We start from the raw sequence: 57,671 nt of genomic DNA, 5'->3' as shown, positions 1-57,671 counted from the left end.
TTTCCCGACCGACCGCGGCTGGGACGCACTGCGGCGCCTGCACCGGGACAGCGCGAGCGAGTTCGCCTTTCAAGGCGGTTTTGTGCACGATGCCGCACGGTTCGACGCCGGGTTCTTCGGGATCAGCCCCCGCGAGGCGCTGGCGATGGACCCCCAGCAACGGATGGTGCTGGAAGTCGCATGGGAGTCGATCGAGCGGGCGCGGATCGACCCGCGGACCCTGCGCGGTTCCTCCACCGGGGTGTTCGTCGGCGCCAGCTCCGACGGGTACGGCGAGGGCCTGGCCCAGGTGGAGAGCGGTTCGGAGGGCTACCTGCTGACCGGGACGCAGACCGCGATGATCTCGGGTCGGCTGGCCTACACCCTCGGGCTCGAGGGCCCGGCGCTGACCATCGACACGGCGTGCTCGTCCGCGCTCGTCGCCCTGCACCTGGCCGCGCAGGCCCTGCGCTCCGGCGACTGCGCGCTCGCGCTGGCCGGCGGCGTCGCCGTCATGATCACCCCCGGGGTGTTCGCGGAGTTCGCCAAGCAGCAGAGCGTGGCGGGGGACGGCCGCAGCAAGCCCTTCGCCGGCGCCGCGGACGGTATGGGGTGGGGCGAAGGCGCCGGGCTGCTCGTCCTGGAACGGGCCTCGGACGCGCGCCGCAACGGCCACCCGGTGCTGGCGTTGATCGCCGGCACCTCGGTGAACCAGGACGGCGCCAGCAACGGTCTGACCGCGCCGAACGGGCCCTCACAACAGCGTCTGATCCACGCCGCGCTGACCGACGCGCGGGTCAGGGCCGACCAGGTGGACGTGGTGGAGGCGCACGGCACCGGCACCCGCCTCGGTGACCCGATCGAGGCACAGGCGCTGCTGGCCACCTACGGTCAGCACCGGCCGGAGGGTCGCCCGCTGTGGCTGGGCTCGGTCAAGTCGAACCTCGGGCACACCCAGGCGGCGGCCGGGGCGGCCGGGATCATCAAGATGGTGCTGGCACTGCGGCACGATCTGCTGCCGCCCACCCTGCACGTCGACGTACCCACACCTGAGGTCGACTGGTCGGCGGGCGACGTCCGCCTGCTGACCGAGGCGGTGTCGTGGCCGAGGTCCGAGGCACCCCGGAGGGCGGGCGTCTCGGCGTTCGGGGTCAGCGGCACGAACGTCCATGTCATCGTCCAGGAGGCACCCTCGGACGGCGCCGCGGACAGTGAGTCGGCCGAGAGCCCCCGGTCGCCCGAGGACAGCGGCGGGCGGGCACTACCGGTGCTGTCCGAAGGCACGGCGTGGTTGGTGTCGGCGCGGACCGCGCCCGGCCTGCGGGAGCAGGCAGACCGGTTGGCCGGGTTCGTCCGGAGCCGCGGGAACGGGGCCGGCCCGGAGCTCACGGACATCGGGTGGTCGTTGGCGACGACACGGTCGACGTTCGAACACCGGGCCGTGGTGCTGGGCGCCCACCGCGACGACTTCCTGTCGGGGCTGACCGCGTTGGCGGCGGACCTGCCCGCCGGTGGCGTCGTCAGCGGGACGATGCGGGCGAGCCGGGGCCGGGTGGTGTTCGTGTTCCCGGGCCAAGGTTCGCAGTGGGTCGGGATGGGCTGGGAGCTGGCGGCGTCCAGCCCGGTGTTCGCGGCTCGGTTGGCGGAGTGCGGGCAGGCCCTGGACCCGTTCGTGGACTGGTCGTTGGACGATGTGCTGGCTGGTGGGGACGACGCGCCCGGGTTCGAGCGCGTGGATGTGGTGCAGCCGGTGTTGTGGGCGGTGATGGTGTCGCTTGCGGCGGTGTGGCAGGCGGCCGGGGTGCGTCCGGATGCGGTGGTGGGGCATTCGCAGGGTGAGATCGCCGCGGCGGTGGTGGCGGGGATCCTGTCGCTGGAGGATGCGGCGAAGGTGGTGGCGCTGCGCAGCCGGGCGCTGCTCGCGCTGTCCGGCCGGGGCGGCATGTTGTCGATCGCGGAGCCGGAGGCGACGGTAGCCACCCGGGTGCGGCCGTGGGCCGAGTCGGTGTCGGTGGCGGCGGTGAACGGCCCGGAAGCGACCGTCGTGTCGGGCACCGGGGAAGCCCTGCGGGAGATCCAGGCCGGGTGTGAGCGCGACGGAGTGCGGACGCGGTTACTGCCGGTCGACTACGCCTCGCACGGCCCGCAGGTCGACCAGCTGCGGGAGGAGATCCTCGACCGGCTGGCCGGGATCGACGCGCGCCCGGCCCGGGTGCCGATGGTGTCGGCGATGACCGGCGAGATGCTGGCCGGCCCCGAGCTCGGCCCCGAGTACTGGTACGCGAGCCTCCGGGCGCCCGTGCGGTTCTCCCGCGCCGTCGAGGCACTCCGCCGGGCGCGGCACAGTGTGTTCGTCGAGGCCTCCGGCCACCCGGTGCTGACCACAGCGATCGCCGGCACCCTCGAAGCTCTCGACGGCGACGAGCACGCAGACGGCTCGGCGCCGGTGGTGTGCGGGACGCTGCGCCGGGACGACGGCGGTCCGGCGCGGCTACTGGCCGCGCTGGCCGAGGCTCACGTCCACGGTGTGACCGTCGACTGGTCGACGGTGCTGCCGGCCGGTCAGCGAGTCGACCTGCCGACCTACGCATTCCAGCGTGAGCACTTCTGGGCGTCCCCGGCGCCGGTGCTCGACGGTGCGGGTGAGGACGACCCTGAGCGGGGCTGGCGCTACCGGGTCTCCTGGGCGGCGGTGCCCGACCCGGCCCCGGCCGTTCTGCGCGGGACGTGGCTCCTGGTGGCTCCGGCCGGTGGGCAGGGGGCGGAGCTGCTCGCCGCGTGCGTGGCGAGTCTGACCGAGTGCGGCGCGGAGGTGCTTCTCGCCGAGGTACCACCCGGCTCGGTCGACCGGATGACGCTCGCCGCCGTGATCACCGACGTCCTGGAGCGGTCGGGGCAGGCTCCGGCCGTCGCCGGCGTCGTGTCGCTGCTGGCGCTCAACGAGACCCCGCTGTCCGACCGGCCGATGGTGACCAGTGGGCTGGCCGGCACGTTGGGCCTGGTCCAGGCGCTCGGCCAGACCGGCATCGAGGCGCCGCTGTGGGTACTGACCTCCGGTGCGGTCGCCACGACACCCGGCGAGCTGCCGATCAGCCCGGCCCAGGCGCAGGTCTGGGGACTGGGCCGCGTCGCCGGCCTCGAACACCCGGACCGGTGGGGTGGCCTGCTCGATCTGCCGCCCTCGCTCGACGCCGTGGCCGCGAGCCGGCTCGGTGCGGTACTGGCCGGCTGTGGTGAGGACCAGGTGGCCCTCCGCCCGGCCGGGATCGTCGGCCGGCGCCTGGTGCACACCGAGCCACCGCGCGCGACCGGCACCTGGCGTCCCCGGGGCACCGTGTTGGTGACCGGCGCGAGTGGCGCGGTCGGCCCGCACCTGGCCGGCTGGCTCGCCGACGTCGGCGCCCCGCACGTGACACTGGTCAGCCGGCGGGGACCGATGATCCCTCAGGCGCCCGCCGCGGTCGCGGCGATGGCCGCCGCCGGAACCTCGGTCAGCCTGGTGGCCTGTGACGTGACCGAGCGTGACGCGGTCGCCGGCCTGCTGGCCTGGATCGATCGGCGTGGACCGGCACTGTCGACCGTGATCCATGGGGCGACCGCGGTCGAGCTGCTGCCCCTCTCGGACACCGGCGTAGCCGGCCTGGCCATGACCCTGGACGCGAAGGTCACCGGAGCCACACACCTGGACGAGCTGACAGCCGGTCTGGACCTGGACGCCTTCGTGCTGTTCTCGTCGATCGCGGCGATCTGGGGTGTCGGCGAGCACGGCGCGTACGCGGCGGCCAACGCCCATCTGGACGCACTGGCCGAGAACCGGCGCGCCCGTGGCCTGCCCGCGACGTCGGTGGCCTGGGGGGTGTGGAACACCGGGCAGGACTCCGACGGGCTCGACCGCGCACTGAGCGTCATCCCGGAGCGGTTGCGGCGTCAGGGGCTGCGGCTGCTCGAGCCGGCCAGGGCGCTCGCGGCACTGGGCCAGGCGCTCGCCGACGACGAGACCGTGCTGTCCGTGGCGGACGTGGACTGGCCCCGGTTCGCGGCGGTGTTCAACGCCAAGCGCTCGTGGCCGCTGCTGGCGGACATCCCCGAAGCCCAGGACGCAGGGGCCGGCCCGACCGGCCCGGCCACGGTCACCTCGGGTGCGGCGGTCGAGCTGGTGGGCCGGCTGGTGGGGGCGACGCCCGGGCAGCGGGAGCGCATCGTGGCGGACCTGGTCCGCGCCCACGCCGCCGCCGTCCTCGGCCACACCTCCTCGGCGGCCGTCGAGCCGGGGCGGGCGTTCCGGGACATGGGGTTCGACTCGCTGACGGCGGTGGAGCTGCGGGGCCGGCTGAACGAGGCGACAGGTCTGCGGCTGCCCTCGACCGTGGTGTTCGACTACCCGTCCCCGGTGATGCTGGCCCGTCAGATCATCGGCCAGCTGCTGGGTACCCAGACGGTGGCGTCGGCGGCCTCGCGCGCGGTCCCGGTCTCGGGCACCGATCCGGTGGTGATCGTCGGGATGGGCTGCCGGTTCCCCGGCGGGGTGGACGGCCCCGAGGCGTTGTGGGAGCTGCTGGCCGAGGGCGGGGACGCGATCGGGGGGTTCCCGGCCGACCGGGGTTGGGACATTGCCGGGCTCCCGGGCGGCGACTCCGCCTCGGCAGCCGACCTGGCCACAGGTGCGGGCGGGTTCGTCGGCGGGGCCGCGGACTTCGACCCGGCGTTCTTCCGGATCAGTCCGCGTGAGGCGTTGGCGATGGACCCGCAGCAGCGGCTGCTGCTGGAGACGTCCTGGGAGGCGCTGGAGCATGCCGGGCTGGACCCTGAGTCCCTGCGCGGCTCGCTGACCGGCGTGTTCGTCGGCGGGGCTTCGTCGGGCTACTCGGGACAGGCCGGGTTCGACAACGACTCGGCCGGCCACCTGATCACCGGGAACGTGACGAGTGTGATCTCGGGGCGGGTGTCCTACACCCTCGGTCTGGAGGGCCCGGCCGTCACCGTGGACACGGCGTGTTCCTCGGCGCTGGTCTCGACCCACCTGGCGGCGCAGGCGTTGCGGGCAGGCGAGTGTGATCTCGCGTTGGCCGGTGGCGTGATGGTGATCGCCGACCCTGCCGAGTTCGTCGGGTTCTCCCAGCAGGGTGCCCTGGCCGCGGACGGTCGGTGCAAGGCGTTCTCGGCCGATGCGGACGGCATGGGTCTGTCCGAGGGTGCCGGCATGGTGGTGTTGGAGCGGCTGTCGGACGCCCGACGCAACGGACACCCCGTACTGGCCGTGGTCGCGGGCAGCGCGGTGAACCAGGACGGTGCGTCCAACGGGTTGTCGGCGCCGAACGGTCCGTCGCAGCAGCGGGTGATCCGGGCCGCCCTGGCCAACGCCGGGCTGGAGCCCGCTGACGTGGACGCCGTCGAGGCCCACGGCACCGGGACGCGGCTCGGGGACCCCATCGAGGCGCAGGCGTTGCTGGCCACCTACGGACAGGGGCGCCCGGAGAACCGGCCGCTGTGGCTCGGTTCGGTGAAGTCGAACATCGGCCACGCGCAGCACGCGGCCGGAGCGGCAGGGATCCTCAAGATGGTCCTGGCGCTGCGCCACGGTCGGCTGCCGGCCACCCTGCACGCCGATGTCGCGTCGCCGAGCGTGGACTGGAGCGTCGGCGACGTTCAACTGCTGACCGAGCCGAGGGACTGGTCGGCCAACGGCAGGCCGCGTCGGGCCGGTGTGTCGTCGTTCGGGATCAGCGGCACCAACGCCCACCTCATCCTGGAAGAGCCCCCGGCCGACCCGCCAACCGAGGACCCGGCCGCCCGGGTGCCGGTGCTGCCGGACATCACGGCGTGGCTCGTATCTGGGCAGACCGCGTCCGGCCTCGTGACGCAGGTGCGGCGGCTCACCGACCACCTCGCGGCTCGTCCGGAGCTGGACCGGGTCGACGTGGGCTGGTCGTTGGCGACCACCCGGTCGATGTTCGAGCACCGTGCGGTCGTCACCGGTGCCACCGCTGAGGAGCTGCTCGACGGGTTGCGGGCGCTGGCGGCCGACGACCCGGCTCCGGGTGTGGTGACGGGTACGGCCGGCGGCTCCGGTCCGGTGGTGTTCGTGTTCCCGGGTCAGGGTTCGCAGTGGGTCGGGATGGGCCGGGAGCTGGCCGAGACCAGCCCGGTGTTCGCGGCCCGTCTGTCCGAGTGTGGGACGGCGTTGGCACCGTTTGTCGACTGGTCGTTGGACGAGGTACTGGCCGGGGCTGACGGTGCGCCGGGGTTCGACCGGGTGGATGTGGTGCAGCCGGTGTTGTGGGCGGTGATGGTGTCGCTGGCCGCGGTGTGGCGGGCGGCCGGGGTGCGTCCGGATGCGGTGGTGGGGCATTCGCAGGGTGAGATCGCGGCCGCGGTGGTGGCGGGGATCCTGTCGCTGGAGGACGCGGCGAAGGTGGTGGCGCTGCGCAGCCGGGCGCTGCTCGCGCTGTCCGGCCGGGGCGGGATGCTGTCGATCGCCGAGCCCGTCGGGGCGGTGCGCGATCGGATCACCGCCTTGCCGGGGCAGGTATCGATGGCCGCGGTGAACGGCCCGGCGGCGACGGTGGTGTCCGGTGACCTGGACGCGCTGGCCGAGGTGCTCGCCGGGTGTGAGCGCGACGGTGTCCGGGCCCGGCTGCTGCCGGTGGACTACGCCTCGCACGGCCCGCAGGTCGACCAGCTGCGGGAGGAGATCCTGCGCCTGCTGGCCGGGATCGAGCCCCGACCGGGCCGGCTCCCGATGGTCTCGGCCATGACCGGTGAGTACCTGACCGGTCCCGAGCTGGGCGCCGAGTACTGGTACGGCAGCCTGCGGGCGACCGTGGAGTTCAGCCGGGCGGTCGAGGTGCTGGGCAGCGACGGCTACGGGGTGTTCGTCGAGACCTCCGCCCACCCGGTGCTGACCGCCGCGATCACCGACACCCTCGAGGCCCTGCCGTCGGAGGACGGGTCCGAGGTATCGCGCCGGACGCCGGTGGTGACCGGGACACTGCGGCGCGACGACGGTGGCCCGGCACGGCTGATGACCTCGCTGGCCGAGGCGCACGTGCGCGGGGTGGCGGTGGACTGGGCGGCGGTGTTGCCGGTCGGCCGGCGGGTCGAGCTGCCGACCTACGCGTTCCAGCGCCAGCGGTACTGGCCCGAGCCGACTTCTGCCGCCCGCCGCGACGCGGATGCGAGGGCCACCCAGGGTGAGAACGCATTCTGGTCGGCGGTGACCGAGGGCGATGTGGACAGCGCCGCCGAGACGCTGGCTGTGGACGGTGACCGCCTGCGGGAGCTGCTGCCCGCGTTGGCGGCGTGGCGGCGCCGGGACCAGGGCGAGTCCGCTGTCGCCGACTGGCGCTACCGCATCACGTGGCGCTCGCTGCCCCCACTCGGCTCGGCGACACTCTCGGGTACCTGGCTGGTCGTGACACCCACCGGAGCCCCGTACGAGACCGTGACCGCCGAATGCCACCGGGCCCTGACCGGCCGGGGTGCGTGCGTGCAGGTCGTCGTGATCGCCGCCGACGAGCTGAGCCGGCTGGCACTGCGCGACCGCATCGCCCGGTCTCTCGACATGCTCGGGGACGGACCGGCGGTGTCCGGGATCGTGTCGTTGCTGGCCCTCGACGTGTCGCCGCTGGACGACGCATCGATAGTCGCCCGTGGGCTCGCCGGGACGATGGGTCTCGTCCAGGCACTGGGCGACGTCGAGGTGGACGTGCCGCTGTGGGTGCTCACGGTCGGCGCGGTCGCCGCCGTTGCGGGCGAGGTACCCGTCGGCCCGGTGCCGGCACAGTCCTGGGCGCTGGGACGCGTGGCCGCCCTGGAGCACCCGGACCGGTGGGGCGGGCTGGTCGACCTGCCTCCGACGTGGGACGCCAGGACAGCCGACCGGCTCGCCTCGGTACTGGCCGGCTGCGGCGAGGACCAGGTGGCGATCCGTGCCGGGGGAGTCCTCGCCCGACGGCTGGTCCGCGCACCTCGTTCGAAGCGGACGGCGCTGACCTGGTCGCCCGGTGGGAGCGTTCTGGTCACCGGCGGTACCGGCGGCGTTGGCGGGCACCTGGCGCGCTGGTTGGCCGACCGGGGCACTCGTCGGATCGTGCTGGTCAGCCGCTCCGGCCCGGGCGCGCGGGGTGCGGCGGCGCTGGCCGCCGAGGTGGCCGGAGCGGGCACCGCCGTCGCCGTGCTGGCCGGCGACGTCGGTGACCGGGCCCAGACGGCCGGTCTGTTGACCTGGATCGATGAAAACGGCCCGGCGCTGAGCTCGGTCATGCACGCGGCCGGCGCGGGTATCGGCGGCCCGCTCGACACCACGGTGCCGGCCGACCTGGCCGAGGTACTGCGGGCCAAGGCCGGCGGCGCCGGCCACCTTGACGAGCTGACGTCGGACCGCGCGCTGGACGCGTTCGTGGTGTTCTCCTCCGGGGCCTCGGCCTGGGGCAGCGCCCGGCTGTCCGGTTACGCGGCGGCCAACGCGGCGCTGGATGCCCTGGTGGAGGACCGCCGCGGTCGGGGCCTGGCCGGGACGTCGGTCGCCTGGGGACTGTGGGGCGGTGGCGGCATGGTCGGCGGCATGGCGGCGGAGGTGCTGCGGCGACTCGGCCTGCGGGAGATGGACCCCGGCCTGGCGATCGGCGCTCTGGCCGCGGTCCTGGACGCCGGGGAGGACCTGGTCACGGTCGCGGACGTCGACTGGGACCGGTTCGCCGCCATCTTCACCGTCCACCGCCCCAGCCCGCTGCTGGCCGAACTGCCTGAAGCCCGCCGGGCCCTGGCCGTGCCACCGCCGGCCGGCGAGGGCACACCGGGCGAGGCCCGGACCGAGCTGGGCCGCAGGCTGAGCGGCCTGGCCCCGGTCGAGCAGGAACGGCTTCTCACCGATCTCGTGCGGGCTCAGGTCGCCGCCGTGCTCGGACACACGTCGCCCGACGCGGTATCGGCGGACCGGCCGTTCAAGGACCTCGGCTTCGACTCGATCACCGCCGTCGATCTGCGCGGCCGGCTGAACACGGCAACCGGCCTGACCCTGCCGGCAACCCTCGTCTTCGACTACCCCACCCCCGCCGATGCCGTGCGGTTCCTGCGGGCCGAACTGCTCGGCATCCTGGCCACACCCTCGGTGCCGGTCACCGTCCGAACTTTCGCCGACGACCCGATTGCGATCGTCGGGATGGGGTGTCGGTTCCCGGGTGGTGTGCGGGAGCCGGAGGAGTTGTGGGATCTGTTGGTGGCGGGGACCGATGCCATTTCGGGGTTTCCTACGGATCGGGGTTGGGATTCGGACGGTCTGTATGCGGGTGTGGATGCTGAGGCGTCGACGACTCGGGTGGGTGGGTTCATCTATGACGCGGCGGAGTTCGATCCGGGGTTTTTCGGGATTAGTCCGCGAGAGGCGTTGACGATGGATCCGCAGCAGCGGTTGTTGTTGGAGACGGCGTGGGAGGCGGTGGAGCGGGCTGGTATCAGTCCGGCTTCGTTGAAGGGATCCGCAACCGGGGTGTTCGCCGGCGCCGGTTTCGGCGGCTACGGGCTCGGGCTGTCGGAGGAAGCCGGCACGGAGGGCTACCAGCTGATCGGCAGCCTGACGTCGGTCATCTCGGGCCGCGTGTCCTACACGTTGGGGCTGGAGGGCCCCGCGGTGACGGTGGACACCGCGTGCTCGTCGTCGCTGGTGGCGATCCATCTGGCATGCCAGGCGCTGCGGGCGGGTGAGTGCTCGATGGCACTGGCAGGCGGCGTGGCGGTCATGGCCTCACCGGGTGCGTTCGCGGAGTTCTCCCATCAGCAGGGCATGGCGTTCGACGGGCGGTGCAAGGCGTTCGCGGCCGACGCCGATGGCATCGGATGGGGCGAGGGCGCCGGGATGCTGGTGCTGGAGCGGCTGTCCGACGCCCGCCGCAACGGCCACCGGGTGTTGGCGGTCATCGCGGGTAGTGCGATGAACCAGGACGGTGCGTCGAACGGGTTGACCGCGCCGAACGGGCCGTCGCAGCAGCGGGTGATCCGGAACGCTCTCGCGAGCGCCGGGTTGCGCACGGACGAGGTCGACGTGGTGGAGGCGCACGGTACGGGGACGGTGCTGGGTGACCCGATCGAGGCGCAGGCGCTGCTGGCGACCTACGGACAGGACCGGCCGGAGAACCAGCCGCTGTGGTTGGGGTCGGTGAAGTCGAACATCGGACATACCCAGACCGCGGCCGGGGTGGCCGGGATCATCAAGATGGTGCTCGCGCTCGGTCATGAGCAGCTGCCCCGCACCCTGCACGCCCAGCAGCCCAGCCCGCACGTGGACTGGTCGGCCGGCGACGTGCAGCTGCTGACCGAGCCGGTCGACTGGCCGGCCAACGGCCGTCCCCGCCGCGCCGGGGTGTCGGCGTTCGGGGTCAGCGGCACCAACGTGCACACCATTCTCGAAGAAGCACCGCCGGTGCCGTCCGAGGGAATCGAACCCTCGGCCGAGGATCCGGCCGACCGGGACGGGACGGGTGCCGGTCTGCCGGTGTTGACCGGGACGACAACGGCGTGGCTGGTGTCCGCTCGCGGTGGCGCGGCGTTGGCGGCGCAGGCAGGCCGACTGACCGAGTTCGTCGGTGCGCGCGCGGACCTCGACGTGGCGCGGGTGGCGTGGTCACTGGTGAGCACGCGGTCGGTGTTCGAGCACCGCGCGGTCGTGACCGGCGCCGGTCGGGCGGAGCTGTTGTCCGGCATGGCGTCCGTGGCCGCTGGCGAGCCTTCGGCCGGGGCGGTCACCGGTGCGGTCCGACCCGGGGGCGGCCCGGACCGGGTGGTGTTCGTTTTCCCCGGTCAGGGTTCGCAATGGGTCGGCATGGGACGGGAGCTGGCGGCGTCCAGCCCGGTGTTCGCTGCTCGGTTGGCCGAGTGCGAGCAGGCGCTGGCGCCGTTCGTGGACTGGTCGCTGGACGACGTGTTGGCCGGTCGGGAAGGCGCGCCCGGGTTCGACCGGGTGGATGTGGTGCAGCCGGCGCTGTGGGCGGTGATGGTGTCGCTCGCGGCCGTGTGGCAGGCGGCCGGCGTGCGGCCCGACGCCGTGTTGGGGCATTCGCAGGGTGAGATCGCGGCCGCGGTGGTGGCGGGGATCCTGTCGCTGGAGGACGCGGCGAAGGTGGTGGCGCTGCGCAGCCGGGCGCTGCTCGCGCTGTCCGGGCGGGGCGGCATGCTGTCGGTCGCCGAGCCCGTCGGGGCGGTGCGCGATCGGATCACCGCCTTGCCGGGGCAGGTATCGATGGCCGCGGTGAACGGCCCGGCGGCGACGGTGGTGTCCGGTGACCTGGACGCGCTGGCCGAGGTGCTCGCCGGGTGTGAGCGCGATGGTGTCCGGGCGCGGCTGTTGCCGGTGGACTACGCCTCGCACGGCCCGCAGGTCGACCGGCTGCGGGAGGAGATCCTGGGCCTGCTTGCCGGGATCGAGCCCCGCGCGGGTCGGCTCCCGATGGTCTCGGCGATGACCGGTGAGTACCTGGCCGGTCCCGAGCTGGGCGCCGAGTACTGGTACGCCAGCCTTCGGGCCACCGTGGAGTTCAGTCGGGCGGTCGAGGTGCTGGGCAGGTCCGGGTACGGGGTGTTCGTCGAGACTTCGCCGCATCCGGTGCTGACCACCCCCGTCACAGCGACGCTGGAGGACCTCGCCGACTCCGAGGCGACCGACGGTCCGTCGCCGATCGTGGCCGGGACGCTGCGGCGCGACGACGGCGGCCCGGCGCGGCTGCTGGCCTCACTGGCCGAGGTGCACGTACGTGGTGTCCAGGTGGACTGGCCGGCAGTGGTCCCGGCCGAGCCCTGGGTGGAACTGCCCACGTACGTGTTCCAGCGGCAGCGGTACTGGCCCAAGCCGACCCCGGCAGCGGTCGACGGCGGAGGTGCTTCACCGGGCGAGGACCGGTTCTGGTCCGCGGTCGAAGCCGGTGATCTCGACGGGCTCTCGCGGACCCTGTCGGTGGACGGTACGACGCTGCGCGACGTGATGCCGGCGCTGGCGTCGTGGCGACAGCGGGAACAGCACGACTCGCTGACCGCCGACTGGCGCTACCGGATCGCGTGGACACCCCTGCGTGAGCCCGGCCCGGCCGTGCTGTCCGGCCGCTGGCTGGTCGTCGTGCCGGCCACCCTGGCCGACGATGACCTGGCCGCTGCCGTCGAGCGGACGCTGACGGGCCGAGGTGCCGACGTCGTGCGCGTCGAGCTGCCCGCGACCGATCCGGACCGGCTCTCGCTGGCCGCCCGGCTCGACGACGCGCTCGGCTCGACACCGCCGGCCGGGGTCCTGTCCCTGCTCGGACTGGATGAGACCGCGCTGGCATCTCGACCATTGGTCCCGACCGGAGTCGCCGGCACCCTGGCGCTGCTGCAGGCGCTGGGTGATGCCGGGATGAACGCGCCGCTCTGGGCCGTCACCCGGGGTGCGGTCAGCACCGGCGACGGTGACGTGCTGGCCAGCCCGGTGCAGGCCCAGGTGTGGGGCCTCGGCCGAACAGCCGGAGTGGAGCACCCGGACCGGTGGGGAGGCCTGGTCGACCTGCCGCCGGTGCCGGACGAGCGGGCGATGACCCGGCTGGTCGGGGTGCTGGCCGACGGCGGCGAGGACCAGGTCGCGATCCGGCCAGGGGGCCTGCTGGCCCGGCGGCTCGCCAGGGCGGCCCGACGTCGTCACGACCGCGGCACATGGGTGCCGCGCGGCACGGTGTTGCTCACCGGCGCCAGCGGCGCGATCGGACCCGACCTGGCCGCATGGCTGGCCGGGTGCGGCGTGCCGCACGCGGTGCTGTCGAGTCGCGGAGGACCGGGGACCCGGGGCGCGGCCGCACTGGCCGCCCGGCTGGCCGAGGCCGGTTCGGCGGTCACGATGGTCGCCTGCGACGTCACCGAGCGGGCCTCGGTCGCCGGACTGCTGGCCTGGATCGACCGGCACGGACCAGCCCTGTGCGCGGTGATCCACGGGGCGGTCGCGGTCGAGCTGACCACCCTCGACCGGACCGAGGTCGACCACCTCGCCCTCACCCTGGGCGCCAAGGTCGACGGCGCGCGGCACCTGGACGAGCTGACCGCCGACCGGGAGCTGGACGCGTTCGTGCTGTTCTCCTCGATCGCGGCCACCTGGGGTGTCGGTGAGCACGGCGCGTACGCCGCCGCGAACGCGCACCTGGACGCGTTGGCGGAGAACCGGCGGGCTCGTGGTCTGCCGGCGACGTCGGTGGCGTGGGGGGTGTGGAGCTCGGGTGGTCGGTTCGAGGAGTCGAACACCGAGGCGGACCGGGCACTGAGCTTGATCCCGGAGCGGTTGCGGCGTCAGGGGCTGCGGTTGCTGGACCCGGTGCGGGCGCTGGATGTGCTCGGTCAGGTTCTTGCCGACGACGAGACCGTGCTGTCGGTTGCGGACGTGGACTGGCCGAGGTTCTCGGCGGTGTTCAACGCGGCCCGGTCATGGCCGCTGCTGGCGGAGATCCCCGAAGCTCGTCAGGTGGCCACCGACGCGATGGTGCCGGTGGTGGCCTCGGGGGACGGTGCGGCACTGTTGGAGCGGCTGGTCGGCGTACCACCGGCGCAGCGCGAGCGGATCGTCACCGAGCTCGTCAGCGGCCACGCGGCGGCGGTACTCGGTCACGGTTCGGCCGAGGACGTCGAGGCCGCCAGGGCGTTCCGGGACATGGGATTCGACTCGCTCACCGCGGTCGACCTGCGGGGCAGGTTGAACCAGGCGACTGGCCTGCAGCTGGCATCGACGGTGGTGTTCGACTACCCGTCCCCGGTCATGCTCGCCCGCCGGATCGTGGCCCAGCTGATGGGCGGCCAACCATCGGAGACGGCGGCGTCGCGGGTGACTCCGGTGTCGGCGACCGATCCGGTGGTGGTCGTCGGGATGGGGTGCCGCTTCCCGGGTGAGGTGGACAGCCCCGAGGCGTTCTGGCGGCTGCTGTCCACCGGTGGGGACGCCATCGGCGGGTTCCCGACCGATCGGGGCTGGGACGTCGCCGCGCTGCTCGACGGTGCCCCCGGCACCGCGGGCGCCTCGGCCACCGGAGAAGGCGGGTTCGTCAGCGGCGCGGCGGACTTCGACCCGGCGTTCTTCCGGATCAGCCCGCGTGAGGCGTTGGCGATGGACCCGCAGCAGCGGCTGCTGCTGGAGACCTCGTGGGAGGCGCTGGAGCACGCCGGGCTGGACCCTGAGTCCCTGCGCGGCTCGCTGACCGGGGTGTTCGCCGGCGCGGCCGGCTCGGGGTACGCGGGGCAGTCCGGGTTCGACGACGACTCGGCCGGCCACCTGGTGACCGGGAACGTGACGAGTGTGATCTCGGGGCGGGTGTCGTACACGCTCGGGCTGGAGGGTCCGGCCGTCACCGTGGACACGGCGTGTTCGTCGGCGTTGGTGTCACTGCATCTGGCGGCGCAGGCGTTGCGCGCTGGTGAGTGTGACCTGGCGTTGGCCGGTGGGGTGATGGTGATCGCGGACCCCGCCGAGTTCGTCGGGTTCTCCCGGCAGGGTGCCCTGGCCGCGGACGGTCGGTGTAGGGCGTTCTCAGCCGAAGCGGACGGCATGGGCCTGGCCGAGGGCGCGGGGATGGTCGTGCTGGAGCGGCTGTCCGACGCGCGCCGCAACGGGCACTCGGTGCTGGCTGTGGTGGCCGGTAGTGCGGTGAACCAGGACGGGGCGTCGAACGGGTTGTCGGCGCCGAACGGCCCGTCGCAGCAGCGGGTGATCCGGGCGGCGTTGGCGAGTGCGGGGTTGGAGCCCGCCGATGTGGACGCGGTGGAGGCCCATGGCACCGGGACGCGGCTCGGGGATCCGATCGAGGCGCAGGCGTTGCTGGCCACCTACGGGCAGGGGCGCCCGGAGGGCCGGCCGTTGTGGCTGGGTTCGGTCAAGTCGAACATCGGTCACGCGCAGCAGGCCGCCGGGGCGGCGGGTGTGATCAAGATGGTGCTGGCGTTGCGGCACGGGTTGTTGCCGGCGACGTTGCACGCGGGGACCGCATCGCCGCGGGTGGACTGGTCGGCCGGGGATGTCGAGCTGTTGGCCGAGCCCATCGAGTGGACGGCGAATGGCAGGCCGCGGCGGGCCGGGGTGTCGGCGTTCGGGATCAGCGGCACCAACGCCCACCTCATCCTCGAAGAACCCCCGGCCGACGACGAGCAACCGGCCGACAGCGCCTCGACGGAGCCGGCCCCGGTGCTGTCGAACGCCTCGGCGTGGTTGGTATCGAGCCAGAGCAGGACCGGGCTCCTCGAGCAGACCCGACGACTGACCGACCACCTCACGAGCCACCCGGAGCTCGAGCCCACGGACGTGGCCTGGTCACTGGCCACCACCCGGTCGACGTTCGAGCACCGCGCGGTGGTCACCGGCACCACCGGTGACGACCTACTGGCCGGGCTGCGGGCGCTGGCGGCGAGCCGTGCCGCGCCTTCGGTGGTCACCGGTGTGGCCGGCGGCGCCGCCCCACTGGTGTTCGTGTTCCCGGGTCAGGGCTCACAGTGGCCGGGCATGGGGCGGGAGCTGGCCGAGAGCAGCCCCTTCTTCGCGGCCCGCCTGGCCGAGTGCGGACGGGCGCTGGCGCCGTACGTCGACTGGTCGCTCGTCGATGTACTGGCTGGTCGGGAGGGTGCGCCCGAATTCGACCGGGTCGATGTGGTGCAGCCGGCGTTGTGGGCGGTGATGGTGTCGCTGGCCGCGGTGTGGCAGGCGGCCGGTGTGGTGCCGGATGCGGTGGTGGGGCATTCGCAGGGTGAGATCGCGGCGGCCGTGGTGGCCGGGATCCTGTCGCTGGAGGACGCGGCGAAGGTGGTGGCGCTGCGCAGCCAGGCACTGACCGCGCTGTCCGGGCGGGGCGGCATGCTCTCCGTCGCGGAGTCCGTCGACGCCGTATCCGACCGGATCGCCCCCTGGGCCGACCAGGTCGCGGTCGCCGCGGTCAACGGCCCCGCCGCCACCGTCGTCTCGGGCGACCCGGGTGCACTGGCGGAGGTACTGGCCGGCTGCGAGCACGACGGAGTCCGCGCCCGGATGCTGCCGGTGGACTACGCCTCGCACGGCCCGCAGGTCGACGACATCCGCGATGACGTACTGCGTCTGCTGGGCGCCGTCACGCCGCGTCCCGCCCTGATCCCCATGGTCTCCGCGATGACCGGCGAGTACCTGAGCGGCCCGGAACTGGACGCCGAGTACTGGTACGCCAGCCTGCGGGCGACCGTCCAGTTCTCCCGAGCGACCGAGGTACTGGGCCGGGATGGCTACGGCGTGTACATCGAGACCTCCGCGCACCCCGTGCTGACCGGCGCGATCACCGACACCCTGGAACGCCGGCGGCAGGAGTCCGGGGGAGCGGCGCGGGAACCCGTCGTCACCGGAACTCTGCGCCGCGACGACGGCGGGCCCGCGCGGGTGCTCGCCTCACTGGCCGAGGCACACGCCCACGGTGTCGCCGTTGACTGGTCCTCGGTCCTACCGGCCGGCCGGCGGATCGAGCTGCCGACCTACGCCTTCCAACGTGAGCGGTACTGGCCCCAACCGACCGGCGCAGCGGCCACCACCGTGCCGGCCGCCGAGCGCGGATTCTGGGCCGCGGTGCAGGACGGCGACCTGGCCGGCCTGTCCCATACCCTCGACGTCGACGAGCGGCACCTGCACGAGGTGCTCCCTGCGCTCGCGGCATGGCGGCGGCGGGAGAGCGGCGCGTCCACCGTGGATGATTGGCGCTACCGCATCACCTGGCGGTCGCTCCCTCCGCTCGCCGCGGCCGCACTGTCGGGTGGCTGGCTGGTGGTGGTGCCGGCGGGAGCGGCGGACCACTCGCCGGTCGACGACTGCGTCGAGGCACTGACCGACCGGGGCGCGCGGGTGTGGCTCGTCGAGATCGGGCCGGGAGAGTACGACAGGCAGTCGCTGCGCCGTCGCCTCACGGCAGCGGCCGGTGAGTGCGGTGACAGACCCTCGGGCATCGTGTCGCTGCTGGCACTCGACGAGTCGCTCGCCGAAGGGTCGCCGGTGCTGGCGACGGGGCTGGTCGCCACCATGGGACTGGTTCAGGCGCTGGGCGACGCGGAGATCTCCGCGCCGTTGTGGGTGCTGACCTCGGGAGCGGTCGCGGCCGTCGCCGGTGAGGTGCCGGTCAGCCCGCTGCCCGCGCAGACCTGGGCGTTCGGCCGGGTCGCCGCTCTGGAACACCCGGACCGATGGGGTGGCCTGATCGACCTGCCCCCGGTGTGGGACGCGCGCACAGCTGATCGGTTGACCTCGGTACTGGCCGGCCGGGGTGAGGACCAGGTGGCCGTGCGTTCCGGTGGAGCACTGGGACGGCGGCTGGTGCGGGCCCCGAGAGTGGCAGGCAAGGGCTGGAAACCCGGCGGCAGTGTGCTGGTCACCGGCGGAACGGGCGGAGTGGGTGGGCATGTGGCCCGCTGGTTGACCCGGCGGGAGGTGTCCCGGCTGGTGCTGTCGAGTCGCTCCGGTCCGGCCGCGCCCGGGGTCGCCACCCTGGCGGCCGAACTGGCCGGGGCAGGGACGACGGTGGCTGTGCTCGCCGGCGACATCGGGCGCCGGGAGGAGGTCGCCGCTCTGGTGCGCTGGATCGGCACCACCGGCCCCGGACTGAGTTCGGTGATGCACGCCGCTGGCGCCGGGCTGGGCGGAGCGATCGACGGGATGAGTCCGGCCGACCTCGTCGAGGTGATGCAGGCCAAGGTCGGCGGTGCCCATTACCTGGACGAGGTCACCGCAGACCTGGCGCTCGACGCCTTCGTGGCGTTCTCCTCCGGCGCGGCCGCCTGGGGCAGCACCCAGCTGTCCGGCTACGCGGCCGCCAACGCGGCACTGGACGCCCTCGTCGAGGATCGCCGGGCGCGGGGCCTGGCCGGCACCTCGGTGGCCTGGGGTCTGTGGGGCGGCGGCGGCATGGGCGAGGGCCTGGCCGGCGAGACGTTGCAGCGTCTCGGCCTACGGGAGATGGACCCGGAGCCGGCGGTCGCGGCGCTCGCCGGCGTGTTGGACGCCGGCGAGGACCTGGTCGCGGTGTCGGACATCGACTGGGCCCGGTTCGCGCCGATCTTCACCGTCCAGCGACCCAGCCCGCTGCTGGCCGACCTCGACGAAGCCCAACGAGCCCTCGGCGAGATCGACACCCCCGACGCCGACAACGCCGAGCCGGACGGAGCGGTCCTGACCCAACGGCTGGCGGGACTCGGCCGCGCAGAGCAGGACCGGGTCCTCACCGACCTCGTCCGGACCGAGGCAGGCGCCGTGCTCGGCTACGGATCAGCCGACGCGGTACCGGCGGACCGGCCGTTCAAGGACCTCGGATTCGACTCGATCACCGCCGTCGACCTGCGCAGCCGGCTGAACGCCGCAACCGGGCTCAGGCTGCCGGCCACGCTCGTCTTCGACTACCCGACACCCGCCGCACTGGCCGACCACATCCGGGCGACGGCCGGCAACGAACAGACCGACTACGCCATCGCCGTGGCGGAGCTCAAGAAACTGCAAGCCGTCCTCTCCAGGAGCACCTGGAACAGCGAAGAACGGTTCGACATCACGTCCCGGCTCGAATCGATCGGCCAGGAACTGCGTGCGCACCTGAACGGCGACGACCCGGAAACAGATCACGAGCTCGAGTCGGCAACCGACGACGAGATGTTCGACTTCGTCGAAAAAGAACTTCGCGCCGCCGATTTCGATTAGTCACAAGACCTCTTAGGGGTAGTTGAACATGGCTGCGGTTGACAACGAGGACAAGGTTCGTGAGTACCTCAAGCAGGTAACCACCACACTGCGTCGTACCCGCAAGAGGCTCCGCGACCGCGACCGTGAACCGATCGCGATCGTCGGGATGGGTTGTCGGTTCCCGGGTGGTGTGCGGGAGCCGGAGGAGTTGTGGGATCTGTTGGTGGCGGGGACCGATGCCATTTCAGCTTTTCCTACGGACCGCGGCTGGGATTCGGACGGTCTGTACGCCGGCGTGGATGCCGAGGCGTCGACGACTCGGGTGGGTGGGTTCATCTACGAGGCGGCGGAGTTCGATCCGGCGTTTTTCGGGATCAGTCCGCGTGAGGCGTTGACGATGGATCCGCAGCAGCGGTTGTTGTTGGAGACGGCGTGGGAGGCGGTGGAGCGGGCTGGTATCAGTCCGGCTTCGTTGAAGGGGTCCGCGACCGGTGTGTTCGCCGGCGCCGGCTTCGGCGGCTACGGGTTCGGCCTGTCGGACGAGGCCGGTACCGAGGGCTATCTGATGATCGGCAGCCTGACGTCGGTGATCTCCGGTCGGGTGTCGTACACCTTGGGGCTGGAGGGCCCGGCGGTCACCGTCGACACGGCGTGCTCGTCGGCGCTCGTCGCGCTCCATCTGGCGTGCCAGGCGCTGCGGGCACGGGAATGCTCGATGGCGCTGGCCGGTGGCGTGGCGGTGATGTCGACGCCGGGTGCGTTCGCGGAGTTCTCCCGCCAGCAGGGATTGGCGTTCGACGGGCGGTGCAAGGCGTTCGCGGCCGACGCGGATGGCATCGGGTGGGGTGAGGGCGCCGGGATGCTGGTGCTGGAGCGGCTGTCCGATGCGCGCCGCAACGGCCACCGGGTACTGGCGGTGGTGGCGGGCAGTGCGATGAACCAGGACGGCGCCAGCAACGGGTTGACCGCGCCGAACGGGCCGTCGCAGCAACGGGTGATCCGGTCCGCGTTGGCGAATGCCGGGTTGCGCGCGGAGCAGGTCGATGTGGTGGAGGCGCACGGTACGGGGACGGTGTTGGGTGACCCGATCGAGGCGCAGGCGTTGTTGGCGACCTATGGGCAGGACCGCGCTGAGGGTCAGCCGCTGTGGTTGGGGTCGGTGAAGTCGAACATCGGGCACACCCAGACCGCGGCCGGGGTGGCCGGGATCATCAAGATGGTGCTCGCGCTCGGTCATGAGCAGCTGCCGCGCACCCTGCACGCCGAGGAGCCCAGCCCGCACGTGGACTGGTCCGCCGGCGACGTCCGGTTGCTGACCGAGCCCACGCCGTGGCCGGCCAACGGCCGTCCCCGCCGCGCCGGGGTGTCGGCGTTCGGGGTCAGCGGCACCAACGTGCACGCCATTCTCGAGGAGGCCCCGCCGGCGTCCGACGCAGCCGATGCGGACTCCGACCCCGACGATGCGGCGGCGGAAGGCACCGACCGGGACGAGCAGGCTGCCTGTCTGCCGGTGCTGACCGGAACGGTACCGGCGTGGCTGGTGTCGGCCCGGAGCGCGGCCGGGCTGGCCGCGCAGGCCGGTCGGCTGGGCGAGTTCGTGGGCACCCGCCCCGAGCTGGACGTCGCCGAGCTCGCCTGGTCGCTGATCAGCACCCGCTCGATGTTCGAACACCGTGCCGTGGTGCTGGGCGCGGACCGGGGTGAGCTCGTGTCCGGGCTGGCTGCGCTCGCCAGTGGCCAGCCGGCGCCGGGGACGGTCACCGGGGTGGTACCGGCCGGTGGTGGGCCGGCCCGGGTGGTGTTTGTCTTCCCCGGGCAGGGTTCGCAGTGGGTCGGCATGGGGCGAGAACTGGCTGAAGCCAGCCCGGTGTTCGCGGCCCGCTTGGCCGAGTGCGGGCAGGCGTTGGCGCCGTTCGTGGACTGGTCGTTGGCGGAGGTGCTGGCCGGGACCGAGGGTGCACCGGGGTTCGACCGGGTCGACGTGGTGCAGCCGGCGCTGTGGGCGGTGATGGTGTCGCTGGCCGAGGTGTGGCGGGCGGCCGGTGTGGCGCCCGATGCCGTGCTGGGCCATTCGCAGGGTGAGATCGCGGCGGCGGTGGTGGCCGGGATCCTGTCGCTGGAGGACGCCGCGAAGGTGGTGGCGCTGCGCAGCCAGGCCCTGACCGCGCTGTCCGGGCAGGGAGGGATGCTCTCGGTCGCCGAGCCCGTTGCCGAGGTGCGTGACCGGCTCACCCGCGTCGGCTCCGACGCCGGTCAGATCTCGGTGGCTGCCGTCAACGGCCCGGCGGCAACCGTGCTGTCCGGTGACCCGGCCGCGCTCGCGGCGGTGCTCGCCGACTGTGAGCGGGACGGCGTGCGAGCCCGGTTGCTGCCGGTGGACTACGCCTCGCACGGCCCGCAGGTCGACCAGCTGCGCGGGGAGCTCCTGGGACTGCTCGACGGGATCACACCCGGCAACGGCCGGTTGCCGATGGTCTCGGCGATGACCGGCGAGATGCTCATCGGTCCCGAGCTCGACGCCGAGTACTGGTACGACAGCCTGCGCGCCACCGTCCAGTTCTCCCGTGCGGTCGAGGTTCTCGGCCGCGGCGGCCACCGGGTGTTCGTCGAGACATCCGCCCACCCGGTACTCACCGCGTCGATCGCCGACACCTTCGAACACGCCGACGAGGCCGAGGCGCCGTCCCGAACGGCGCCGATCGTCACCGGGTCCCTCCGCAGGGACGATGGTGGCCCGGCCCGGCTGCTGGCCTCGTTCGCCGAAGCGCACGTGCGCGGGGTGGCAGTGGACTGGAGGGCGGTGGTGCCGGCCGCGCCCTGGGTGGAGCTGCCCACGTACGCATTCCAGCGGCAACGCTTCTGGCCCAAACCGGTGCCGGCCCCCGCGCCGGTCGGTGCCGGCCCCGAGACGGCGGCGGAGTCCCGGTTCTGGACCGCGGTCGAGGCCGGCGACCTGGACGGCCTGTCCCGGACGCTCTCGGTGGACGGTCCCACCCTGGGACAGCTGATGCCGGCTCTGGCGTCCTGGCGGCAGCGCGAACGGGACGAGTCACTCACCGCCGACTGGCGCTACCGGGTGTCCTGGGTGCCGGTCGGCGACTCGGCCTCGGCGACCCTCTCCGGCACCTGGCTGGTCGTGGTCCCCGCCGCGTTGAGCGGCGGCGAGCTGGTCTCGGCCTGCGCACAGGCGTTGCGGGCGCGGGGTGCCAGGGTGGTCCTCGCCGAGGTCCCGGTCGGGGCCGGGCGGCTCGACATGGCCCGGACCATCGGCGGGCTCCTCGACCAGACGGCGGACGACGGGTCGCCGGACCAGCCCCGGGTGACGGGGGTGCTGTCCCTGCTCGGACTGGACGAGACGCCGCTGACCGACCTGCCGGTCGTGCCGGCCGGTGTGGCCGCCACCGTGGCGTTGCTGCAGGCACTCGGCGAGGTCGGGACGACAGCACCGCTGTGGTCGCTGACCCGGGGCGCGGTGGCGACCGGCAACGGCGACGTGCTGACCAGCCCGGTCCAGGCCCAGGTATGGGGGCTGGGGCGCACCGCGGGGGTGGAGCACCCGGAGCGCTGGGGTGGCCTGGTCGACCTGCCCGAGGTGCTGGACGAGCGAGCGACCGCCCGGCTGGCCGGTGTGCTGGCCGACGGTGGCGAGGACCAGGTCGCGATCCGGACTGGCGGGGTGCTGGTCCGCCGTCTGGTGCGGGCCGTCCCACGCCGCACCGGTGATGGCCGGTGGACCCCGCGCGGCACGGTGTTGCTGACCGGGGCCAGCGGCGCGATCGGGCCCGACCTTGCCGCCTGGCTGGCCGATGCCGGCGTCGAACACGCGGTGCTCGCCAGCCGTCGCGGACCGGAGACACCGGGCGCCGCCGTGCTCGCCGCCCTGCTGGCCGAAGCGGGCTCGGCGGTGACCATGGCCGCCTGCGACGTGGTCGACCGGGACGCGGTCGCCGGCCTGCTGGCCTGGATCCCCACGATCGGCCCCCGGCTGTCCACGGTGATCCACGCCGCGGTCGCGGTCGAGCTGATGCCCGTTGACCAGGTCGACGTCGGGCAGCTGGCACTGGCGCTCGGCGCGAAGGTCGCCGGCGCGACGCACCTGGACGAGCTGACCGCCGACCTGGAGCTGGACGCGTTTGTGCTGTTCTCCTCGATCAGCGCGACCTGGGGTGTCGGTGAGCACGGCACCTACGCGGCGGCGAACGCGCACCTGGACGCGTTGGCGGAGAGCCGGCGGGCTCGTGGTCTGCCGGCGACGTCGGTGGCGTGGGGGGTGTGGAGCTCGGGTGGTCGGTTCGAGGAGTCGAACGCCGAACCGGAGCGGGCACTGAGCTTGGTCCCGGAGCGGTTGCGGCGTCAGGGGCTGCGGTTGCTGGACCCGGTGCGGGCGTTGGGCGTGCTCGGTCAGGTTCTTGCCGACGACGAGACCGTGCTGTCGGTTGCGGACGTGGACTGGCCGAGGTTCTCGGCGGTGTTCAATGCCGTGCGGTCCTGGCCGCTACTGCGGGAGATTCCCGAGGCCCGCCAGCTCGACGCCGAGACCGCCGCGCCGGTGGTGACCTCCGGCGAGACCGCCGCGCTGCTGGAGCGGCTGGCCGGGGTGTCCGGCGGGCAGCGCGAGCGGATCGTCACCGAGCTGGTCAGCGGCCACGCCGCTGCCGTGCTGGGTTATGCCTCGGCCGACGACATCGACCCGGCGAGTGCGTTCCGGGAGATGGGCTTCGATTCCCTGACGGCCGTCGACCTGCGCGGTCGGCTGAACCAGGCGACCGGTCTTCGGCTGCCGTCCACGGCGGTGTTCGACTACCCGTCCCCGGTGGCGCTCGCCCGGCAGGTGCTGTCCGAGTTGATGGGCGGCCAACCCTCGGCGACGGCGGTGTCGCGGGTGACTCCGGTGTCGGCCACCGATCCGGTGGTCCTCGTCGGGATGGGATGTCGCTTCCCCGGTGGCGTGGACGGCCCCGAGGCGTTCTGGCGGCTGCTGTCCACCGGTGCCGACGCCGTCGGCGGGTTCCCCTCGGACCGAGGCTGGGACCTGGCCGGGCTGCTCGACGCGGTCCCCGGTCAGGCACTCGCGTCCGTCACCAGCGAGGGCGGCTTCGTCAGCGGCGCGGCGGACTTCGACCCGGCGTTCTTCCGGATCAGCCCGCGTGAGGCCATGGCGATGGACCCGCAGCAGCGGCTGCTGCTGGAGACCTCGTGGGAGGCACTGGAACGAGCCGGACTGGACCCGCTGTCCCTGCGCGGCTCGCTGACCGGCGTCTTCGCCGGTGCCGCCGCGTCCGGCTACGCCGGCCAGACCGGCTACGGCGCCGACCTGGACGGGGCGGAAGGCCACCTGATCACCGGGAACGTGACGAGCGTGATCTCCGGTCGGATCTCCTACACGCTCGGGCTGGAAGGCCCGGCCGTCACCGTCGACACGGCATGTTCGTCGGCGTTGGTGTCGCTGCACCTGGCCGCGCAGGCATTGCGTGGGGGCGAGTGCGACCTGGCGCTGGCCGGTGGCGTGATGGTGATCGCCGACCCGGCCGAGTTCATCGGCTTCTCCCAGCAGGGGGCGCTGGCACTGGACGGACGCTGCAAGGCGTTCTCTGCCGATGCGGATGGCATGGGCCTTGCCGAGGGCGCGGGGATGGTGGTGCTGGAGCGGCTGTCGGACGCGCGCCGCAACGGGCATCCCGTGTTGGCGGTCGTGGCGGGTAGTGCGGTGAACCAGGACGGGGCGTCCAACGGTCTGTCGGCGCCGAACGGTCCGTCGCAGCAGCGGGTGATCCGGTCGGCGTTGGCGAGCGCGGGTTTGGAGCCCGCCGACGTGGATGCCGTCGAGGCGCACGGTACGGGTACCCGGCTCGGGGATCCGATCGAGGCGCAGGCGTTGCTGGCCACCTACGGCCAGGACCGGGCGGAAGGCCGACCACTGCGGCTGGGTTCGGTCAAGTCGAACATCGGTCACGCGCAGCAGGCCGCCGGGGTGGCCGGTGTGATCAAGATGGTGCTGGCCCTGCGGCACGGGTTGTTGCCGGCGACGTTGCACGCGGGGACCGCATCGCCGCAGGTGGACTGGTCGGCCGGTGACGTCGAGCTGCTGACCGAGCCGGTCGCGTGGTCGGCGAACGGGCGGCCGCGGCGCGCCGGGGTGTCGGCGTTCGGGATCAGCGGCACCAACGCCCACGTCATCCTCGAAGAACCCCCTGCCGACCTCGACCGGGCGGGCGAGACCGAGCCCGACGCGGACGCCTCGACCGGCGGGGCGCCGTCGCTGCTGACCGGCGGCACGACAGCGTGGGTGGTGTCGAGCCAGACGGCCGCCGGTCTTGTCGACCAGGCCCGGCGACTGGCCGAGTACCTCGCGGCACACCCCGAGCTCGACCCGGTCGACGTGGGTTGGTCACTGACGACCACCCGGTCGGTGTTCGAGCACCGCGGGGTCGTCACCGGGGGAGACCGGGACGAACTGGTCGCCGGGCTCGGCGCACTGGCGACGAACGTTCCTGCTCCCGGTGTGGTGACCGGAGAGGCCGCCGGTACCGGTCCGGTGGTGTTCGTGTTCCCGGGGCAAGGCTCGCAGTGGCTGGGCATGGGTCGGGAGCTGGCGGCATCCAGCCCGGTGTTCGCGGCGCGCCTCGCCCAGTGTGGGCGGGCACTGGCCCCGTTCGTCGACTGGTCGCTGGGCGACGTGTTGGCCGGTCGGGAGAGTGCGCCGGAGTTCGACCGGGTGGATGTGGTGCAGCCGGCGCTGTGGGCGGTGATGGTGTCGCTGGCCGAGGTGTGGCGGGCGGCCGGTGTGGTGCCGGATGCGGTGTTGGGCCACTCGCAGGGTGAGATCGCGGCGGCCGTGGTGGCCGGGATCCTGTCGCTGGAGGACGCCGCCAAGGTGGTGGCGCTGCGCAGCCAGGCACTGACCGCACTGTCCGGCCGGGGCGGCATGCTCTCCATCGCGGAGCCGGCCGAGGCGGTCACGGCGCGGATCGCACCCTGGGCCGACCGGATCTCGGTGGCGGCGGTGAACGGCCCGTCCGCGACCGTGGTCTCCGGCGATCCCGATGCGCTCGCGCTGTTGCTGGCCGACTGTGAGCGTGGGGACGTCCGGGCGCGGCTGCTCCCGGTGGACTACGCCTCGCACGGGCCGCAGGTGGACGGCATCCGCGACGAGGTGCTCGACCGGCTGGGCACGATCACGCCCCGCGCCGGTGACATCGGCATGGTCTCGGCGATGACCGGCGAGTTCCTCGCCGGCCCCGAGCTGGATGCCGAGTACTGGTACGCGAGCCTGCGGGCGAGCGTGCGGTTCGCCGAGGCCGTCGAGGTCCTGGGCCGGGCGCGCTACGACGTGTTCGTCGAGGCCTCGGCGCACCCGGTGCTGACGGCCGCGATCACCGACACACTCGAGGACCTCCGGCATCGCCGGGAGACCGAGGAAGGACCGGGATCGGCGAGGGAACCGGTCGTGGTCGGCACCCTGCGACGCGACGACGGAGGACCGGACCGGCTCCTGACCTCCCTGGCCCAGGCACACAGCCATGGCGTTCCCATCGACTGGGCCTCGGTCCTGCCGGGCGGGAACCGGGTCGACCTGCCGACGTACGTCTTCCAGCGGCAGCGGTACTGGCCCACAACGGCTCCGGCCGCGAAGGGAACGGCGGATGCGATTCCGGCGGCCGACGGGGAGTTCTGGGCCGCGGTCGAGGGCGGTGACCTGGAGAGCCTGTCGCGGACGCTGGCCGTGGACGCGCCCCGGCTGCGGGAGGTACTGCCCGCACTGGCGGCGTGGCGCAAGCGGGAGCGCGGCGAGTCGACGGTGGCGGACTGGCGCTACCGCATCACCTGGGCGCCGGTCACGGTGCCCGGCGGGGCGATCCTGTCCGGCACGTGGCTGGTGGTCGTCCCCTCGGCGGACGCGGGCACCGGCCGGGCCGAGGAATGGGTCGCGGCGCTTGCCGAACGGGGCGCGCGGGTGGTGCTCACGGAGGTCGCCGAGGGCGAGGTGGATCGGCGGGCGCTGGCCGGCCGGGTCTCCGCGACCGTGCGCCGGGCAGCGGAGAACGACGGGTCCGACTCCGCTGCGGTGGTCACCGGGGTGGTGTCACTGCTGGCGCTGGACGAGTCACCGCTGGCGGACCGACCGGTGGTGCCGGCGGGCCTGGCGGCGACGATGGGCCTGGTCCAGGCGCTGGGCGACGCCGGGATCGAGGCGCCGCTGTGGGTGCTGACCTCGGGTGCCCTCGCCGCCGGCGCCGGTGAGGTGCCGACCGCACCGGTGCAGGCGCAGACCTGGGCCTTCGGGCGGGTCGCCGCCCTGGAACACCCCGGCCGATGGGGTGGTCTGATCGACCTGCCCCCGAGGTGGGACGAGCGGTCGGCCGGCAGGCTGGTCGCGGTGCTGGCCGGGTGCGGAGAGGACCAGGTGGCGATCCGGGCCGGGGGAGTGCTGGGCCGGCGCCTGGTGCGAGCGCCTTGGCCTCGTCCGGGCACCCGGTGGTGCCCTGGTGGCAGCGTGTTGGTCACCGGTGGCACCGGCGGGGTGGGCGGACACGTCGCCCGCTGGCTGGCCGGTCGCGGTGCCGCGCGTCTGGTGCTGTCGAGTCGGTCCGGCCCGGCGGCTGCCGGGGTCGCGGCCATGGCGGCCGAGCTGGCCACCGGGGGGACGGCCGTGGCCGTTGTCGCCGGCGACGTCGGCGAACGCGCCGAGGTGACCGGTCTCGTACACTGGATCGACGCCACCGGCCCCCGGCTCAGCTCGGTGCTGCACGCCGCCGGTGCCGGGCTGGGTGGCCCGATCGAGGGCATGGTGGTCTCGGAGCTCGCCGACGTCTCGCAGGCCAAGGCAGGCGGCGCCGCCTACCTGGACGAGGCCACCGCCGCACACGACCTGGATGCCTTCGTCGTGTTCTCCTCCGGCGCGGCGACCTGGGGCAGCGGTCAGCTGGCCGGCTACGCCGCCGCGAACGCGGCACTGGACGCGCTCGTCGAGGACCGCCGCGCGCGGGAGCTGGCGGGCACCTCGGTGGCCTGGGGCCTGTGGGGCGGCGGCGGTATGGGCGAAGGCCCTGCCGGTGCGGCGCTACAGCGCCTCGGCGTGCGCGAGATGGACCCCCAGCCGGCCATCACCGCCCTGGCGGGAGCCCTCGACGCCGGCGAAGCCCTGGTCGCGGTCTCCGACATCGACTGGACCCGGTTCGCGCCCGTCTTCACCGTGCAACGGCCGAGCCCGCTGCTGGCCGACCTGCCCGACGCGCAGCGGGCGCTGCGCGACGCCGAGACAGCCGGCGACTCCGCGAGGGAAGCCGGGACGGCACTGGCCCAGCGGCTGCGCGGGCTCAACCTGGGTGAGCAGGACCGGATCCTGACCGACCTGGTGCGGTCCGAGGCCGCCGCCGCGCTCGGGCACCCGTCCTCGACGGCCGTGCCTGCCGGGCGGGCCTTCAAGGACCTCGGGTTCGACTCGCTCACCGCCGTCGACCTGCGCACCCGCCTCAACACCGCCACCGGCCTCAAGCTCCCGGCCACCCTGGTCTTCGACCACCCGACCGCGACCGAGGTCGTCCGGTTCCTGCGCACCGAGCTGCTCGGGGCACTGAGCGGGCCCGCGCCGACCGAACACGTCCCGAGCGCGACGGCGGACCTGGACGAACCGATCGCCATCATCGGCATCGGCTGCCGCTACCCGGGTGGCGCGGTCACCCCGGAGCTGTTCTGGGACCTGCTGGCCACCGGCACCGACGCCATCGCCGCCTTCCCCGGCGACCGGGGCTGGGACGCCGACCGCGTGTACGGCGCCGCCCCGGGTGCCGGCACGTCCACCACCCGCGAGGGCGGCTTCGTCTACGACGCCTCCGGCTTCGACGCCGGGTTCTTCGGCATCAGCCCGCGTGAGGCGCTGGCCATGGATCCCCAGCAGCGTCTGCTGCTGGAGACCACCTGGGAGGCACTCGAGCGGGCGGGCATCGACCCGCTCGCGCTGCGGGGCAGCCAGACCGGTGTGTTCGCCGGAGCCACCTACTCGGCCTACGGCATCGGCCTTGCCGAGCACGCAGGTTCCGACGGCTACCTGCTCACCGGCAACGCGACCAGCGTCATCTCCGGACGGGTGTCCTACGCGCTCGGGCTCGAGGGCCCCGCGGTCACCGTCGACACGGCGTGTTCCTCCTCCCTGGTCGCACTGCACCTGGCCGGACAGGCGTTGCGCGGCGGGGAGTGCTCCCTCGCGTTGGCCAGCGGGGTCACCGTCATGGCGACCCCGGGGGCGTTCGCCGAGTTCGCCCGCCAGCAGGGCCTTGCCGGGAACGGTCGGTGCAAGTCATTCGGCGCGGACGCCGACGGGACCGGCTGGGGCGAAGGCGCCGGCGTGCTGGTGCTGGAACGGCTCTCCGACGCCCGACGCAACGGGCACCAGGTGCTGGCGGTGCTGCGGGGCAGCGCGGTGAACCAGGACGGGGCGTCGAACGGTCTCACCGCCCCCAACGGACCCTCCCAGCAGCGGGTGATCCGGGCCGCGCTGGCCAGCGCCGGCCTGACCGCCGCCGACGTGGACGCGGTCGAGGCGCACGGCACCGGAACGGTGCTCGGCGACCCGATCGAGGCCCAGGCACTGCTCGCCACCTACGGCCAGCAGCGCCCTGCCGACCGCCCGCTGTGGCTGGGCTCGGTGAAGTCGAACATCGGCCACGCCCAGGCGGCGGCCGGGGTGGCCGGCGTGATCAAGATGGTGCTGGCGATGCGGCACGACACCCTGCCGGTGACCCTGTTCGCCGATGAGCCGTCCCCGCACGTGGACTGGTCGGCCGGAGACGTCCGTCTGCTCACCGAGCCGGTGGCGTGGCAGGCGAACGGCCATCCTCGGCGCGCAGGCGTGTCGGCCTTCGGGGTCAGTGGCACCAACGCGCACGTGATCGTCGAGGAGGCCCCCACCGGCGCCGACGGCGACCCCGAGGACGAGGCCACGCCGTCCCGGACGCTCGCGGTGCTCGAGCCGGCTCCGGCCGCGTGGCTGGTGTCCGGTCGCTCGGCCGCCGGACTGGCCGCCCAGGCCGGCAGGCTCACCACCCACCTAGCGGCCCATCCGGACCTCGACCCGGTCGACGTCGGATGGTCGCTGGCCCGGACCAGGTCGACGCTCGAGCACCGCGCCGTCATCACCGGCGAGCTGGACCCGGGACTGGCCTCGGTCGCCTCCGGCACGCAGGTGGCCGGGGTGATCCGGGGTGAGGTCCCGGCCGGCGGGGCCGGCCGGGTGGGTTTCCTCTTCGCCGGGCAGGGCGCCCAGCGAGCGGGGATGGGGCGCGAGCTCCACGCGGCGTCCCCGGTGTTCGCGGAGGCGTTCGACCAGGCCTGTGCGCTGCTGGAAGCCGAGCTCGGGGTGCCGCTGCGGGACGTGGTGCTCGGAGCCCCTGGGGACGACTCCGAGAGCGGAACCGAGAACCTCGACGCGCGCGCCACCCAGACCCTCTATGCGCAGGCAGGCCTGTTCGCCGTCGAGGTCGGGCTGGTGGCGCTCCTCGAGGCGGCCGGCATCGTCCCCGATGTGGTCGCCGGCCACTCGGTCGGCGAGATCGCCGCCGCGCACGCGGCCGGCGTACTGACCCTGGCGCAGGCATGCCAGCTGGTCGCGGCCCGCGCACGGCTGATGCAGGCGCTGCCGGAAGGCGGTGCGATGGCGGCGATCGCGGCCACCGAGGCCGAAGTGCTCGCCACGCTCGACGACGCACCCGAGGTGTCCGTCGCCGCGGTCAACGGCCCGTCGGCGATCGTCATCTCCGGCGACGCGGGCCAGGTGGACGCGGTGGCCGCACTGTGGCGGGAGCGGGGTCGGCGGGTGCGCAGGCTGCGGGTCAGCCACGCGTTCCACTCGGCACGGATGGACCCGGTGCTGGACGAGCTCGGCGCGGTGGCCGCCGGTCTCGACCATGCGCGGCCCTCGGTGGCCTGGGTCGCAGCGCTGACCGGTGCGCTGGTCACGCAGCCGGAAGCCGGTTACTGGGTGGAGCAGGCCCGACGGCCCGTGCGGTTCGCCGACGCGGTGACGGCGATGGCCGGCCAGGAGGTCTCGGTGTTCCTAGAGATCGGCCCGGACGGGACCCTGTCGGCGATGGGCTCGGCGGCCCTGCCGGAGGGCGACACAGAGGCCGGCGGCCGAGCCGCGTTCGTCCCGATGCTGCGGGCGAACACCGACGCGGCCACGGCGGTCCTGTCGGCGCTGGCCCGTGCCCATGTCCGGGGGGTGACCGTCGACTGGTCGGCGATCCTGCCGGCCGGGCGGCAGGTCGAGCTGCCCACCTACGCCTTCCAGCACCACCACTACTGGCCGGAGCCGGCGCCGGTCGCGACCGGGGTCGAGGACGGCGCCGGGACCGAGGGCGAGGCCCGGTTCTGGGCGGCGGTCGAGCACGGTGACCTCGCCGGGCTGGCCGGCGCACTGGACGTCGACGGTGAGCGCCCGTTCCGGGAGGTGCTCCCGGTGCTGGCGTCCTGGCACCAGCGCGACCGGGCCGGGTCGCGAACCGCGGGCTGGCGCTACCGGGTCTCCTGGTCGCCGCTGCCCGATCCGGCACCGGCGACGCTGACCGGAACCTGGCTGATGGTGCAGCCCCCGCACGCGGGGACATCGCCCCTGTCCCAGGCCTGCGCCGAGGCGCTGACCGGAGCCGGAGCCCGGGTCGTGCTGGTCGAGACCGCGGCAGGGGAGGTCGGCAGGGAGAGTCTGGCCACCCGCATCCGGGCGTCGGTCACCGAGACCGACGGCGATCCGGTCGCGGGGGTACTGACCCTGCTCGCCACCGACGAGACGCCGCTGCCCGACTCACCGGCCGTGGCGACCGGCCTCGCCGGGACACTTGGCCTGGTCCAGGCGCTGGCCGACCTCGGCATACACGCCCCGGTCTGGGCGGCGACCAGTGGCGCGGTCGCTGCCGGCTCCGGGGACACACTGACCAGCCCCGCGCAGGCTCAGGCCTGGGGCCTCGGCCTGATCGTCGGCCTGGAGCACCCCGATCACTGGGGCGGCCTTGTCGACCTGCCTCCGGTCCTTGACCAGCGCGCGTCGGCCCGGTTGGTCGCCATCCTGGCCGGCTCCGCGGGGCCGGGGGAGGACCAGCTGGCGATCCGGGGCGGCGCGCTCCTCGGTCGCCGGCTCCTGCACGCCCCGACCCCGGCCTCGGCCGGCGAATGGACCTCGTCGGGCACCGCGCTGGTCACCGGCGGTACCGGGGCCATCGGCGGGCGGGTGGCCCGGTGGCTCGGCGAGCGGGGCGTACCTCGTGTCGTGCTGGTCTCGCGCTCGGGCGTCCGAGCGGCCGGGCTGGCCGAGCGGGCCGCGCGGCTGGCCGTCGACGGCGCCGCCGTCGCGGTGGTCGCCTGTGACACGGCCGACCGGGAACAGCTGGGCGCACTGCTGGACTGGATCGACCGGAGCGGGGCCCCGCTGCGCGCGGTGTTCCACGCCTCCGGAGTCGCACAGGCCGCCATGGTCCTGGACACCACGGTCGACGAGCTGGCCACCGCCGCCGCCGCGAAGACGGCCGGAGCCGCGCACCTGGACATGCTCACCGCGGACCGCGAGCTGGACGCGTTCGTGGTCTTCTCCTCCGGCGCCGCGATCTGGGGCAGCCGGATGCAGGCGGCCTACGCCGCCGCCAACGCCTACCTCGACGCGCTGGCCGCGAACCGGCTGGCCAGGGGGCTGCCGGCGACCTCGGTGTCCTGGGGCCTGTGGGGCGGCGGTGGGATGGGCGACGGTGAAGGTGGTGCCCAGCTGCAGCGGCTCGGCCTGCGGGACATGGACCCCGAGCTGGCCGTCGGCGCGCTGGCGACCGTCCTCGACCGAGGCGAAGGCCTGGTCACCGTCGCCGACGTGGACTGGGCCAGCTTCGCCCCGGTGTTCACCCTGCACCGGCCCAGCGCCCTCATCGGCGACCTGCCATCGGTCAGGGCCGCGTTGTCCGACCCCGACCCGGCCGGCGCGGCCGAGGGCGCCGCGACCGAGCTGGGACAGCGGCTGCGCGACCTCGACCGGGCCGAGCAGGAGCGGATTCTGACCGACCTGGTCCGGGCCGAGGCCGCGCTGGTCCTCGGGCACCCCACCGCCGACGCGGTGGAGGCCGGCCGGGCGTTCAAGGACGTCGGGTTCGACTCGTTGACCGCGGTCGAGCTGCGCAACCGGTTGACCGCCGCCACCGACCTGAAGCTGCCTGCCACCCTGGTCTTCGACTACCCGACCCCGACCGCGCTCGCCGAGCACCTGCGGGTCGGCCTCGTCGGCGAGCGGCCGGTCGCCGAGGTCGCGGTCCGGGCGACGACGTCCGAAGAACCCATCGCCATCGTCGGGATGAGCTGCCGGCTGCCCGGCGGCTCGGGCACCCTGGAGAACTTCTGGGACCTGCTGGTCACGGGTACGGACGCCGTCTCGGCGTTCCCGGTCGACCGGGGCTGGGAGGCGTTCGGCCCTGTCGACGAGATCGGCGGCGCGTTCGCCCCGGTCGGCGGGTTCGTGTACGGCGCGGGGGACTTCGACGCCGCGTTCTTCGGGATCAGCCCGCGCGAGGCGCTGGCGATGGACCCACAGCAGCGGGTGCTGCTGGAGGTCGCCTGGGAGGCGCTGGAACAGGCAGGCATCGACCCCGGCTCGCTACGCGGCACCCCTGCCGGGGTGTTCGTCGGCGCCTGGTCGTCCGGCTACGGGATCAGCCTGCAGCCGTCCGCCGACGCCGAGGGCACCGAGGGCTACTTCCTCACCGGCAGCGCCACCAGCGTGATCTCCGGCCGGGTCGCCTACACCCTCGGGCTGGAGGGACCGGCGGTGACCGTGGACACGGCCTGCTCGTCGTCCCTGGTCGCGCTGCACCTGGCCTGCCAGTCGCTGCGCTCCGGCGAGTCCTCGCTGGCGCTTGCCGGCGGGGTGACGGTGATGGCGACACCGGGTGCGTTCGCCGAGTTCGCGGTGCAGCAGGGACTGGCAGGCGACGGCCGGTGCAAGTCCTTCGGGGCGGAGGCCGACGGCACCGGCTGGGGTGAAGGCGTCGGCATGCTGGTCGTCGAGCGGCTCGCCGACGCCCAGCGCAACGGACACCGGGTACTGGCCGTGGTCAAGGGCAGCGCGGTGAACCAGGACGGCACGTCGAACGGGCTGACCGCGCCGAACGGCCCTTCCCAGCAGCGGGTGATCCGCGCGGCGCTGGCCGATGCCGGGCTGGCCGCGACCGAGGTCGACGCCGTCGAGGCCCACGGGACCGGCACGGTGCTGGGCGACCCGATCGAGGCCCAGGCCCTGCTGGCGACCTACGGACAGGACAGGGCCGAGGACCGGCCACTGTGGCTCGGCTCGGTGAAGTCGAACATCGGCCACACCCAGGCGGCCGCCGGCGTGGCCGGGATCATCAAGATGGTCCTGGCGATGCGGCACGAAGTCCTGCCGGCGACCTTGCACGCGGAACAGCCCTCCCCGCACGTCGACTGGGACTCCGGCGAGGTGCGGCTGCTCAGCAAGCCGATGCCGTGGCCGACGAACGGCAGACCGCGCCGCGCCGGGGTCTCGTCCTTCGGGGTCAGCGGCACCAACGCGCACATCATCCTGGAGGAACCGAGCGCCGCCGAGCCATCGGTCGACGAGGCCGGCTCCGGCACTGGACAAGGCGGCTCCGGCGACGTGCGGCCGGTGCTGACCGAGGCACCGACCGCATGGCTCGTGTCCGGCACGACCGCCACCGGCCTGGCACAGCAGGCCGACCGGCTGGCCGAGTACTGGCTGGCCCGCCCCGCGCGGGAACCCGGTGTGGTCACCGACTTCGCCTGGTCGCTGGCGACGACCCGCGCGTCGTTCGAGCACCGGGCGGTCGTGATCGGCGGAGTCACCGGCGCCGGGCCCGAGGACCTGGTCGCCGGGCTGAGGGCGGTCGCCACCGGTCAGCCGGCCCCGGGGGTCGTGACCGGCGCGGCCTCGCCGGGTGACCGGCGCACCGTGCTCGTGTTCCCCGGCCAGGGCTCGCAATGGGTCGGCATGGGCCGCGAGCTGGCAGCGACGTCACCGGTGTTCGCGGACCGGTTGGCCGAGTGCGCCCAGGCGCTGTCGGCCCACGTGGACTGGTCCTTGGACGAGGTGTTGGCCGGGACAGACGGCGCCCCGGGCCTGGACCGGGTCGACGTCGTGCAGCCCGTGCTGTGGGCGATCATGGTCTCGCTCGCCGGCGTGTGGGAGGCGGCCGGCGTCACCCCGGATGCGGTGGTCGGGCACTCGCAGGGGGAGATCGCGGCCGCCTGCGTCGCGGGGATTCTCTCCCTCGACGACGCGGCCAAGGTCGTGGCCCTGCGCAGCCGGGCGCTCACCGCGCTGGCCGGGCGCGGCGGCATGCTCTCCGTCGCCGCGTCGGCGGACGCGGTCGAGGCCCGGTTGGCGGCCTGGGCCGGGCGGCTCACGCTCGCGGCGGTGAACGGACCGGACGCCACGGTCGTCTCCGGCGAGCCGGAGGCACTCCAGCAGCTGGCCGCCGAGTGCGAACGTGACGGCGTGCGGGCCCGGATTCTGCCGGTGGACTACGCGTCGCACGGCCCACAGGTCGACGCCATCCGGGACGACGTCCGCACCGCGCTGGCCGGCATCAGCCCGGGACCGGCGCGGGTGCCGATGATGTCGGCGATGACCGGCGAGTTCCTCGACGGCGCGCTCGCCGGTGCCGATTACTGGTACGACAGCCTGCGGTCGCCGGTGCGGTTCTCGTCGGCGATCGAGGCGCTCGGCACGGCCGGCTATCGGGTCTTCGTCGAGTCCTCACCGCATCCGGTGCTGGTCGCGGCGATCACCGACACCGTCGAGCGGGCCGGCAACGGCACGTCCGGCCGGGTGCCGGTGGTGGCCGGGACGCTGCGCCGCGACGACGGTGGCCCGGCCCGGATCCTCAGCTCCCTGGCCGAGCTACACGTGCACGGCCAGCGCGTGGACTGGTCGGCGGTGCTGCCCGCCGGACAGCGGGTCGACCTGCCCACGTACGCCTTCGAGCACCGGCGGTACTGGTCCCGGATGTCGCCGCCAGGAGCGGGGGACGTCCGCTCGGCCGGGCTCGGCGCGCTCGGTCATCCGCTGCTGGGCGCGGCGGTCGAGCTGGCCGGCGGGGACGGCGTCGTCCTGACCGGGCTGGTGTCCCTGCGCACGCAACCGTGGCTGGGCGATCACGCCGTCGGTGGCACCCCGATCCTGCCGGGCACGGCGTTCGTGGAGTTCGCGGTACGCGCCGGCCACGAGGTCGGGTGCAGCCGGGTCGCCGAGCTCACCCTGGCCGCGCCGCTGGTGCTGACGGCCACCGGCGAGGTCCAGGTCCAGGTGACGGTCGGGTCACCGGATCCGGACGGTCAGCGCTCCGTCGAGATCTACTCCCGCACCGCCGAGGCCGACGGCGACCCGTGGGTCCAGCACGCCACCGGACGGCTCGCGCCCGACCAGCCCGCCGACCTGGACGAGCCGGCCGACTTCCTGGTCTGGCCGCCCGATGACGCCGAGTCCGTGGACGTCTCGAACCTCTACGAGCTGCAGGCCGGGGGCGGATACGGCTACGGGCCGGTCTTCCAGGGGCTGCGGGCGGCCTGGCGCCGAGGCGACCAGGTCTTCGCCGAGGTCGCCCTCCCCAGCGACCACGCAGCCACGTCCGACGCCGGCCGGTTCGGCATCCACCCGGCCCTGCTGGATGCTTCGCTGCACGCGGCCGGGCTGCTGACCGATCTCGACCCTTCGGCCGACGAACCGGGCGGGGTGCGGTTGCCCTTCGCCTGGACCGGTGTGTCGGTGCGGGCGGCGGGTGCGGCCACGCTGCGGGTACGGCTCTCCCGCGACGGCGCCGGAAATCTGGTCGTGGATGCGACCGACCCGACCGGATCGCCGGTGGTCTCGGTCGAGTCGCTGGCACTGCGGCCGATCGCGCCCGGCGCCCTGCGCGACGCGGGGGGCGGCCCGCGCGACGCCCTCTTCGGCGTCGAATGGCTCCCGGTCGCGGGCCCGAGCGAGCCGCCGACCGATCGGTGGGCGCTGATCGGGCCCGACCTGTTCGGTGTCGCCGCGCCCGACAGCTCCTTCGGCGCCGCCGTGGCCGCCTACCCCGACCTGGTGGCGCTGACCGAGGCGGTCGAGGCCGGACAACCCGTGCCCGACCTGGTGCTGGTCGAGATCACCGGTGTGCCCGTGGACGGACCGCTGCCGTATCCGAGCGTTGCCGAGCGGTCGCGGCTGATCGCAGGCCGGACACTGAGGCTTGTCCAGGACTGGTTCACAGTGGCTGCCCTCTCCGGAGCGCGGTTGGTGATCGTGACCAGGGGCGCGGTCGCCGCGCGACCGGGCGAGCCGGTGACCGACCTCGCCTCGGCCTCGGTGTGGGGACTCGTCCGGTCCGCCCAGTCGGAGGAGCCGGACCGGCTGGTGCTGGTCGATCTCCCTGCCGATGAAGGCGCACCGGCGATCGGGCACCTGGCTTCGGCCGTGGCCTCGGACGAGCCGGAACTGGCGATCCGGTGCGACGTCGCGCACGGCCGGCGACTGACCCGTCCGGTGCCCCAGCCGGACCGAGCCGCCGACGACCCGCCCCGGGCGAACCGGCCGGCCGGCACCGTCCTGGTCACCGGCGGCACCGGCATGCTGGGCGCACTGGTCGCGCGGCATCTGGCCGAAACCGGCCGCGCCGGACGACTGACGCTGGTGAGCCGCTCGGGCCCGGTGGCCGAGGGTGCCGTGCTGCTGGCCGCCGACTGTGCGCGGGCCGGAGCCGACGTCCGGATCACGGCCGCCGACGCCGCTGACCGCCCCGCGCTTGCCGAGGTGCTTACGCGGTGTGGAGCACCGCTGACTTCGGTCGTGCACACCGCTGGAGTACTCGACGACGGCGTGATCGCGTCGCTGACCACCGATCGGATCGACGCCGTGATGCGGCCCAAGGCCGACGCGGCGTGGAATCTGCACGAGCTGACCAGGGACTTGGAGCTCGACAGCTTCGTGCTGTTCTCGGCAGGCGCAGCGACCTTCGGCGCTCCCGGACAGGGCAACTACGCGGCCGGGAACGCCTTCCTCGACTCGTTGGCCGCCCACCGCAGGGCGGACGGCCTGCCGGCGGTCTCGCTGGCCTGGGGCCTGTGGGCCGGCGCCAGCGCGATGACCGGGCACCTCAGCGCCGAGGACCGGCGACGGGCTCGCAGCGGTGTCATGGCCGAGATCACGGCGGCGGACGGCATGGCCATGCTGGACCTGGCGCTGTCCCGGGACGAGGCGCTGCTGGTCCCGGCCCGGCTGAACGTCGCCGCCCTGCGAGCCCAGGTCGCCCGGGGTGACCGGCTGGCCGCGGTCTGGCGCGGTCTGGCCGGCGACCCGCCCCGGTCCGCGTCGGCGGCCGCCGGTTCCGACGCGGCGCGGCTGTTGCGGCAGCAGTTGAACACGGTAGCCGAATCGGACCGCGATCGGATACTAATGAACCTGGTTCGCACACATGCGGCCGCAGTTCTCGGACATTCCTCGCTAGACGCGGTGGGACCCGGACGTGCCTTCAAGGAACTGGGTTTCGACTCGCTGACCGCTTTGGAGCTACGGAATCGCTTGAACACCGCAACGGGGTTGAAATTGCCCGCCACCCTCGCATTCGATTATCCGACGCCGGCCGTTCTCGTGGAATTCCTCACGAGGGAAACCGGCTACGAGAAGGCGGACTCGGGCACGGCTGCTTTGGATGAATTCGGCAAGCTCGAAAAGCTGGTCAGAGAAATTGGTCCCGGCGATAGTGCACGAACTGTTCTGGCGGCACGGGCGCGAGCGCTGCTGCTGACCTTGGAGACCGATCACGGCACGACGGCAGGTGACGAGGCCGACAGCGACCTCGACGCGGCCACGGCCGACAACATCTTCGATCTTCTCGACAGCGAGCTCGCTGACTGACAGGTGCCAGGGCGGACGCCGGAGCTAGGGGCGAGGAGCCGTTTCCATGGACAACGAACAGAAGTTTCTCGACTACCTGAAGCGGGCCACCGCCGACCTGCGCAAGGCTCGCCGCCAGGTGCGGGAGCTGGAGGACCGCCACAGCGAGCCGGTGGCGATCGTCGGTATGAGCTGCCGGTTCCCCGGCGGGGTCGCCGATCCCGAGAGCTTCTGGGAGCTGCTCGCCGGCGGGGTGGACGCGATAGCGGGTTTCCCTGCCGACCGGGGCTGGAACACCCAGGGTGTCTACGGGGCCACCGCCGGCGCGGGGGTGTCGACGACGAGCCAGGGCGGGTTCGTCTACGACGCGACCGGCTTCGATGCCGACTTCTTCGGGATCAGTCCCAGGGAAGCGCTGGCCATGGACCCGCAGCAGCGGGTCCTGCTCGAATCATCATGGGAAGCACTGGAGCAGGCCGGTATCGACCCCGGCTCGCTGCGCGGTTCGGCTACCGGGGTGTTCGCCGGAGCGGGGTTCTCCGCCTACGGGGCGGGGCTACCGGTCAGCGACGCCGAGGGCTACGTGGTCACCGGCAACGCAACCAGCGTGATCTCCGGCCGGGTGGCGTACTGCCTAGGCCTGGAGGGCCCGGCCGTGACCGTGGATACGGCCTGCTCGTCGTCCCTGGTCGCACTGCACCTGGCCGCCCAGGCGCTGCGTTCCGGCGAGTGCACGCTGGCATTGGCCGGCGGGGTCACCGTGATGGCGGAACCCGGCACCTTCGTGGAGTTCTCCCGCCAGGGCGGGCTCGCCTTCGACGGGCGGTGCAAGCCGTTCGCCTCGGCGGCCGACGGCACCGGCTGGGGTGAGGGCGTCGGGATGCTCGTCGTTGAACGACTGGCCGACGCCCAGCGCAACGGCCACCGCGTACTGGCCGTGGTCCGGGGCAGCGCGGTGAACCAGGACGGCGCCTCGAACGGGCTCACCGCGCCGAACGGCCCCTCCCAACAGCGGGTGATCCGGGCCGCGCTGGCCAGCGCCCGGCTGTCGGCCGCCGATGTGGACGTGGTCGAGGCGCACGGGACCGGCACGGTCCTCGGCGACCCGATCGAGGCACAGGCACTGCTGGCCACCTACGGCCAGGACCGGCCGGAGAACCAGCCCGTGTGGCTGGGCTCGGTGAAGTCGAACATCGGGCACACCCAGGCTGCCGCCGGCGTCGCCGGGGTCATCAAGATGGTCCTGGCCCTGAATCACGACCTGCTGCCGCGCACCCTGCACGCCGAGGAACCGTCGCCGCACGTGGACTGGTCGGCAGGGCAGGTCCAGCTGCTGACCGAGCCGGTGCCGTGGACGGCCAACGGGCAGCCGCGCAGGGCCGGGGTGTCGTCGTTCGGGATCAGCGGCACCAACGCGCACGTGATCGTCGAGGAACCGCCCGCCGCCGCGCCGGCCTCCACGCCGAAGCCCGACGGTGCCGAAGCGACCGATGCGGAGGTGGGTGCCTCCGCTACCGAAACACCGGCCGTGCTGCGCGGCGGCCCGGTGGCCTTGCTGGTGTCTGGCCAGAGCGCCGACGGTCTGCGGGCCCAGGCGTCGCGGCTGGCCGCACACCTGACCGCGCGCACCGCACTGACGCCGGTGGACGTCGCCTGGTCACTGGCCACGACCCGGCCCGCACTCGAGCACCGGGCCGTCGTCATCGGCACCGACCGCGACGAGCTGGTCACCTCGGTGTCCTCCCTGGCCACCGCGACACCGTCGGCCTCGGTCGTGACCGGCGTCGCCGAACTCTCCCGCCGGGTGGTCTTCGTCTTCCCCGGCCAGGGTTCGCAGTGGATCGGGATGGGCCGCGAGCTGGCCGCGTCGTCGCCGGTGTTCGCCGCCCGGCTGGCCGAGTGTGGGCAGGCGCTGTCGCCGTACGTTGACTGGTCCCTCGACGACGTGCTGGCCGGAGCAGCGGGTGCGCCGGGCCTCGAGCGGGTCGACGTGGTGCAGCCCGTGCTGTGGGCGGTGATGGTGTCGCTGGCCGGCTGGTGGCAGGCGGCGGGGGTGCGACCCGATGCGGTGGTCGGGCACTCGCAGGGTGAGATCGCGGCCGCGGTCGTCGCCGGGATCCTGTCCCTGGAGGATGCCGCCAAGATCGTCGCGCTGCGCAGCCGGGCGCTGACCGCGCTGTCCGGCGCGGGCGGCATGTTGTCCCTCGCCGCGCCGCTGGACACCGTCGCGGCCCGGCTGGCACCGCACGGCGGCCAGCTGTCGGTCGCCGCGGTCAACGGACCGGCAGCCACGGTCGTCTCGGGCGAGCCCTCGGCGCTGGCCGCCCTGGCCGCCGAGTTCGAGGCGGAGGGCGTCCGGACCCGGCTGCTGCCGGTGGACTACGCCTCCCACGGGCCGCACGTCGACGCCATCCGGGACGAGGTGCTGGACCGGCTGGCCGACATCACTCCCCGGCCCGCGCTGCTGCCGATGATCTCGGCGATGACCGGCGAGTACCTGGCTGGCGACGAACTCGATGCCGAGTACTGGTACGCGAGCCTGCGCGCGACGGTGGAGTTCTCCCGGGCCGTCGAGACATTGGGCCGCGCCGAGTACGGGGCGTTCATCGAGGTCTCCCCCCACCCGGTGCTGACGACCGCGATCACCGAGACCCTCGAGGCCGACGCCCGGACCGAGCCGTTGGTGGCCGGGACGCTGCGCCGTGACGACGGCGGCGCGGCGCGGGTGCTGGCGTCCGTGGCCGCGGTGTACGCGCGGGGCGTCGTCGTGGACTGGTCGGCGGTGCTCGCCGAGGGCGAGCGGGTCGAGCTGCCCACCTACGCGTTCCAGCGGCGGCACTACTGGCCGACACCGGCCGAGGGCGGCCAGCCCGGCTCCCCGGCTGACTCGTCATCGCCGGGTGAGGCACGGTTCTGGGCCGCCGTCGAGGCGAACGACGTCGCCGGCCTTGCCGGCGCGCTGTCGGTCGAGGACGACTGGCCGCTGCACGAGGTCGTGCCGGCGATGGCCTCGTGGCGACGGCACGACCGCGAGCAGTCCGTGCTGGCCGACTGGCGCTACCGGGTCACCTGGATCCCGGTCGCCGACCCCGGTCCGGCCACACTGTCCGGCACCTGGCTCGTGCTCGCCCCCCTCGATGAGCGCGGCGAGCCCGAGAACCCGCGCGACAACCTGGCCGCCGCGGTCGGCGGAGCCCTGTCGGCTGGTGGCGCGGACGTCCTCACCCTGCACCTTGCCCCCGACGCGCTCGACCGGGCGACGCTCGCCGCCCGGATCGGTGCCGCCGCACCGTCCGCCCCGCCGACCGGGGTGGTGTCGCTGTTGGCGTTGGACCGGGCGCCGGTGGCGGGCGTTCCGGTTGTGCCGGCCGGTCTGGCCGGCACGGTCGGTCTGATCCAGGCGCTGGAGGATCTCGGCCTGGCCGCGCCGCTGTGGGTGCTGACGTCGGGAGCGGTCGGGCCGGACCGGGCACCCGGCGGTGTCTGGCAGGCGCCGGTGTGGGGCTTGGGCCAGGTCGCGGCCCTCGAACAGCCGGAGCGTTGGGGTGGTCTGGTCGACCTACCCGAGGTGCTGGACGACCGGGCGGCGCGCCGCCTGTGCGCGGTACTCGCCGCCGGCTCCGGTGGCGAGGACCAGGTGGCGATCCGCGGCGCGGGTGTGCTGGCCCGCCGCCTGGTCCGGGCGGCACCGCCGGCCGAGTGGACCAGGGATGCCTGGGCTCCGCGCGGCACCGTGCTGGTCACCGGTGGGACCGGGTCGATCGGGGCTCGGCTGGCGAGGTGGACGGTCGGGCGCGGCGCGGTCCGGGTTGCGCTGACCAGCCGTTCCGGTCCGGCGGCGCCGGGGATCGGTGCGCTGGCAGCCGAGCTGGCGGTGGCCGGTGCGTCGGTCGCCGTGCTGGCCGCGGATATCGGGGCGCGGGCCGAGGTGGCCGGCCTGGTGGGGTGGATCGGTGGGAACGGGCCGAAGCCCAGCTCGGTGTTCCACGCGGCCGGTGTGGTCGTGGGGACTACGCTGGCCGATCTCGACCTGGCCGGTCTCGGTGCATCCATGGCGGCCAAGGCCGGCGGCGCCACCCACCTCGACGAGCTGATCCCCGACGCGGACGCGTTTGTCACCTTCTCCTCGGGCGCCGCAGTCTGGGGTGGCGCCCAGCTGGGTGGGTACGCCGCGGCCAACACGTACCTGGATGCGCTGGTCGAGGATCGGCGCGCGCGTGGGCTGGCCGGCACCTCGGTGGCCTGGGGGTTGTGGGGTGGCGGCGGCATGGGCGACGGCCCGGCAGGTGAGGCGCTCCGGCGACTCGGCCTGCGGGACATGGACCCGGATCGCGCCATCGAGGCGCTGGCACACGCCCTCGACGAGGGCGACGGTCCGCTCACCGTGGCCGACATCGACTGGACCCGGTTCGCGCCGGTGTTCACCGTGCGCCGGCCCAGCCCGCTGATCGGTGAGCTGCCCGAGGTGCGGCGTGCCCTCAGCGAGCCGCCACCGTCGGTGGCCGGCCCGCGTGGGGCCGGCGACACCGAGCTGGCCGCCCGGTTGGCCGGGTTGGACCGGGTCGAGCAGACCCGGCTGTTGACCGACCTGGTGCGGGCCGAGGCCGCGGCGGTGTTGCGGCACCCCTCGCAGGAGACACTGGCGGCAGGGCGTGCGTTCAAGGACCTCGGCTTCGACTCGGTCACCGCCGTCGAGCTGCGTACCCGCCTGAACACGGCGACCGGCCTGACCCTCCCGACGACCCTCGTATTCGACCACCCCACGCCGGCCGCGGCCGCGGGATTCCTGCGGACCGAACTGCTCGGCATCCTGCCCGACGTCGAGACACCGACCGGAACCCACACCAGCGCCGGCCCCGGGGAACCGATCGCGATCGTGGGGATGGGCTGCCGGTTCCCCGGCGGTGTCCGGGATCCGGAGGATCTGTGGGACCTGCTGGTCGCAGGGACCGACGCGATCGCCGGGTTCCCCTCGGACCGGGGTTGGGACCTGGAGGGCCTGTACGCGGGGGTGGACACCGCCGCGTCGACGACCCAGGTGGGCGGCTTCATCTACGACGCGGCCGCGTTCGACCCCGCCTTCTTCGGGATCAGCCCGCGCGAGGCGATGGCGATGGATCCGCAGCAGCGGCTGCTGCTGGAGACGGCGTGGGAAGCGATCGAACGGGCGGGCATCGATCCGGCGTCCCTGAAGGGCTCCGCGACCGGGGTGTTCGCCGGTGCCAGCTTCGGTGGGTACTCCTACGGCCTGGCCGGCGAGGCAGGCTCGGAGGGCTACCAGCTGATCCGCGGACTTGCATCGGTCATCTCGGGTCGGGTGTCGTACACCCTGGGGCTCGAAGGCCCCGCGGTCACGGTGGACACGGCCTGTTCGTCGTCGCTCGTCGCGCTGCATCTGGCGTGTCAGGCGTTGCGCGCCGGCGAGTGCTCGATGGCGCTGGCCGGTGGCGTGGCGGTGATGTCGACGCCGGGTGCGTTCGCGGAGTTCTCCCGCCAGCAGGGGCTGGCGTTCGACGGGCGGTGCAAGGCGTTCGCCGCCGACGCCGACGGGATCGGGTGGGGTGAGGGCGCCGGGTTGCTCGTGCTGGAGCGCCTCTCCGATGCCCGCCGCAACGGCCACCAGGTGCTCGCGGTCGTGGCCGGTAGCGCGATGAACCAGGACGGCGCCAGCAACGGGTTGACCGCGCCCAACGGCCCCTCGCAACAGCGGGTGATCCGGAGCGCGCTGGCCAACGCCGGACTGCGCGCGGACCAGGTCGACGCGGTCGAGGCCCATGGCACCGGCACGGTGCTGGGCGACCCGATCGAGGCGCAGGCACTCCTGGCGACGTACGGCCATGGCCGTGACGATGACCAGCCACTGTGGTTGGGATCGGTGAAGTCGAACATCGGGCACACCCAGTCGGCGGCCGGCGTCGCCGGGATCATCAAGATGGTGCTGGCGCTGCGGCACCGGCAGCTGCCGCGAACCTTGCACGCCGAACACCGCAGCCCCCACGTGGACTGGTCCGCTGGCAACGTCAAGCTCCTCACCGAACCGGTCGACTGGCCGGTCAACGGCCGTCCCCGTCGCGCCGGGGTCTCGGCGTTCGGGGTCAGCGGCACCAACGTGCACGCGATCCTGGCCGAAGCTCCGGTCGCCGACGCCGCCATCGAGAGAGCCGACGACACGGAGGCGCCAGTCGCGGACGCCCGGCCGCCGGTGCTCACCTCGCCGAGCACGGCGTGGTTGGTGTCGGCTCGGAGCAGCGCGGCGCTGGCGGCGCAGGCGGGTCGGCTGGCCGAGTTCGTGGCGAGCCGTCCAGAGCTGGACATCGCGCAGGTGGCCTGGTCGCTGGCCACCACCCGGTCGACGTTCGAGCACCGGGCCGTCGTGTCGGGTGCCGGGCGGGAGGAGCTGCTCGCGGGGTTGACCGCGTTCGCGGACGGCGAGCCGACCGGCAGCGTGACCAGTGGCGCGGTCCCGGTCGACAGTGATGCGGTGCGGGTGGCGTTCGTCTTTCCCGGCCAGGGTTCGCAGTGGCTGGGGATGGGGCGGGAGCTGGCTGCCTCCTCTCCGGTGTTCGCGGCCCGGCTGGCGGAGTGCGGCCGGGCGTTGGCCCCGTACGTCGACTGGTCGCTGGACGACGTGCTCGCCGGGCTGGAGGGTGCGCCAGGCCTCGACCGGGTCGACGTGGTGCAGCCGGTGCTGTGGGCGGTGATGGTGTCGCTGGCGAGCTGGTGGCAGGCGGCCGGGGTGCGGCCGGACGTCGTGATCGGGCATTCGCAGGGTGAGATCGCGGCGGCGGTGGTCGCGGGGATCCTGTCGCTGGAGGATGCGGCGAAGGTGGTCGCGCTGCGCAGCCGGGCCCTGACCGCTCTCTCCGGGGCAGGGGGCATGCTCTCACTGGCCGCCCCTCGGGACGCTGTCGCCGCCCGGGTGGAGTCGAGCGATGGCCGGCTGTCGGTCGCGGCGGTGAACGGTCCCTCGGCCACGGTTGTCTCCGGCGAGCCGTCGGCCCTGGCGGACCTGGCCGCCGAGTTCGAGGCGGAAGGCGTCCGGACCCGGTTGCTGCCGGTGGACTATGCCTCGCACGGGCCGCAGGTCGACGCCATTCGTGCGGAGGTTCTCGAGCTGCTGGCCGGGATCGTCCCCGGGCCGGCGCGGGTGCCGATGGTGTCGGCCATGACCGGTGAGTACCTGCGAGGTCCCGAAGCCGATGCCGGGTACTGGTATGCGAGCCTGCGGGCGACCGTGGAGTTCTCCCGCGCCGTCGAGGTGGTGGGCCGGGTCGGGCACGGGGCCTTCATCGAGGTCTCCCCACACCCCGTGCTGACCACCGCGATCGGCGACACCCTGGAGAGCCTCGACGACCACGACGGCGTTCCCGAGCTGGATGACACACGCACGGTCGCGGCCGTCATCGGTTCCTTGCGCCGCGACGACGGCGGCTCCCCGCGTGCGTTGGCCTCCCTGGCCGAGGCCCATGTCGGTGGGGTCTGCGTCGACTGGCCCTCGGTGCTGGCCGAGAGCGGGCGGGTCGACCTGCCCACCTATGCGTTCCAGCGCCAGCGGTACTGGCCGAAGCTCACGACGGCCACCGCGACCGGCGCGACCTCCCTCGGGCTGGGTGCGGCCAACCATCCGCTGCTGGGTGCGGCGGTGGACCTGGCCGACGGCCAGGGCCTGCTCTGCACCGGACGGCTGTCGGTCCGGTCGCAGCCCTGGCTGGCCGACCACGCCGTCGCCGGAACCGTCCTGCTGCCGGGGACGGCCTTCGTGGAGCTTGCCGTCCGGGCCGGGTTCCAGGCCGGTTGTCCCCGGGTCGAGGAGCTGACCCTGGCCGCACCGCTGGTGCTCCCGGCCGACGGCGCGGTCCGCGTGCAGGTGACCGTGAGTACCCCTGACGAGCGGGGCCACCGGGCGGTCGCGGTGTACGGCCAGCCCGAGGAATCCGCCGACGAGGGGACCTGGACCCGGCACGTCACAGGGCTCCTCGCGCCGGCGACCGCGCCGATGGATGCCGGGCACGGCGATTTCCGGCTCTGGCCGCCTCGAGATGCCGAGGCGGTCGACCTCACCGGTCACTACGAGCTCCAGGCCCAGGGGGGCTACGGTTTCGGGCCGACGTTCCGGGGTCTGCGGGCCGCCTGGCGCCGGGGTGGCGACATCTTCGCCGAGGTCGCACTGCCCGATGACGCGACCGAGGACGCGGCCGGCTTCGGTCTGCACCCCGCCCTGCTCGACTCGTGCCTGCACGCCTCGAGCCTCGCCGGGCAAGCGTGGACCGGGCCCGTCGCCGATGGAGGACGGGGCGAGGTACTGCTGCCCTTCGCCTGGACCGGGCTGTCCCTCCACGCGTCCGGTGCGTCCCGACTGCGGGTCCGGCTCCGACAGGACGCCGACAGCGGCGGGATCTCGCTCGTCGCGACCGACACCACCGGCACGCCCGTGGTCAGCGCCGAGTCGCTGGTGCTGCGCCCGGTCTCGGCCGGTGCCCTTCAGCCGTCCGGCGGCGGCGTGGACGACGCCCTGTTCGCGGTCGTGTGGACGCCGGTCGGCGCCGACCCGAAGCCTGCCGGTACCGCGACCTGGGCCGTGACCGGCGCCGACCCCTTCGCGCTGGCCGCCGGCCTCACCGCGCACGGGACCCCGACGCGGACCTACGCCGACCTCGCCACGCTGACCGAGGCGGTCGACGCCGGCGCGACGCCACCGGAGCTGGTGTTCGCCAGCATCCAGGCCGGCAACGGCGCCGCGACCGATCCGGCGGAGTCCGCCCGCCGGTTGACGGCCGAGGTGCTCGACCTCCTGCAGCGGTGGCTGGCCCTCGACGCGCTGGCGCCGGCCCGGCTGGTGATCGTCAGCCGGGGGGCCGTCGCCACCGAAGCCGGCGCCACGGTGTCCGACCTGCCCGCCTCGGCAGCCTGGGGCCTGGTCCGCTCCGCACAGTCGGAGGACCCGGAGCGGCTGATCCTGGTCGATCTCCCGGCGAACGGCGCCGACAGCGACACACTCGGTGTGCTCGCCGCCGCACTGGGTGTCGGCGAACCCGAGCTCGCCATCCGTGACCACACCGCGTTCGGCAGGCGGCTCGTGCGGTCGACGACACCGCCGTTGGTCCCGCCGGCCTCCGGCCCGTGGCGGCTGGACGCCGAGGAGAAGGGCACCCTGGCCGGCCTGGCCCTCGTGCCTCACCCTGAGGCGAGCGCGCCGCTGCGGGACGGGGAGGTACGGATCGCGGTCCGCGCCGTCGGCCTGAACTTCCGCGACGTCCTGATCGCCCTCGGCATGTACCCGGAGCAGGCGTTGGTCGGCGCCGAGGTCGCCGGCGTCGTCGTCGAGACCGGCGCGGCGGTGACCACGGTCGGGGCCGGGGACCGGGTACTCGGTATGGCCTCCGGTGCGGCCGGGCCGCTCGTGGTCACCGACGCCCGCCTGGTGACGAGGATGCCGTCGGACTGGTCGTTCGCCGCGGCCGCCACCGTCCCGATCGCCTACACCACCGCCTGGTTCGCCCTGGTAGACCTGGCCGCCGCCCGACCGGGACAGCGGCTGCTCGTGCACGCCGCGGCCGGTGGGGTCGGCACGGCCGCGGTCGCGTTGGCCCGACACCTGGGGCTCGACGTCTACGCCACGGCGAGCCCGGCCAAGTGGCCGACGCTGCGCGCGATGGGGCTCGGCGACGACCACATCGCCTCGTCGCGGACCGCCGAGTTCGAGGCCGCCTTCCTCGCGGCGACCGACGGCGAGGGCATGGACATCGTGCTCAACGCACTGGCCGGTGAGCTGACCGACGCGTCACTGCGGCTGCTGCCCCGAGGCGGAATGTTCCTGGAGATGGGCAAGACCGACGTCCGCGACCCGGCCCAGGTCGCCCACGACCACCCTGGCGTGAACTACCGGACCTTCGTCACCAGTGACGCCACCCCGGAGCGGCTCGCCGAGATCCTGGCCGAGGCCACCGAGCTGATCCACGACACCACCCTCGCGACGCTCCCGGTGCGGGCCTGGGACGTGCGCAGGGCGCCGGAGGCGTTCCGGTTCATGAGCCACGCCCGGCACGTGGGCAAGATCGTCCTGACCGTGCCGCCCGACCCCACCGCCATCCGGCCGGGCGTACTGCTGATCACCGGTGGCACCGGGACGGTCGGCGGCCTGATCGCCCGGCACCGGGCCACGACCGGCCACACCGACGCTCTGCTGCTGACCAGCCGCTCAGGTCCGGCCGCTCGCGGCGCCGCCACGCTGGCCGCCGACCTGGCCGAGGCCGGTAGCGAGGTACGGATCGTCGCCGCTGACGCCGCCGATCGTCCGGCGCTGGCCTCGGTACTGGCCGGAGTGGAGCTCACGGGCGTCGTGCACGCCGCCGGTGTCCTCGACGACGGCGTGATCGGATCGCTGACGCCGGACCGGATCGACGCGGTGCTGCGCCCCAAGGCCGACGCCGCCTGGAACCTGCACGAGCTCACCTCGGGGATGGACCTGGACACCTTCGTCCTCTTCTCCTCCGGCGCGTCCGCGTTCGGCGCGGCCGGGCAGGGCAACTACGCCGCCGCCAACGCCTTCCTCGACGCGCTCGCCGCGTACCGGCGCGCGGCGGGGTTGCCCGCCGTCTCACTGGCCTGGGGGTTCTGGGCCGACACCAGCGCACTGACCGGCCAGCTCACCGACCGGCACGTGGATCGGCTCTCCCTCGGCAGCGCTGGCCCGCTGAGCGCCGAACAGGGCTGTGCACTCCTCGACCTGGCCGCGACCCGCGACGACGCGCTGCTGGTCCCGATCCGGTTGGACGTGGCCGGGATCCGGGCGCAGGCCGCGCTGGGCACCGAGCTGGCCCCACTGTGGCGGGTGCTCACCGGCGGTGCCTCCCGACCTCCGGTCGCCTCCACCGGACCCGCCGCCGGGTCGGCCGCCGAGTCACTGCGCGGGGAGCTGACCCGACTGTCCGGGTCGGACCGGACCCGGCTGCTGCTCGACCTGGTCCGGGGTCACGCCGCGGCCGCACTCGGCCACGCGACGCCCGAGGCCATCGAGCCCCGTCGGGCGTTCCGCGATCTGGGGTTCGACTCACTGACCGCGGTCGAGCTGCGCAACCGGTTGGCCGCCGCCACCGGCCTGCGGCTGCCGGCCACGGCGATCTTCGACCATCCCTCGGCCTCGGCCCTGGTCGAGTACCTGCGTGCCCGGGTGCTCGACGAGGGCCCGTCGGTCCCGACGCCGACCGGTGCGGTCGCGGCCGAAGCGGAACCGATCGCGATCGTCGCCATGAGCTGCCGCTTCCCCGGCGATGTGACCGATCCCGAGACCTTCTGGGACCTTCTCGCCGGCGGCGTCGATGCGATCTCCCCGTTGCCCCGCGACCGAGGGTGGCTGGGTGCGAGCCTGGACCACACCGACGGCGCGAACACCGCGCAGGGCGGTTTCCTCCGAGGGGCCGCCGAGTTCGATCCCGGTTTCTTCAGCATCAGCCCGCGCGAGGCGCTGGCCATGGACCCGCAACAGCGCGTGCTGCTCCAGACATCCTGGGAGGCCCTGGAGCGGGCCCGCCTCGACCCGACCGCCCTGCGCGGATCCGTCACCGGGGTCTACGTGGGCGCGTCGTTCTCCAGCTACGGGGCCGACCTACCGCCCGATCTCGCCGGCCATCTCCTGACCGGCACCGCGGCCAGTGTGATGTCCGGGCGGATCTCCTACATCCTGGGCCTGGAAGGCCCGGCGGTCACCATCGACACCGCCTGCTCCTCGTCCCTGGTCGCGATGCACCTGGCGGTGAACGCGCTGCGGACCGGGGAGTGCACCCTGGCCCTCGCCGGCGGCGTCACGATCATGGCCACCCCGGGCAGCCTGGTCAGCTTCTCGCAGCAGGGGGCACTGGCGGCCGACGGTCGGTGCAAGGCCTTCTCCACCTCTGCCGACGGCATGGGCATGTCCGAGGGCGCCGGCATGCTGGTGCTGGAGAAACTCAGCGACGCCCGGCGCAACAACCACCCGGTGCTCGCCGTGATCCGGGGCAGTGCCGTGAACTCCGACGGCGCATCCAACGGCCTCACCGCGCCCAACGGTCCCTCCCAGCAGCGGGTCATCCAGGCCGCACTGGCCAACGCCCGGCTCTCGCCGGCCGACGTGGACGCCGTCGAGGCGCACGGCACCGGCACCGAGCTGGGCGACCCGATCGAGGCCCAGGCCCTGCTCGCCACCTACGGACAGAACCGGCACGACGGGCAGCCGCTGTGGCTCGGTTCGGTCAAGAGCAACCTCGGCCACACCTCGTGCGCGGCGGGCGTGGCGAGCGTGATCAAGATGGTGCTGGCGCTGCGACACGAGGAGCTGCCCCGGAGCCTCTACGCCGAGAAACCGTCCACCCACGTGGACTGGGCGGACGGCGACATCCAGCTGTTGGCGCAGTCGCGGCCGTGGCCCCGCAACGGGCGAACGCGCCGGGCCGGGGTCTCCTCCTTCGGGATCAGCGGCACCAACGTCCACCTCCTGCTCGAGGAAGCCTCGGCCCCACCGGCCGACGCCGCCCCGGACCGGACGAGCGCCACCGAGACCGAGCCGGAATCCCTGCTCGCCGGGCCGGCCACCGCATGGCTGGTGTCCGGCCGGACCGGCGCAGGGCTGGCCGTCCAGGCGGACCGGCTGCGTGAGCTGGTCTCGGCGGAACCCGATCTGGACCTCGCGGGCCTTGCGTGGTCACTGGCCACCACGCGCACCCGGTTCGAGCACCGAGCTGTGATCACCGGCGCGAGCCGCGACGAGCTGCTCGCCGGCCTCTCCGCCGTGGGCTCGCGCCTGCCGGCCCCCGGGGTCAGCACCGGCACGGGCTCCGCCGGAGGTGGCACCGACCGGGTGGTGTTCGTCTTCCCAGGCCAGGGATCGCAATGGGTGGGCATGGGGCGGGACCTGGCGGCGGTCTCACCGGTGTTCGCCGCAAGCCTGACCGAGTGCGGCCAGGCACTGGCTCCTCACCTGGACTGGTCGTTCGAGGACGTGCTGCACGGTCGGGATGGCGCACCGGACCTGGACCGGATCGACGTCGTGCACCCCATGCTCTGGGCGGTCATGGTCTCGCTGGCCGCCTTCTGGAGTGCCGCGGGGATCAGGCCGGACGCGGTGGTCGGCCACAGCCAGGGTGAGATCGCCGCCGCCGTGGTCGCCGGTGTCCTGTCGCTGTCCGACGGTGCACGGGTGGTGGCTCGCCGAGGCCAGGCCATGCGGGCGCTCGCGGGACAGGGTGGCGTGCTCTCGATCGCCGCACCCCGGGACGCGGTGCGGGCTCGCCTCGACGCCGGGCACCCCGAGCTGGCGGTGTCCACGGTGAACGGGCCCGAGGCGATCACCGTCTCCGGTGCCATGGAGGCCCTGCGGGCGCTCGCGGGCGAGTGTGAACGCGACGGCATCCGCGCACGGTTCGTGCCGATGGACTACGCCCCGCACGGCCCACAGATCGAGACCATCCGCGAGGAGGTGCTCGCCGCCGTACGGGGGATCACCCCACAACCCGCGACCGTTCCGATCGTGTCCGGGATGACCGGTGACTATCTCGACGGCACTGAGATGGACGAGCAGTACTGGTACGACAGCCTGCGCGCCACCGTCGAGTTCAGCCAGGGGATCGAGCGGCTGCACACCGACCACTGTGGCGTGTTCATCGAGGTGTCGCCGCACCCGGTGCTCACCTCCGCGATCACCACGACCCTGGAACGTCTGGCCACCTCGGCGGACCCGGTGGTCACCGGATCGCTGCGCCGCGACGACGGCGGTGCCGCCAGGGCGCTGGGGTCGCTCGCCTCGCTGCACGTGCGCGGGGTGGCCGTCGACTGGACCAGGGTGCTGGTGCCCTCGGCCCAGGTGGACCTGCCCACCTACGCTTTCCAGAACGAGCGTTATTGGCCGGTGCCGACGGTGTCCGGGGGCGGGGACGTCTCGTCGGCGGGCCTCGAGTCGGTCGGCCACCCGTTGCTGGGTGCGAGCGTCCAGCTGGCCGAGGGCGACGGTCTGGTCGTCACGGGACGGCTGTCGGTCCGGGCCCAGCCCTGGTTGGCACAGCACACGATCGCCGGGTTGACGGTGCTGCCGGGCGCGGCGCTCGCCGAGCTGGCGATCGTGGCCGGTCACCAGGCCGGGTGCGCACGGATCGACACACTCACCCTCACCACCCCGTTGGTGCTGTCCCCGGACCTCCCGACCCAGGTCCAGATCGCGCTCGGTGCGCCGGGGACCGGCCCATCGCCGGAGAGCAGGACAGTCCAGATTTATGCCCGCACGGAGCACCCCGCTGACCCGGCCGACCAACCGGCGGGCGCCGCCGCGGCCTGGACCTGGCACGCGGGCGGTGTGCTGAGCCCGGCCGACGTGGCCCCGCCCGCCGTGGCACGGGAGTTCTTGACCTGGCCACCCCCCGATGCCGAACCGGTCGAGCTCGGCGACCTGGAGGTGTCCGAGACCGGCGCTGTCGCCCCCCGCCCGAGGTCGGCCTGGCGACACGGGAGCGACCTGCTGCTCGAGGTGACGCTGCCCGAGGCGGTGTCGGCTCAGGCCGGCTTGTTCGGAGTCCACCCGATCCTGCTCGAGTCGGCGTTCCAGGCCGTGGTCCTCGTCACGGAGTACGCCGACCCTGGCCGGCCGGGGGAGCACGCGATGGTCCCCGCTTCCTGGGCCGACGTCACCGTGCACTCGCCGGGGGCCTCCCAGCTGCGGGTCCGCCTGCGTCCCCGCTCAGAGGGCTGGTCGTTGAGCGCGTTCGACAAGACCGGCGCGCCCGTGGTCACCATCGGTTCGGTGGCGCCGCGGCCGGTGACGGCGCGCGAGCTACGGCGCGCGGGCAACACGCTGCGCGACTGTTTGTTCGACCTGGCCTGGGTGCCGGTTCCCGATCCCACCTCGGCGATCACCGGGCCGTGGGCGGTGACCGGAACCGATGCGGTCGGATTCGGCGCCGGGCTGCGGGAGGTCGGTGCGACCGTCGGCGACCACCCGGACCTGGCCGCGCTGGCCGCCGCGATCGACGCAGGTGAACCGATCCCTCAGTTCGTCGTGGCCTGTCCCCGGACGGCGCGGGAGGCAGGTGAGACTCCGGGCGAGGCCGTCCGACGGGTGATCACGGAGGTCCGCGCGCTGCTCGAACAATGGCTGGCGTTGGAGCCGCTCGCCGGGGCCCGCCTGGTGCTGGTGACCCGAGGGGCGGTCGCGGCCGGGGCGGACCAGCTCGCTCCGGAGCTGACCGGGGCCGCGGTCTGGGGGTTGGTCCGCTCCACCCAGTCGCGGGAGCCGGGTCGGGTGGTCCTTGCCGATCTGAGTGCCGGCGACCCCGACGCCGCCGCACCCGACCGGTTGAGCATGCTGCTCGCCTCCCTGGCCTCGGACGAACCGGAGCTGGCTCTGCGGGGCGACACGGTCTACGGGCGGCGCCTGATCCGTCCCACCGGCGCTGTCCTCGCATCGGAGCTCCCCGTCGGCCACCCCGGAGGTACGGTCCTCGTCACCGGCGGTCCGGGCACGGCGGCGGCCCGGGCGGCTCAGCACCTTGCTCGGACCGGCAGGGTCACGGCCGTCACCGTGGTCACCACCCCGGGCCCGGCCGCCGCGGGCACCGCCGTACTGGCCGCCGACCTGGCCGGCGCCGGAGCCGACGTCCGGATCACCGCCTGCGATCTCGCCATCTGGGACCCGGACGGCGAACGTGCCGCCGGCACCCGAGGCGAACTGACGCGTGTGCTGGGCGGCCGTCCCCAGGACCCGCCGAGGTTCGTGGTGCACGAGTCCGAGGACAGCGACCCGACCGCGCTGGACGTGGCGTGGAACCTCCACCGGCTCACCGCCGATCTGGATCTGGACGCGTTTGTCCTGTGCTCCACCCTCGCCGCCACCCTCGGCACGGCGGAGGCGACGGACGAGGGCTGTGCCCAGGCGGGTTTCCTGCATGCCCTGGCGGACCAGCGTCGAGCGGCCGGTCTCCCGGCCGTCACTCTGGCCTGGGGACCCACGGCCGGCGAACAGACGGCCCTCGGTCTCGCCGCAGAGCCTGGCCCGAGCAGTCGTCCCCCGGCGATCGGGGTACTGACCGAGGACGACGCGCTGGCACTGCTCGACATGGCGGCGGAGCGCGACGAGACCTCACTGGTGCTGGCGCGGCTCAACGTCGCCCGCCTGCGCGCGCCGGTCGACGCGGGACCGGGCGACGAGCCGGCTCCCGTGTGGCGCAGGCTGGCCGGGGCCACCACTGTCGCGGAAGCGACGGCTGACGGCGCCGATGTGGCCGAGGCGCTGCGCCGGCAGCTGGCGTCGCTGGCCACGGACGAGCAGGAACGGATGCTGTTCACGCTGGTCCAGGCCCACGTGGCCGCCGTGCTCGGCCAGGGCTCGACGGAAGAGGTCGAGCCCCAGCGCGCCTTCAAGGACCTCGGTTTCGACTCCATGATCGCGGTCGAGCTGCGGAACCGGCTGAACCAGGCAACCGGCTTGAGGCTGCCCGCGACCGTGGTGTTCGACTATCCGACCACGGCGGCGGTGGCCGAGTACCTACGCGGGTTACTGGTGCTCGACGGTGCCGGTGGCGCCGATCCGGAGGAAGAAACGCTGCGGCGTGTCCTGGCGACCACCGCGATCTCCCGGTTCCGCGACGCCGGAATCCTCGATGCCCTGCTTCGGCTGGCGGACCCGGACGGCGGCGTCCGGCACCCCGACGGCGGCGGACGCGCCGAGGAGATCGACCAGCTCGACGCCGAGAGTCTGGTCCGCATGGCGCTGGAGTCCGAGAGCGCTGACCACTGATGCTTTCGGGTAACGGGAGGTTGCCGTAATGGCCACGTCATCGGACAGGGTCCTCGATGCGCTGCGCGCATCCCTGAAGGAGAGTGACCGGCTCCGCCAGCACAACCAGCAGCTGACCGAGGCGTCCTGGGCGCCGATCGCCATCGTCGGCATGGGCTGCCGGTTCCCGGGCGGGGTGACCAGCCCGGACGAGCTCTGGGACCTGGTGGCCGCCGGTCGGGACGCGATCACCGAGTTCCCCGACGACCGGGGCTGGGGGACCATCCTCTCGGGCAACGAGGGCAGCTACGTCCGGGCCGGTGGGTTCGTCGAGCAGACGCCGTGCTTCGACTCGGGGTTCTTCGGCATCAGCCCGCGCGAGGCCCTGGCGATGGACCCGCAGCAGCGGATGCTGCTCGAGGTCACCTGGGAGACCCTCGAACAGGCCGGGATCGACCCGGCCGATCTGCGCGGTTCGAAGACCGGCGTCTTCGCCGGGGGCACCCACTCCGGGTACGCCGTCGGGGTGGCCGGCACTGAGGGCACCGGCGGCTATCTGCTCACCGGCAGTCTTGCCGCGGTGATCTCCGGGCGGGTCGCCTACTCGCTGGGACTCGAGGGCCCCGCGGTGACCGTGGACACGGCGTGCTCCTCGTCCCTGGTCGCCATCCACCTGGCGTGCCAGTCGCTGCGCTCGGGCGAGTCCTCGATGGCACTGGCAGGCGGGGTGACCGTGCTCGCCACCCCCGACTCCTTCGCCGACTTCGCCCAGCAGGGAGGACTGGCCCCGGACGGGCGGTGCAAGGCCTTTGCCAGCGCGGCCAACGGCATCGCCTGGAGCGAGGGCGCCGGCATGTTCCTGTTGGAACGTCTCACCGACGCGCGCCGCAACGGCCATCCGGTGCTGGCCGTCATCCGAGGCAGCGCGATCAACCAGGACGGCGCATCCAACGGGCTGACCGCGCCGAACGGGCCCTCCCAGCAGCGGGTCATCCGCACCGCGCTGTCCAACGCCCGGCTGTCCGCCGACGACGTGGACGCCGTCGAGGCGCACGGCACCGGCACGACGCTGGGCGACCCGATCGAGGCGCAGGCGCTGCTGGCCACCTACGGCCGCGACCGCGCGCCGGACCGTCCGCTCTGGCTCGGGTCGGTGAAGTCCAACTTCGCCCACACCGGTGCCGCCGCGGGGGCCGCCGGCCTGATGAAGATGGTCCAGGCCCTGCGACACCGGGAGCTGCCCCGGACCCTGCACGTGGACGAACCGACGGCCAGGGTCGACTGGTCGGCCGGTCAGATCGAGTTGCTCACCGAGCCCCGGCCGTGGCTCCCGGATGCCGGCGACGCCGAGAGCAAGGCCCGCCCCCGTCGGGCCGGGGTGTCTTCCTTCGGCATCAGCGGGACCAATGCCCACCTGATCGTCGAGGAGGCGCCACCCGAGTCCGACTCCACGATGGCGGGCGACGGCCCGTCGGGCGCCGAGGCGAGCGGTCGCCGGACCGACCCCTCGAGCGGGGGCGCGCTGCCGAACGTCCTGAGCGGACCGTGCGTGGCCTGGGCGTTGTCGGCGCGATCGACCGGTGCGCTGGCGGGGCAGGCCCGGCGGTTGGGCGCGCGGGTCGACGGCGACCCGAGTGTGGATCTTGTCGATGTGGGCTGGTCACTGGCCGCGACCCGGACCGTCTTCGAGCGGCGCGCGGTTGTCGTCGAGGCTGAGCGAGCCGGGTTGCTGACCGGACTGGTGGCCGTCGCCGCTGGTGAGCCTGCCGCGGGTGTGGTCTCCGGCGTTGCCGCTGTCCGTGGCCCGACGGTGTTCGTCTTCCCCGGTCAGGGGTCGCAGTGGCTCGGGATGGGGCGGGAGCTGATCGGGGCGAGCCCGGTCTTCGCCGCGCGTCTCGCCGAGTGCGAGCGCGCGCTGGAGCCCCACGTGGACTGGTCACTCGGCGCGGTGCTGGCCGGTGAGCCGGACGCGCCCGGTCTGGACCGCGTCGATGTGGTGCAGCCGGCGCTGTGGGCGGTGATGGTGTCGCTGGCCGCGGTGTGGCAGGCGGCCGGGGTGCGGCCGGACGCGGTGGTGGGACACAGCCAGGGTGAGATCGCCGCCGCTGTGGTCGCGGGAATCCTGGGTCTGGACGACGCGGCGAAGGTCGTCGCGCTCCGTAGCCAGGCGCTGACGGCGTTGTCGGGCCTCGGCGGCATGGCCTCGATCGGTGCGCCGCTGGAGCAGGTCGAGGCCCGGTTGACCGTACGGCCCGGGGTGGCGGTGGCGGCGGTGAACGGTCCGGATGCGACGGTCGTGTCGGGTGATCTCGCTGACTTGCGGGAGCTGCTGGGCGAGTGTGAGCGGGACGGGGTTCGGGCGCGGTTGTTGCCGGTTGACTATGCCTCGCACGGGCCGCAGGTGGAGGGCATCCGGGGGCAGGTGCTGG

Annotated in this window: 4 protein-coding genes (2 of these 4 running past the window's edge); all 4 read left to right on the top strand. The window is 73.8% G+C overall.

Features of this window, described 5'->3' with window-relative positions; genetic code table 11:
- Tightly spaced (at most 46 nt apart), the 4 genes in view from G406_RS45355 to G406_RS58135 form a layout consistent with a single transcriptional unit that may run on beyond the window.
- Positions 1–18,655, top strand: the 3' portion of a protein-coding gene (locus G406_RS45355) for a type I polyketide synthase (protein WP_037075676.1). It extends 203 nt beyond the left edge of the window; the window shows 18,655 of its 18,858 coding nt (coding positions 204–18,858); its start codon lies off the left edge, out of view; its stop codon occupies positions 18,653–18,655.
- A 28-nt stretch (positions 18,656–18,683) separates the two neighbouring features.
- On the top strand, positions 18,684–38,528 hold the full coding sequence (locus G406_RS58710) for a type I polyketide synthase (protein WP_051341809.1): 19,845 nt from the start codon (positions 18,684–18,686) through the stop codon (positions 38,526–38,528).
- A gap of 46 nt (positions 38,529–38,574) precedes the next feature.
- On the top strand, positions 38,575–55,263 hold the full coding sequence (locus G406_RS58705; RefSeq protein ID WP_051341808.1) for a type I polyketide synthase: 16,689 nt from the start codon (positions 38,575–38,577) through the stop codon (positions 55,261–55,263).
- 28 nt (positions 55,264–55,291) lie between these two features.
- Positions 55,292–57,671 carry the 5' end (the start) of a type I polyketide synthase gene (locus G406_RS58135; RefSeq protein WP_037075673.1) on the top strand. 8,696 nt of this gene lie beyond the right edge of the window, so only the first 2,380 of its 11,076 coding nucleotides appear in the window; the start codon lies at positions 55,292–55,294; its stop codon lies beyond the right edge, outside the window.

This window comes from Actinospineispora spinosispora DSM 44797, from assembly GCF_000429025.1.
Taxonomy (GTDB): Bacteria; Actinomycetota; Actinomycetes; order Mycobacteriales; family Pseudonocardiaceae; genus Pseudonocardia; species Pseudonocardia spinosispora.
The sequence above is the reverse complement of the archived record's forward strand: the minus strand, read 5'-3'. Positions and strand labels throughout refer to the sequence as shown.

Coding starts and splice junctions, on each gene's coding strand:
- G406_RS58710 (WP_051341809.1), top strand. CDS start 18,684: ATGGCTGCGGTTGACAACGAGGACAAGGTTCGTGAGTACCTCAAGCAG.
- G406_RS58705 (WP_051341808.1), top strand. CDS start 38,575: ATGGACAACGAACAGAAGTTTCTCGACTACCTGAAGCGGGCCACCGCC.